Below are 56,493 nucleotides of genomic sequence, written 5' to 3' on the forward strand. Positions count from 1 at the left end.
TATGGATCGCAGGCTTGGTGAGCCTTTACCTCACCAACTACCTAATCCAACGCGGGCTCATCCAATAGTGGCCGAAGCCTTTCCTCCGTAGAGCGTATGCGGTATTAATCTGGATTTCTCCAGGCTATCCCCCGCTACTGGGTAGATTCCCACGTGTTACTCACCCGTGCGCCACTCTCATCCCCGAAGGGACTACCGTTCGACTTGCATGTCTTAAGCATACCGCCAGCGTTCAATCTGAGCCAGGATCAAACTCTTCAGTTTAATCTTTGTGTCGATAGCCTAGCTATACTGTTTAATATGAATACTAAACAACACAACCACCTACCAACGTGTTTTTTGCTCAGAATATATAATAGTGAATTACTTTCTTGACGAAAGTGAATACTTGATACATTCTGTTTCTACAGATGATTCAAGCACCCACACAAGTTTATTTGTTTATTTTTTAAATAACGCGTTAAGTCACTTGCTTAACGAGAGGTGCGTACTTTAGTTCGTCTGTTTCATCTTGTCAAGCATTATTTGCTAAACTCGATTATTTTTCTGAACTTCGATTCACACCGGAATCTTTTCAAACTACTACAACTTCTACTAACTACTTGATTTCTCTTTCGTTTTGTTTCCGTCGCGTCGTTCGGAGATGCGCATTATATACATCTCCTTACTCCCGTCAACCACCTTCACTAAAAATTTTTGAATTATTTTTTGCAACGGATCGCTCAAATAGCTCAACTCTCTGATTCAGCTAAAATTAATCCTAAAATAAATTTTTCACTCTAACACTCGCCAATCGAAGCCTTTTGCTTGGCAAGCGAGATCAACCTCATGCGCCTCGCAATTTAGCCCCTCTGCTAAGGCAGCTTTGGCATAGTCAGGTAAGTTATTTTGCTCGCTAAGGTGCATACCTATTATATGTTGAAGTTTAGTCGTATTGATTTGCTGTAAGAATTGCGTGGCCTGCCCATTGGCTAGATGACCAAAGCTACTGGCTACGCGTTGCTTTAGTTGATAATGATAAGGGCCCGTCTCTAACAAGCGTGCATCATAGTTACATTCCAGTAATAACGCATCCACTTCATAGAGATGTTCTTTAATACAAGGCGTGAGTGTTCCCGTATCCGTCAATAGCCCTAAGCGCCATTGCCCGTCTGAAATCACTAACTGGCAAGGCTCACGTGCATCGTGTGGTACGGGGAAAGGAGTAAACTCTAGATCTTGAATCGTAAAAGCTTGGTGAATATTGATAGGCTGAAAACGGGCAAAGTCATTATCACGAATACTATTGAAGGTTCCCACACTACTATAGACCGGAATCCGAAACCGCCGTGATAAGCGTCCGACTCCATTAGCATGATCACCATGTTCATGTGTGACTACAATGGCGCTTAAGTCCTCAGGATTACAACTTAACCGCCACAAGCGCTTTTCTACTTCACTTAAAGTAAACCCGCAATCGATTAAGACGCGGGTTTTACCGGATTCGACTAAGGTTGCATTGCCCTTACTGCCACTACCTAATGAGGCAAAACGTAGCATTACAACTCAAGATCTAGCTTTAGTTGCGCGAGGAGTTTCTCAGCAATCGCAGCATTAGCATTCTTCTCTGGGAAAATACCGACAAAGGTTACATTATCTTTATTAGCTACTTTGACACTATAAACTTCATCATCCTCATGAATAGTACTTTCCTTTTCCAAGCCTAAAGCTCGATTGAGCCAGCCTTTACGCGGGATAATACTATCATCACCCGCATTGCGGAGGACTGTGTAGGTAGCTTTTTCAACATCTTTTGACTGAATACGCAAATTCAAATTAGGCAAAAGCGTTTCTAGCCGTTTCCAAACCTCTAGTGGAGACTCATTAGTCGCAATCGCACTATTGCCATCATTTAACTTAATCAGTTTAACTTGCCGCCCCCCGCTAGACTCTTGGGGATTAACAGCAAAGGTGGGATCAAAATCAGGGGTACTGAGTCCCGGAGGAATAGCGAGCGCTTTCACACTTTTAGTTCCTCGATAGGCAACACTATCGTCTACCGCGTCTACTTTAAAGGCAGAGCAGCCCATTAATAGGCTACTCAGGGTTATGGCGATTACACCTAACTTTATTGAGGTTGGGGGCTTGAGCTTCATAATTCGTTGTATCTCTTATAACATTCAAAACTGCACATTTGCCATACGCATGGCTTGGCGTACAGTTTCATGATGCTGGGTTGATAGTGGGGTAAGTGGCAAGCGAATTCCTTCTTCATGACCATAGCCCATTTGTGCTAATGCCCATTTGACTGGAATCGGATTCGCCTCCACAAAGAGTGTAAAATGGAGCGCTCGCATTTGGGCATCTAGCTGTTCTGCTTCGGCACGATTACCCGATAAAGCCGCCTTACACATTTTCTGCATCAGCGCTGGCACTACATTAGCCGTAACCGAGATATTCCCCTTGCCGCCCATGAGGATTAGCTCCATAGCGGTGGCATCATCACCCGAATACACCTCAAGCTGATCACCACAGCGTTGCATAATCTCTCTAGCCCGCTCTAAATTTCCAGTCGCCTCTTTAATTCCCACAATATTAGCAATGGGAGCTAAGCGCTCAACCGTTTCGGGTAATAAATCTGCCACTGTGCGTCCGGGGACATTATAAAGAATTTGTGGAATCGCTACGGCCTCAGCAATCGATTTAAAATGGCGATATAAGCCTTCTTGGGTAGGCTTATTATAATAAGGCGTTACCAATAAACACGCATCCGCCCCCAGTGTTAAGGCTTCTTGGGTTAAATCAATCGCCTCTTGGGTGCTATTTGAGCCTGTGCCGGCTATCACGGGAATTTTTCCCTGTGCCAAGGTGATGATCCGCTTCACGACATGGACATGCTCAGCAGGCGATAGAGTTGCCGACTCCCCGGTTGTCCCTACCGCTATAATAGCATCTGTACCATTCTCAATATGAAAGGCCACCAATGCCTCTAATGCTGCCTCATCCACCGCACCCGTAGGAGTCATAGGCGTAATCATTGCCACCATACTGCCGCGAAACATGCAAACCCTCCAATCAATAATAGACTGCGGGTCATACTACTTGATCGAGGCAGACTAAGACAAGCAAGATACTCGGCGTTAATGTCGACTTGATGAGGGTGTACCCATCATCTGTGCCTGACGTTGCCCCTCATCCCCTAAGGTTGCCATTAACACGTGCTGAGCCGAAAGGGGTAACTCCCACTCAGCCGGCTGTAAGCGCTCATAATGCCCGGTTGCATCCAACATCCACGCATGAGTATTGTCCTGTAGATAAATCTCAAAGGCTTCATGACGTACCCGCGCCCGCAATTCTGGATCAAGAATAGGGAAAGCAATCTCCACCCGCCTAAAGAAATTACGTGGCATCCAGTCGGCACTAGAGCAGTACATTTCCTCATTGCCGTCATTATAAAAATAAAATACGCGTGGATGCTCCAGAAAACGTCCCATTACAGAGCGCACCCGAATATTATCCGACACCCCTATAATACCCGGACGTAAACAACAAATCCCGCGTACAATTAGCTCAATTTTCACCCCTGCATTCGAGGCATGATAGAGCGCCTCGATCACTTGCGGCTCAATGAGAGCATTCATCCGCGCCATAATCAGGGCTTTCTTACCGGCTCGCGCATGAATTATTTCTCGATCAATTTTAGTCAAAATACTGTTATGTAAACGAAAGGGTGAATCTAATAAACACTTTAACCCCTTCATGCGCCCAAGCCCGGTTAAGAGGTGAAATACCTTATGCACATCCTCGGCAATATCAGGATTACACGTAAATAAGGAAAAATCGGTATAAGCTTTTGCCGTACCGGCATGGTAATTACCCGTAGACAGATGGATATATTGGCGTAAATGCCCCTCTTCGCGCCGAATCACCATGCAAATCTTGGCATGAGTTTTATAACCCACCACACCATAAACTACATGCACACCCGCCTGTTGGAGTTGGTTAGTGAGATCAATATTAGCTTCTTCATCAAAACGCGCCCGTAGCTCCACCACGGCGGTAACATCTTTACCCAAACGTGCGGCTTTAATGAGCTGATCGACTAAGACTGATTTTTTACCCGTGCGGTATAGCGTGACCTTAATCGCCAATACGGTAGGATCCATTGCGGCCTGAGAAAAAAAATCAATCACCGGGGTGAAGGCTTGATAAGGCTGGTGGATAATAATATCGCGTTCCCGAATCCGCTCAAACATATCCACTTTGGCTCCAGAGCGCTCTAATGCGCCGGTAACAAAAGGCGGATAGTGCAGCTCAGGTCGGGCAATAAAATCATAGACAGTCATTAATCGATGCAAATTCACCGGGCCATTGACTTGATACAATTCAGCACGCGTCAGATTGAACTGCTCTAATAAAAACTCAATATTGCTATCAGGACAAGACTCTGCCACCTCTAAGCGTACCGCTGAACCATAATTACGATGGGGCAGCTCCCCTTGCATGGCCTTTAATAGATCATCAATCTCTTCTTCATCAACATACATATTACTATTACGCGTCACTCGAAACTGATGACAACCTAGTACTTCCAATCCGGGAAAGAGGCGAGCAATGAAGGCATGTAAAATCGAGGATAGGAATACAAAACTATCCGCACTAGGGGCTATCTCAGCCGGAAGGCGAATAATACGGGGTAAAGTACGCGGGGCTTGCACAATAGCCATATCCACTTCACGCCCAAATGCATTAGTTCCTGATAGATTAACGACAAAATTTAGACTTTTATTAATCACATTCGGGAAAGGGTGCGAAGGGTCAAGGCTTAAAGGACTCAGTAACAGGCGCAACTCACGATCAAAATAATCCGATAACCATTCTAAGCGTGCCTCAGTCCATTCACTACGGCGCACAAAATGAATTCCACTCTCTGCTAAGGCGGGGATAACCTCATCATTTAATACACTATATTGACGCTCTACTAGCTGATGAGCACGTTCACTGATAGCGGTCAATAACGGCTTAGCTGTAAGGCCATCGGAGGTTTTTAGTAATACCCCTAAATTATGTTGCTCGCGAATTCTTCCCACACGGACTTCAAAAAACTCATCCAAATTCGCACTAGAAATACATAAGTATTTTAAACGCTCTAATACGGGTAGCGATTGATCCTGAGCCAGCTCTAATACACGAGCATTGAACGCTAACACACTTAATTCACGATTAAGAAAATACTCTGGCTTATTTAATTGCGACTCTGGCATAACTAACCCTATAAATCTGCTGAAAACACCCCATCACGGGGGGCAGCATAGATCCAAACCATGACAAAATGATGACTAACTCAAGCTATTTCACACCCTATTCAACAATATCCTATTTTATTGAATCTTTACTTGCCTTATTGCCCCTAGCTCCCCATTCTACCTCTTTGTCACTAAACAAACCTTAAACCTAGACTATGCTCGAACTAAACCAGCCCATTATTCACTTTAGTGCGCCTAGTACTTCGGATAAAATTTTTAACTCAACCGATTGTTTAGGGAGCAATCTGGTCGTGTATTTTTATCCTAAAGACAATACACCGGGTTGTACTACAGAAAGCCACAATTTTCGCGATCTTTATCCACAATTTCAGGATTTAAACACTATTATTGTGGGGGTTTCTCGTGATAGCTTACGATCTCATGAAAATTTTAAAACTAAACATCAACTACCTTTTGAGTTAATTGCGGATCCTGATGAAAGACTTTGTCGTACCTTTGATGTCATCAAACTAAAAACCTTGTATGGCAAACAACACTTAGGGATTGAACGTAGCACTTTTTTAATTGATGCCGCCGGTGTTTTACGCCGTGAGTGGCGCAAGGTGCGTGTACCGGGTCATGCTGAGATGGTACTAATGGCAGTGCAGTCCCTACCCTCTTTTACTAAAAACGAATAATACTTTGCTTATGACACAAACTAATACAACTACCCGCCTTTTTGTACTCGATACCAATGTGCTCATGCACGATGCGACCGCTCTCTTCCGCTTTCAAGAACACGATATTTTCCTGCCCATGGTGGTTTTAGAGGAACTTGATCGTGGCAAGAAAGGCGTTTCGGATGTCGCCCGTAATGTGCGCCAAGTGAGCCGTTTTTTAGATGAGCTATTACAAGCCAGTGGGCACAGTAATCTTGATCAGGGTATTCCCCTGCAAGCTGGCCTCTTAGGTTTGGATAAGACCAGCAAGGCTCCTTCTGGACATTTATACTTTCAAACCCAACCTCTAACGGGTGATTTGCCGACTCTCTTACCAGGTAACTCGCCCGATAACACTATTCTAGAAGTCGCTTTACAACTCCAACGCCTCCATACTGAACGTGAAGTCATTTTAGTCTCTAAGGATATTAATTTACGCATTAAAGCCACCATTGTGGGTTTAACCGCTGAAGACTATCTCAATGATCAAGTGCTAGAAGATGCAGATCTATTACCCGTTGGCTACCATCAAGTACCAGCTGATTTTTGGTCTACCCATAGCAAAGCCATGCAATCTTGGCAGCAACAAGGGCGCACTTTTTACAAACTAACCGGCCCACTCACTCAGGCGTGGTATCCCGGAGAATTTGTCTTTCAAGATGAGGAAGGTGGCTTACAAGCTATTGTGCGGCAACGCTTTGATGATCATGTGATTATTGAAACCATTCAGGACTACACCGAAAAACGGCGGGCAGTATGGGGCATTAATGCGCGGAATCGGCAGCAAAACTTTGCGATGAATCTACTCATGGATCCTGATATTGATCTAGTCACCTTATTAGGGGCAGCGGGAACGGGTAAAACATTGCTAACACTAGCAGCAGGTTTAGCCCAGACCCTAGATGAGCAGCTTTATAAAGAAATTATTATGACCCGTGTCACCGTTCCGGTCGGGGAAGATATTGGTTTCCTACCCGGAACAGAAGAGGAAAAAATGGCACCATGGATGGGAGCTTTAATGGATAACCTTGAAGTCCTCACCCAACCCACAGCGGGTAGTAAATGGGCACGGCAATCTACAGATGAGTTCTTAATGAGCAAAATTAAGATTAAGTCCTTAAACTTTATGCGCGGACGTACCTTCCTCAATCGTTATTTGATTTTAGATGAAGCCCAAAATCTTACTCCTAAACAAATGAAAACCTTAATTACCCGCGCAGGCCCCGGAACTAAGGTCGTGTGTTTAGGTAATATTGGGCAAATTGATACCCCCTATTTGACTGAAACCTCATCCGGCCTCACTTATGTGGTGGATAAATTCAAAAACTGGGAGTATAGCGGTCATGTGACCTTGCAACGGGGCGAGCGCTCACGTTTGGCTGATTTTGCTTCTGATCATTTATAATGTAATGAGTATTGAATATGCTACATGAGATTATTAATTGGATAGTGAATACGGTACACGAATGGGGCTATCTCGGTATTTTCATTATGATGGTTTTGGAATCCAGCTTTTTCCCCTTTCCGAGTGAAGTCGCTATTATTCCCGCTGGCTATTTAGCGGCACAAGGTAAAATGAATCTGATCTTGGTAATACTAGCCGGTATTGGTGGTAGTCTAGTGGGTTCGCTCATTAACTATTGGCTGGCAATTACCTTAGGCCGCCCATTTCTAGTAAAATATGGCAAATATATTCTATTAAAGCCTGAAACGTTAGAGCGCATGGATAGCTTTTTTGCTAAGCATGGCGCTATTTCAACCTTTACGGGACGCCTGATTCCAGTGGTACGGCAATATATTTCCTTGCCAGCCGGCTTAGCGCGTATGGATATAAAACTATTTAGCCTATATACCAGTTTAGGTGCAGGTATTTGGGTGGTGATTTTGGCTTTACTGGGCTATTTTATTGGTAATAATGAACAGCTTATTAAAGAAAATCTCACCATTGTCACTTTAGTGACGCTCGCTTGTGTAGCAGCTCTGATTTTGATCTATTACTGGAAACAAAAACGTAGAACTGCTTAATCCTCAATATCTCAGTACTCTCCGATCTTGGAGAGTACTGCGTTGTATTTCAAAGCATTACAAACCGACTATCCTTAGCACTCAAGGCTAAAGCATCAATCACCCGCATATTCGCAAAGGACTCGTGCAAATCCATGGGTGGTTTTTTATTCGTTAAAATCGCTTGAGCAAATTCGTCTGCTTGCACTGTATATTGATCTTGTGGCTCAAAAACCTGCTCCTCTATTCCTGCTGCCGTTTGTAACCATAAGCGAGTTTTTTGTTCTGGTGTTGGGTTAAAAGGCATTTCAATTTCAATACGCCCTTGCGTGCCATAAATCTGCACCCGCTGAAACGGCATGAGTTGAGTAGCACAGGTAAAACTGGCTTGCCCCACACCAAAATCTAAAATCCCCGTGGTTAAACGATCTACTCCAAACTGCGGATCATATTCACTCACTCCACAGACTCGCTTAGGCTCGCGCTCAAATAAGAGGCGAGCCAAAGAGACTCCATAACAGCCAATATCCATCAAAGCCCCGCCCCCTAATGCGGGGTTATTACGAATATTATTCGGATCGGCATTAAAATAAGAAAACATCGTTTGAACGGCTTTTAGCTCACCAATGGTTTGATTATCAATCAGTGCTTTTGCCTGCTGCCACTGGGCATGAAAGCGATACATAAAGGCTTCCATCACCCTAGGGCGCGGCTCTGGTAATTGATTATAAAAATCTTGCAATGCCAGAACCTCCTCGCTATTTAAGCCCAGCGGTTTCTCGCATAAGACATGCTTACCCGCTTGTAAGGCTTTTTGTGTCCACTCAATATGTTGATCATTAGGCAGTGGAATATAGACCACATGGATGGCAGGATCGGCTAATAATGCCTCATAAGAAGCATAGCTGTGCGGAATCTGTAGTTCCTGAGCAACACGTGCAGCCTTTTCTGCATCACGGGAAGCAATCCCATAAACCTGAGCACTCTGACTTTTTTGTAAGGCAGGGATGACTTTAGTACGGGCAATTTTGGCGGTACTGAGAATACCCCAATTGAGTTTAGGTGTATTAGCCTGATTCATATTTAACTCCTAGCAAGTGATCATTAGCTCATCATGCCTTGAAATAGGAAGACCTACCACATAGCTCTGAAAATCTATTAAGCTAAGCCTCCTATTGTCTATTTGAGCTTGCTTATGTATTGGCGTTGCCCGGTGTGTCACTCTCCTTTAAAACTAGAAAATACCACCTATCGCTGTGCTAATGGTCACACTCATGATCAGGCCAAAGAGGGTTATGTTAATCTATTACTCGCACATCAAAAGAAATCCCTTGATCCGGGAGACAATAAGGCCATGCTGTTGAGTCGGCGACTGTTTTTAGAGCAAGGGCATTATCAGCCCCTAGCCGATGCTTTAGCCCAATACATTACTGAATTAACCGCCTCTCGCCCCCAAGTCTTGCTCGATATTGGCTGCGGTGAGGGGTATTACTTGAATCATATTGCTCAAGCTAATCCCGCTTTATCCATTTGGGGCATTGATATTGCCCGCGATGCAGCACGCTTGGCGGCTAAACGCTTGCCCACCCTGCACTTTGCCGTGGCCTCTAGTGCTCATCTACCTGTGGCAGATGAGAGTGCTGACATTATTACCACCGTCTTTGCTCCGATCAGTGAGGCCGAGATCACACGGGTATTAAAACCTCAAGGCAGTTGGCTATGGGTACGTCCGGGGACTAAGCATTTATATCAATTAAGAGATCTGATCTATACCCAAGCACGCCTACACAGCACCGATTTAAAGCTACCGGACACCTTGCAATTACTCAGCACGCACCCTATCCAATACTCACTTAACCTTAATAACTCTAGTAGTATTGCAGCGTTATTAGCGATGACACCCTATTATTGGAGTGCTTCGCTTGAAACCCAAGAACGCATTAACCAATTGAATCAATTGACAATACAGATCGATTTTCAGATCTTACAGCTCAAAAAACTCAATACTTAATTATAAGTTAAAAATAACTATTAAAAATAGATATTTATTAACTTAAAGTAGGTGTATAAAATCGCCCCCCATACTCTGATGAGAATCATTATTATTTAAAAGGCAATGGTATGGCTTTAAAGAACACAACGGAGCAGTATGGTGGGGTATCTATCACTCTACACTGGCTAATGGCACTAGCTATTATTGCGCTCTATTTTATGGGCGATTACATGGTAGAACTGACCTATTATGACAAGCTCTATCATACGCTCCCCCATATCCATAAATCGATTGGCATCTTGGTGGGATTAACATTAGTCCTACGCTTAGCGTGGCTCTACAGCCACCCCCGTCCGGCTGAGCTTCCGAACACACCGGATTGGCAACATCTGCTTGCTCGTTTAGGACATATTGGTCTTTATCTATTGATCATAGCCTTAATCATTAGCGGCTATTTAATTTCAACTGCCAAAGGCAAGGGTATTGAGGTATTCAACTGGTTTGAAATCCCAGCCCTACTCGCTGAAAGTCCTGAGCGCGGTGAAATAGCCGGTAAAATCCACGAGTATGCTGCTACCTTATTAATGTTATTAGTACTCGTACATGCTGGTGCAGCCTTCTTGCATCACTTTTATTGGAAAGATAGCACCCTAAAACGTATGTTAGGGCGTGCCTAATTTTATTTACTTATTGTTAATTTAACACAGGAAACTACTATGAAAACTTTATTAGCCTCTTCTTTACTAGCACTGAGCTTACTAGGCACACAAGCCTATGCTGCGGATTATAAAATTGATACCGAAGGTATGCACAGTGCCATTCAATTCCGTATTAAACATTTAGGTTATAGCTGGCTCAATGGTCGCTTTAATGATTTTGCGGGTACGTTTAGCTACGATGAAGCAAAACCAGAAGACTCAAAAGTCAGTGTTACTATTAAAACAGCAAGCGTTGACTCTAACCATGCAGAGCGTGATAAACACATCCGTGGCACAGACTTTTTAAATGTTGAGAAATTCCCAGAAGCTAAATTTGAAAGTACCGCTTTTAAAGCAGGCGCTGATGGCAAAAGTACGATTGAAGGCAATCTAACCCTGAATGGTGTCACTAAACCCGTCACCTTAAATGTAGAATCAATTGGCGCTGGGGATGATCCTTGGGGTGGTTACCGTCATGGTTTTGAGGCTACAACAGAATTTGCTTTAGCCGATTTTGGGATTAACTATGATTTAGGGCCAGCCTCTAAAAACGTAGCTATGATTTTATCGGTAGAAGGTATTCGTCAATAAAGCTAAACCGTATTAGGTTAGTTTGATTAAGGGTAGTTTAGGCTGCCCTTTTTTATGGGCTTGAAAAAGAGAAGAAGGTGGGTGCAAAAAAAGCCCACTCTGTGGGCTAAAGGGGGTAACTTTAAATTCATGAATTCGGTGGTGGCCGGGGGCAGAATCGAACTGCCGACACGCGGATTTTCAATCCGCTGCTCTACCGACTGAGCTACCCGGCCTTAAGAGGTCGCCATTAAAACGCTTTAGCCACCGCTTGTCAAGCTACAATTCAGATTTTTTGGTGATTTAATCTAAAACAGCTACACTCACTCATGGATGAGCTAGAATAAACCATAAAGGAAAGTCGGTGCAACTTATTGATATTATTCTAATACTTTATATTTTACTGGTGGTAGTTGGTTTAGTTCTACTATGGCAAAAACTATCTGATTTGTTATTTACTATCCCCAGTATCCAACCCGAACAACGCATTTTAATTATTGTAGCCATATACGCTATTATCACTTTTGCGGCTTTTTATGTGGGCTTAAAAATTAATGCTAAACGTGAGACTCCCCTGCCCACCCCTACCATACCTGTAACAACGCCTAATAAGGAACAAACTCCCGTTCCCAATAATACCACCCCCACCACGAGTAGCACTGAGAATGCAGTTCCCACCCTCATTCAAACAGATCCAGAGACAGCAAACTCAAACGGTGAGTTACAAAACTTTTTAGCGCTAAACTATTTTGACTTTGAGCAACAGCGCAGTGCCCTACAGCAGACGATTCAACGCTTAGATCAATTTTTTAAACGCGCCGATCAAATAGCAGCAAACACACCGACTCATCGCCGTTTCATGCAGCAAATTGCCCTAAATCGTTGGAACTTCCGCCAGCAGCTAGTGGCCTTAAAACAAGAGATTGATCAAGAAATTCAAGCTTTTTGGATTTTTTACCGCTCCGGTGCTTCTGAATACACACAACAAGCCTTTACTAAAAAAGCGCAACTCTTTACCGAGGAAATACAAACATTATTAGGTCAGGAATCTGATACACGTACAAAAGAAAATAAGCTTATTAAAAGTTATATTACCTATTTAACCAAGATACTGAATCGGCCTCCCCCCAAGCCCGGTCAAATTTCACCACAATATAGTGCCACTAATCGGCAATTTGTCATGCAATGGCTACAAGCCCAGCGCCAAGTGATTTTACTGCAGAATTTAACCGCATTAGAGGAGAGCAAAGCACGTATTGAAACCAGCCACTATGAGTTTCAACGTTTTTTAAACCAATACCCTAATATGGCTTCACGCTTACAAAACACCTTAACCCTTTGGCAACAAGCCTTACAGGCTAATTTATACGTACAATATCGCTTATTACATTGTGCTGAGGCTGAGTTACTCTTGACCGATACCGAAATGAATATTGCCCCTGAAACAGGGCAAACCTTAAATTCTTTATTAATTGATAATTTACCCAAAATGATTAACGACGCAGCCGATATTCGCCTACAAGCTGAGCGTAGTTATAGCAATGAGCGTAATAAGAATACCCACTAAGAAGGGGTAGGTGAAAGAATAAAGAATCAGGTATTTCTGTTGCACGCTTGCTATCAAGACTGCTTCAGGAATACCTGATTACTTTTAACGATCTAGTTTATTTAGTATCAAAATTTAGATTAAAGTTGACCGCTTTCAATAGCTCACTCTCGCGTTCGAGATCCGCTACTAATAAAGGGCGCTGATCTTCTAGGTTTGCCTCAGCTAAATAAACAATTAGGCTATTTTCGCGAGCTTTTAAACGTTCTATTTTGATAATATTAGTATCGCGAGCACGATGTAATAATACTGATAGACGCAAAATCACGACTAAATACAGCGCATATTGATACTCTTTGCTATCCAATAGGCCAAATAACTTAGTAGAAATCTTACTGCGGTGCATACGTACTAAGGTACTGAGCCAATGCTGCTCTTCGGTAGAAAACCCTGGGAGGTCGACATTATCAATGAGATAGGCACCGTGTTTTTGATGACTTTCATGAGAGATAATCAAGCCTATTTCATGTAGCTCCGCCGCCCAGCTCAATAGCTCTTGTGAATAAGCGGATAATTTCCAATCATCGCGGCAACGCTGAAATAAATGCTCCGCCGTTTGTCGTACCGCACTGGCTTGTTGTACATCCACACCAAAACGGCTTTGCAGGTTTTTTACCGCCATCACCCGAATATCGCTAGCTTGAGAGCGCTGTAGGCGATCATAGACCAAGCCCTCGCGCAATGCCCAATCGGACACCTGCATTTTTTTAATGCCCAGTGACTCAAACACAGCAATTAAAATAGCCAGTCCACCAGCAAAGACGGGTTTACGCTCATCACTCAAACCCGCTAAGCGTAATCTATCGGTATGACCCGCCTCGATCATACGATCACGTAGGGTATAAAGATGATCAAGAGTAATATGAAATGGTGATAAGCCATTTTGCTGGACGACTTTTTGTACAGTACGGATAGTGCCAGAAGCCCCGGTCTCTGTCTCCCAACCAAGACTTTGATATTTTTTGCGAATGGGGACTAGGGGTAGATGGGCAGCACGAATGGCTTTTTTAAAAGCGGGCGCGTCTAAACGTCCCTCTGGGAAAAACTGCTCCGTCATACTGACACAGCCCATTTTCAGGCTTTCTAAATATAAAGCCTCTAACCCCCGCCCAATAATTAACTCCGTACTCCCACCGCCAATATCCATCACAAAACGATTACCCGTGGTAGTCTCATTCTCCAAAGAGTGCGCCACACCCAAATAAATGAGTCGTGCTTCTTCATGCCCACTGATAATCGCAATAGGATGACCGAGAGCCATCTCTGCTTGGCGGATAAAGTCTCGTGACTGATTAGCTAGACGTAGCGTATTAGTGCCAACTGCAATCACACGATCCGAACTCAGCCCACGCAAACGCTCACCAAAGCGCAGCAAACAAGCCAAAGCACGCTGCTGTGCCTCCGGTGATAAATTATTATCAGCATCTAAGCCACTGCCTAGGCGCACACTTTCGCGTAAACGATCCACAACTTTAATATCACCATCCTCGGATGGCTTAACTACAATCATGTGAAAGCTATTGGATCCTAGATCAATAGCGGCTAGATGCTGGTTAGTAAACATGGCTATAGCGCCATAATGGCATCAACTTCAACACCCGACCCACGTGGCAAAGCCGCAACACCAATCGCGGCTCGTGCAGGATAAGGGGCATTAAAATATTGCTGCATGACCTCATTGACCTTAGCAAAATCACCTAAATCCGTCAGAAACACATGTACTTTGACACAATTATCCAAAGAACCACCGGCTGCTTTGGCAACTGCGGCTAGATTTTTAAATACCTGATGTGCTTGAGCGACAATATCACCCTCGATCATAGTCATAGTCTCTGGGTCTAAGGGAATTTGCCCAGATAAGAATACTAAGTCACCTACTTTCACTGCTTGAGAATAAGGGCCGATAGCGGCGGGGGCTTGTTTTGATTCAATAATGGTTTTTTGCATTTACGTATGGATTCCTTTGCTAAGACGCTCAACTTTGGTGACATCGGGGATATGATCTAATTGACGCATAACCTTTTCAACCTGTCCCAGATCATGCACCCATAATACCCACTCTGTTTCCTTAATATAAGTATCACCACTGGTATGAATATCTTCAATATTAACGTTTTGCTGGGCTAGTGTTGAGGTCATTTGGCGTAATACACCGACCACATTATGCGCATAGGTCTTTACCCCGACCTTATAATATTGATCGGGTTTTTGCTCAGCCCATTCAATTTCCATAATATCGATGGGGCGGACTTGCTCGTGCAGCATGGTACAGCCTTGGCGATGGATAGTAAGCCCGGTATTCATATCTAAATAGCCTTCAATCGCATCGCCGGGTATTGGAAAACAGCAGGGTGCAAAATGAGTAATTAAGCCTTGTGCCCCCTCAATGCTCAAGCTATCGGGTTTAGCCGTCTGTTCATTATTATCCGCCTGATCCTCACTTAAGCGCTTGGCGATTAAGATAGCGGGATACTCTTTTTTACCCACCGCACACAATAGGGCTGATAAATTATCGAGCGATAACATACTCAAGAGATTCGCTAGGCGGCTAGGGTCGATGCTATCAATAGTCAACTGAAAAGGTCGGAGCGCTTTATTGAGTAAAATGGAACCTAAACGACTGAACTCCTCTGCGGTTTGCTGGCGCTGCCAATTACGCAAGGCAGCACGTGCCCGTGGGGTAACGACATAGTCAAGCCAACTCAACTGCGGCAAAGCCCCTTTCGCGGTGCGGATAGTAATCGTAGCACCATTGGGGATTTTAGTGCGCAGTGGCATCTCTACCCCATCAATCAAGGCCGCAACACAACGGTTCCCTACATCCGTGTGAATAGCATAGGCAAAATCGACTAAGGTCGCCCCACTAGGAAACTCTTTAATATCACCTTGTGGCGTAAAGGCATAGACTTCGGATAGAAATAGAGCGCTTTGAATATAGTTATGAAATTCGAGGGGATTTTCTGCAAAGCTAGATAGTTCACGTACCTGCTCTAGCCAACGCTCGACCGCTTGCTCGGCTATTTTACCATTACCACGCTGAGCCATTTCTGGATGTCGCCACGCCGCTGCTATACCGTATTGCGAGACTTGGAACATATCACGGGTTTGGATTTGTATCCGCAGCATATTATCAAGCGATTCTTCTTTACTACGATACACACAGGTCTGTAAGGCTTGGAAACCATAGGTTTGATGCGGATGGGCAATATAATCACTGAATCCGCCTAATTTAGGGCGGTATAAGCCGTGTACTAAACCTAACACACGGTAACACTCCTCCACTGTGCCCACCACAATGCGGATTTCCATAATCTTTTTTTGATCTTTAAAGCGGCTCCCCTTACTACCATCACCATCACCGCGTTTAATACGCTCATAGACACGGTACAGGTTCTTTTCCCACATAAACACATTGACACTAGGGATAAGATCTTGGAGAGCAGTCGTCACAGTTTTTACAACGACCTCATGCTGCTCTCTATGAGTCTTCATATATCTATCGAGTGAGCACTGTAAAATACTAGAGCGCCAAGGGTGCATATTGCGGAAGGCTAAGAGCTGCATTTCGCGTCGAATGACATTCAGCCCCATACGCTGCGCTAAAGGCACATACACCGCAATGGTTTCTTTAGCAATGCGGCGACGTGCTGCCAACGATTGATGTTCAAGCGTGCGGAGGTTATGGAGCCGATCCGCTAGTTTGACTAAGACCACACGATAATCGTCAGCAAAATACTCCATCATCTTGCGAAAACTAGCAATTACCGCATCTTGCTTCGACTCAAAATGGCGTTTATCCAGCTTAGTGACCCCATCTACCAAATCAGCAACGACTGGATTGGTAAGACGTGCAATATCTTCAACGGTGTAGTCGGTATCTTCCACCACATCGTGTAGTAAAGCAGCACATAGGGTATCGGCATCCACCCGCATGCCTGCTAAAAGAATAGCGACACTCAGGGGATGAGTAATATACAGTTCACCCGATTTACGGGTAACGCCTTGATGAGCCAGATCAGCAAGTTTATAAGCATTATGTACCCGCTCAATATCATCGGGTATCATATAACGCTCGATCAAATGCATTAGCTCATCAAGCAAAAAGATAGGGTCAGACATCATAATCCTACACCTGTTGATTTTAGCTAAAGCTATTGAGGATTAGATCAAATTTAGAAGCGAATACGTGGGGTATAATCTTTACTCATATTATAGTTATCTAGATACCCCCCCGCGATTTCACGTAATGCAATTACTGTGGGCTTATCGCCTAATTCCTCTACCAATGGTTGTGCACCATTAGAGATAGCATGTGCTCGATGCGCCGCTTTTAGGACTAACTCAAAGCTATTTTCAACCTTACCTAAACAATCTTCTACTGTTACGCGTGCCATAATTTGGAAACCCCATATTCTCTATAAAGTACTGAAAGTAATCTTCCATTATAACCAGCTACGCTAAAAAAAGACTACTATAGTCACATAGTAGCATAGCTCCAAACCTCTCTGGCAGCGCCAACAACTCTAATAAGACCAATGGCTTAATATTTCAGGCGAGCATAATAAGTTTTTTGTGCTGCCTCACGTGCTTGGCGTAAAGTGTAAATGCCTTGCTCAGCCAATAAGGGGATCATGCGTAAAAATACCTCAGCCGTCACCATGGCATCACCCATAGCGGTATGACGCCCTAAAATAGTGATATTAAAACGTTCAGCAATAGCCTCTAGACGATGAGATGCTTGATTGGGGTGCAAGACCGCCGACAACAATAGCGTATCTAATACCGGCTGCTCAAATACGATGCCCGTGCTTTGTTCTTTAAGCTGTAAAAAGCGCATATCAAAGGCCGCATTATGCGCTACCAAGACGGTATCTTTAGCAAAGGCATGAAACGCGGGTAATACCTTATCAATGGTCGGCTGCCCTTTAACCATTTCTGGCTGGATGCCATGAATAGGAATGGATTCAGGTGGAATTTTTCTTTTAGGATCAACCAACTGATCAAAACCTTCATTTTGCAATAACTTACCATTCACAATCCGCATAGCACCCATTTGAATAATTTCATCCCCTTGAGCAGGATTCAGCCCTGTGGTCTCGGTATCAAATACGGTATAGGCCAGCTCGGTTAAATTACAATCCTCTAATGAGCGAGACTGCTCTGTGGATTGGAATAGATCAAAATCATAATACTCTGGGCGGCTTTCGGTTTTAAGCAAGGCAGCATTATCTAATTGCTCTTGAGGACTCGCGAGCGGCAAAACAAAGCGGAAAAATACCAAGCCCTTGTCATTATCACGCTCACACCATAATGCGCCACTATGACGTTCGATAACATCTTGCACGGTTAGTGAAGTACTTTCATTGCCAATTTTTAAGGGTTCTACTTCCCAGCCTACTAATTGCTCCGTGCATTTTGCTTCCCCGTGCCACATTAAATCGAGATGGACATGGTTAGTATTTGCCCCCTGCAAACGCAGGCGCATGCTTTGTACCCCAAAGACACTGTGCAAACGCTGAGCGAGACCTTGAAACGCCTGCATTAAGGAAAAACTCTCCACCTTTAGCCATAAGCTTTTATCTATTTCAGGCTCTTCCACCACTAGACCTAGCGACTCAATACGTTTAGTGGTCGCTGCAATCAAATCAGCACCTAACATATCCTCTAGAGGCCAGCGGCTCATAAAATTTTCGGCGGAGGAGGTTTTAAGATCAGTAATACGTTTCGCTAATACCTGTGTTTCATCACGCAATACATCTAGTAAGCGCTTATGCATGGCATCATCAACCTCTGGGTATTCCAACACCTCTAATGCCGCTTGCATATTGCCTAATGCTGCTCGGCTCCCCTCGGTCAAAGTACTCAAGGCACGATCTTTATAAGACTCCACTTCAAAATCACGGGTAATATTATCCAGCATCAGAACAAACCCCGTCATTTCGGGTTTATCCGTGGTATTTTCTAGTATGGCGCGTACAGGGGCGACTTGAACGCGTAATAACTGCCCTGAGGGGGTGGTGGTTACAAACTGTGCGGAAGGAGTGGCTGCTCCGCGCTGTAAACGCCTTTGAATATTTTCCAGTGCATGCGCCACTAAGGTACGCTCAAATACAGCATAAATGGAACGCCCTAAGCCAATCATTTCCACCCCACCAACCGTAGGTGTGGAAGAAAAAGTTCTAAACTGCATACGGGCACGATTGTTATATAACAAAATTCGCCCATCTAAATTACAGACCACCACACTTTTAGTCAGCTCCGACATCAAGGCGGCTAGGCGACTTTTTTCTAATTCGGTATTACGGCTAGCCTCTTGCACACGACTATCCATTTCCTCATGTAGTGATTCGCGCTGTTGTACTAATTGATTAATCAAATTAGTGAGCTGGCGATTTTCTAAGCTACCACTAGGTACTAATTGACGTTTTACATTCGTACCTAATAAGACTTGAGCCTCTTCATATAAACGGGCGGGGGCGGTCATGAAATAGCCCACCAGCCAACGCAAAGCAGCCCCTACCGCCACTAAAGAAATCGCCCACATACCGATCAGTAGGAATAAGCGCGGCCCTACCGCATTGACAATAGCGCTACGCTCACTCTCAGCCAGAGTCGACCAAATCAAGCCCCCTGTAACCAATAGCCATACCAAACAAATTACCCCAATAATAGCGACACCTAAAGCTACTCGTGGGTCAAACTTCTTCATGCCACACTCCCTAGCATATCCCGCACTTTTTGCACTAACTCTTTGGTTGAAAAGGGTTTAAGCATGTAATCATTAGCACCTAATGCCATACCCTTAGCAATATCGGTATCTCGCCCTTTGGCAGTGAGTATTAAAATGGGAATGTTTTGATAAGCTTCTTGAGCACGTAGCTCTTGGCAGACATCAAAGCCTGTTTTCTTAGGCATCATGACATCAAGGAGTATTAAGCTGGGGGTTTCATTAGCGATTTGATCTAAAGCTTCTTGTCCATTATGAGCTACTAATACCCTAAAGCCTTCACGCTTCATGAGAAATTCTAGGGATATTAATATATTGGGTTCATCGTCTGCGATTAAAACCGTGTGACTCATAGTTCCTCCTAATTGTGTAGCTAGCTCTCTTACTAACTATTGACTAGATCCTTGGAAGAAAGAAGCTAAAGCAAGCTCCCTGCCCAAGTTCCGAGCGTAATCCCATTCTTCCACCAAAATGCTCGATAATCTGGCGGCTAATGGGTAAGCCTAAACCAGTACCTTGCTGGGTACCCACATTCACTTGCCGAAACTTTTCAAACACTAAGGCTTGTTGTTCAGGCGCAATACCCATGCCATTATCCTGTACTGCTACGGTAATACCCGTAGGGTCATCGCTGAGCGTTACTGTGACTAAGCCGGTCTGTGCGGGCACAAACTTTAAGGCATTGGAGAGTAAATTCAGCATCACTTGCAGTAGACGATCGGCATCGGCCTTTAAGATCATCACGGTATCTGGCATTGCTAACTGTAATAATACGCCTTTTTCCTTGAAAGACGCACTCATACTTGTTGCCGCTTGGTTAATAATAGCTTTCATATCCACATCGGTGGTATGCCATTCTGCATGTCCACCCTCAATTTTCGCCATATCCAAGACTTGATTCACCAAACGCCCCAAACGCTCGGCCTCCGACAAAATAATCCCCATAAATTGCTCACGTTGTTCCCACTCCATCTGAGGATCATCCAGCATTAATTCGGTTAGAGCACGAATGGATGTGAGAGGTGTACGCAATTCATGCGTTACGGATGACATAAAATCATCTTTCAGCCGATCTAGGCTTTTCAATTGCTCATTAGCGGTACGTAATTCCGCAGTCGCTTTTTCTAGTGATAAGGACTTTTCTTCTAATGCTTTAGAGTAAGCACGTAATTGTGATGCCTCCTCTAAAATACGCATCACATCCTCTAACTCGAGCGGCTCTTCTTGCACAACCGATGCAATCATGGTGCGGGCAGAAGCACTTCCAATAGCACCGGCTAATTGGGTTTCAACAAAATGAACCAATTGAGCATCGGCGGTTAAAGAGTCTAGTGTTAGGTGATAGCGAGCGGCATAGGCTTTTAATGAGGAGCGACTACGCGCTACCCCTAAAAAACGCTCCAATAGGTTTATTAAATCCTGCGCATTCGCTTGCCCCTGCCAAAAGACTGGTGCGGCATGGGGTTTACGTTTAAAAACATCCACAAATAATAAGGCTTGGCTAGCTTCACGTGCGCTGGGTCTTTGCCATAATGAAAGCCCCACATAAACGGCTGTATTTAGCCATAAACTCCAAAATAAGGCATGCGTTAAATTATCTAGCCCAGTCAAACCCAAAAATTGTTCTGGCTTTAACCATTCAATTCCTAAAGGGCCTGAAGTAATAAAGCTAGTACTCACCCAACCCGACTTTGCTAACGAAGGTAACATCAAGGTATAAACCCACATGGCAAAGCCAATCAATAACCCACCCCATGCACCGCGCTCTGTTCCCCCTTTCCAATACATCCCACCAAAAAAAGCGGGCGCAAATTGGGCGACTGCTGCAAAGCTAATTAACCCAATGCTCACTAAGGCATAGGCATCCCCTGCTAATTTAAAATAGCTATAGCCAAGTAATAGCAATACTAAAATAGCAACACGTCTGATCCATAATAATAGTCTGGTTAAATTATTACGTTTGTGTAAACCAAAAGTACTAGATTTTAATAACCACGGCATAATTAAATCATTACAAACCATGGTAGAAACTGCCGTAGCCTCTACAATCACCATACCCGTTGCGGCTGAGAAACCACCAATAAAAACGATTAGGGCAATCCACTCATGACCACTGTGTAAAGGTAAAGATAATACAAACTGATCAGGATTGCCTTGACCTAAGCCAAAGGTAAGTAACCCTGCTAATGCTATCGGTAATACAAAGATATTAATAATTAATAAATAGAGTGGAAATACCCACACAGCACGCTTTAAATGATGCTCATCAGTAGACTCGACTACCATTACCTGAAACTGACGCGGTAGTAAGATTACTGATAACATGGATAAAAACACAAGGGAAAACCATTGAATATGGGCTAAAGGGTTGGTTGCTGTATTAAAATTAAATAGCCCTTGTAGAATATTAAGTGCTTGTGCTTTCTTGAATATATCACCGAAACCATTAAATAAATAATAAGTAACAAAAATCCCCACCACAATAAAGGCAATAATCTTAATAATAGACTCGAAAGCAATCGCTGCCACCATGCCCTCATGGCGTTCATTACTATCTAAATGCCTCGCACCAAAAATAATGGTGAACCCTGCTAATAGTAGTGCTAAATAAAAGGTACTATCCTGCCACCAATGAGCAGATCGTAATGGCGAGCTATTTAAAGAGGTCGTTAAGAGTTGATAGCCATTAGCAATAGCTTTTAGTTGCAGGGCTACATAAGGAATAATACCTATTAAGGTAATAATTGTGACTAATTGAGCCAAACGTTGGCTTTTACCATAACGACTCGCAATAAAATCAGCGATGGAGGTAATGTGATAGGTTTTAGCAATACGTATTATTTTGCGAATAACCAGCCAACCTAAGATCATAGCTAAAGTAGGCCCTAAATAAATAGGTAAAAACCATACTCCACTATTAGCCGCACGTCCTACACTACCAAAATAAGTCCATGCCGTACAATATACTGCCATGGATAGCGCATAAACCCAGGGGTTATTAATCCATGAACGCCCCTTACTAGCGGCACGATCCGCACTATACGCAATAGCAAATAATAGCAGTAAATAACTAAATGCAACGCTAATAACAAGGGTAGTGCTTAACATCGACTACTCCTCGTCAGGTGTGCGCTCAATAATCCACACTAAGCCTAAAATCAGTAGTGTCCATACTATAAATAGGCCTAAAGGGAAGATAGGAATACCCCAGAGAGTCACATTATGATCCCAGAGTAATAGCAGCGGGAAGTTTAATAATGATACTGCTAATAAAAACCAGCCCACTAAACGCTGAGCCAATAAGCCTTTTTTTAGCATCTCTATCCTCCCACTGCTATTGTATAAACGAAAGAATGCGCTTAGCCACCTGCTTGGAAATTACGTTTCATGGCATCCTGTGCGCCAGCAACCACTTCAAAGGCATCTTTTAAATGACGACGCTCTAAAGCCGATAAACTATCAGGTGACAGATAATTATCTGGTTTAATACCTTGTTGAATTTGCTGGGCTTGATGCTTTAAACGCACAATGCTAATAAACTCTAAGGCATCTTTTATATTACTAGAAGATTCTTTATGTATAGCACCAATGGCTTCAATAGCATCAATACGCTCAAAAGTATTGGTTTGCACAATACCTTTTGCCAAAGCATAAACGCGAACTAAATCAATAATCGGCACCACCCCACGCTTTTTCATATCCATAACTTTTTCACCCGTACCCTGCTTTTCAAGGATAAAACCTTTAAAAAAGCCTAAGGGTGGATGGAAGGTCAAGGCATTTCCAGCGAGTAATGCTTTAAATAACCCCGCCGTTTGGGTACGCGCTAAAACATCATTACGTAATTCAGTCACTAGGCTCTCATCGCCTGCTACCCAACGGAAATCAAAGAAGATACTGGCATTTAATAAGGCTTGTGGATCAGGGGTTTCAATCCAGCTACGGAATTGTTCACGCCATACTTTTAGAGGCTGACGCCATTGCGGATTGGTCGCCATAATATTACCCGGACAATACACATAGCCACAGGCATCCATACCGTCACTGACAAATTTTGCTACTTTGGCAAAATATTCATCATGCAATTCGGGGACAAATTCATCTGAGATAATCATGCCATTATCTTGGTCACTATGAGCCGTTTGCTCGCGTCGACCCATCGATCCCGCCACAATAAAGGCATAGGGTACGGGCGGTGGGCCCCATTGCTCTTCGGCGAGTATAATGAGACGGCGTACAATCGCTTGCCCAATCGAGCTAATGGCATGCCCAATATCATAGGCAGGTAGGCCATTACGCACCATACGCACTAGGGCTTGTGGTAAATGTGAGCTAAGGCGCTGTAGGGTATCAATATCGTTAGCAGCGTGAATATCCCCAACAAGGAATACCGCATTATGGCTTTGTTGACGCAATAGATCAGAGGCCGACACCACACCGAGCGGATTACCGACTTTATCCGTGATCGGAATATGGCGAATATTGCGCCGCGCCATTAACAGTAAGGCTTCGGATGCTTTTTCTTCTGGTGATAGAATCAAAGGCTTAGGGGTCATAATCTGCGTAATCGCCGCATCAACTGCTTGCCCTGTGGCTATAACTTTCGACCTAAAATCCTGATCGGTTACCACACCACACAGTTTTTGCTGGTCGTCCAAAATGAGCGCAATACCTTGTTTAGCTTGCGTCATTTGAGTAGCCGTTTCACGAATCGTGTGGCTCATCGGTACAGATAACGCGGGACGCATGAGTTCCGCCATTTGCAGGTTAAGCAAGTTATAGTCCTGCTGACTAAGGTCGCGAATCGCAGCCCGTAAACGTTCGGGTTTGTGTTCTGAGAAATATTTGCGTACCTTCTCGTTGTCATTGATTAAACGAGTAAATAGTTCGCCGGGTAAGACATAAAATACGGTATCTTCAATGGTTCTGACATCTATAGTAGCGATTTGATCCGCTGTCATTAAGGAGCGATACCCAATCCAATCCCCTTCTGCAAACCGACCGTATAAAGACCCATCGGCTTTGGTCGCCTCAATACCACCGCTGCGAATCAGGCGTATTACATTATTATACTCACCAATGCGGTGAATATAGGTATCACGAGGTATATACTCGGTTTTTACCACCTGCATGATTTCATCTAACCAAGGGGTAGGTAAGCCCACTAAGGGAACGCTGTGGCTTAAATGATCCCGCATTTCTAATTGCTCGATACTACTCATAAAACGCTACTCAACCTGAAAACTCTTCAAAAGCTTACCACTCTACCGAGCGATTGTAATGGTGAACCTTAACGAGCTTTGCGATCTAGCGCATTGAGGAAAGTCATGCGTTTTTTCTGATCTAGCTGAGTGTTAAAGAAATAGGGAAAGCAAGAATAATAACTATGTACGACTTTCAAGTAATTCAGCTACTCTTGCAATCGGCTGATCTACTATATCTCTATCACCTAGAATATCATCCTCTGATTCTATTAGTATTCGCTTAGTTGAGATTATTTTATTACCTAAGCACTCGATTCCAAATGTATACCCTTCAGTATTGTGCCAAAAAATCCGGATACGTGAATTAGGGAAATTTTTCTTCTCAAACAAATAATCACCATATAAGCTTAATGTACGCCCGCCCCCGATATCTAACAAGAAATAACACTCCATAATCTCTTCGGAATCAAAAACCTCAACGACCTCAATCACATCATAGTCAGCGCTCGAAAGCATACCCTTATTAAGTGCTTCGAGCATCGAGTCTTTTGTTTTCCATAAATTAGGCCATGCCTGCAATAGGAGAATCGGATATGCCAAAAACATTGCTACTACTGCTATTACAGAACCCCAATCACGCCCAACAACCCACGAAAACAGCCAAAACGTTGGAAAGAACAAGATGATCGATATAATTGGTATTAGAAAAAGCCACATAACCATTTACCATCTGGAATTTTTATAAAAAAACATCAGTATAGCTATTTCGACTAAAAATGATTATCTTTGTCTTTACAATGATATTGTATAAATCAATTTATTAATTACCACTTTATGATATAAGTTAGTGAAATTCAAATTATGAAATATTTTTATACACTCAAAGCCATTGATAATTAGATAATCGAGGAAGATTATAAAAGCCCCCCCCTATTAATGACTCTCAATCGCCCAAAAATCATGAGCCAATGCCTTTTGAGCTATCTCTCTAGCCTCTTCATGATAAGCACTACAAGTGGCAACATATTCAAGAAACTTCCGACACACTCGTTTCTTTCCACCATGAATGAGGGTAAATTGATCTAAGAAATACTGCTTCAGCTCTGGATCATCATCACACGGACACATCGTCCAAATCACTTGCCAAGCACTAGAGCACCTTGGTTTATCAAAGGCTGTTGGCTCTTCGATGATCGCCTTCATATAAGCAGGGAGATAGAAGGCCATTCCTCTAGCATCTAGATAACACAGAGCTGTCATACATTGGAGTAGGTGTTCTATGGGGACATTCTTCCATTCACCAATATAATCTTCGCGCTCTGTAATCTCTTTCAAAACCTCTTCATCTTCGATCCAATCATCTATGGCTACCGCTGCATGGAGGCCACAATGTGACGGAAACGGAACATCTGAAAACTCGTCTTGAATACTCAGACTCAACGATTCAGCAGATTGCATAGCAGATAACCTTTCTATTCCAATATAAGGAAGCGATTTAAATATATAAACCATTCTATGAGGCTTTTAATTTATATCAAGTTATATAGTTTTTGCGTAAAAACTTAAATCAATAGAATTGGTATAGTCTTATTTCTAGCTAGAGAATACTCAGCACCTGTGTAGGCAGTAACTGATTCAAGCAATTCATATGCCCCAAAGGACAGGTGCGTTTAAAGCAGGGGCTACATTCTAAATGTAAACTAATAATCTGAGCGTGAGGATGTAACGGCGGGGNAAAATTAGGATCGGTCGAGCCATAAAGCGCTATAACAGGAGTACCGACGGCTGCGGCCATGTGCATTAAGCCCGAATCATTACTTAATACTTTCGTACTTAAGGCTAATAAAGTGAGGGCTTCTAATAAGGTAGTATTACCAGCGAGATTCCATACACCTGTCGTTTGCGGTAATTGGGTAATGATTTGCTCACAAACAGCTTGATCTTTTTTGGAGCCTAATAATACGATTTGCCAACCCTTAGCCAGCATGTGCTCGGCTACAGTCGCAAAGTAATTCGCAGGCCAACGCTTAGCCTCTCCATACTCCGCCCCCGGACACAAGGCTAAAATGGGCTGATCCGCATTCAATTTAAATTGCTCGCGCACTTGCAATAATTGCTGAGTTGATAAGGTAATATGTGGCTCAGAATATTGAATAGGATAAGTATTTTCAGGGTAAGCGAGTGCGACAAAACGCTGCACCGTCATCGTTAATTGTTGTTTATCTAACTCACGGCGGTCATTGAGTAGCCCATAACGTAACTCGCCTTTAAATCCAGTGCGCTTAGGAATACCAGCCCAAAACGGAATCAAAGCGGATTTAAATGAATTGGGTAATACAATCGCCCAATCATAGCGACATGCTTTTAAGGTTTGGGCTAATTGATAACGCCCCTTGAGATTAAGTTCGCCATGTTGAAAGGGTAGCTCTATTCCTTCACTTACTTCTGGCATAACAGCGAGTAAGGATAAACTCCACTTCGGCGCTAATACATCAATGCTTAGGGTGGGGTATTGCTGCTTTAGGGCAATAAAGAGACTTTGCGCCATCATCATATCGCCCACCCATGACGGGCCAATAATCAGACAGCGCTTAGGAATCATTAGACTAATCTACCAAGCGATACAAAGTGCCGCAATAGGGACAGCGGCAGCTTTGTTGTGGGCTTTTTTCAATGGGTAAAAAGACCCGTGGATGAGCACACCAATCCGCTGCATCATCGCGTGGGCAATGCAGCGGTAAATCAGCACGGTTAAGTGCTACATCACGCTCAGTACCTAAGCGCTCATAATCAGCTACGGAGGGTATGCTCATCTGCTTTTCACCTTATACGAGGGTTAGCCACTGACCATAACGATCATTACATTTACCCTTGACCACATCAAAATACAAACTTTGTAATTGTTGAGTGATAGGGCCACGAGTACCTGCACCAATAGGGCGACGATCTAATTCACGAATCGGGGTCACTTCCGCAGCCGTTCCTGTGAAGAAGGCTTCATCTGCAATATAAACCTCATCGCGGGTAATACGTTTTTCACGTACTTCAATCCCTAAATCTTTAGCTAATTGCAATACAGTACGACGGGTAATACCATCTAAAGCAGAAGTCAGCTCAGGGGTATAGATCACGCCCTCTTTTACTAAGAAGAAGTTTTCCCCACTACCCTCTGCGACATAGCCCTCTGTATCCAACAATAAAGCCTCATCGTAACCATCATCTAAGGCTTCACGTAGCGCGAGCATAGAATTGATATAGTTACCATTAGCTTTCGCTTTACACATGGCAACATTCACATGATGACGCGTATAGGAAGAGGTCTTAATCCGAATCCCCTTTTCCATATTGTCGGCACCTAAATATGAACCCCACGTCCACGCCGCAACCATGGTATGTACTTTCAGATTATCCGCACGTAGACCCATACCCTCTGAACCGTAAAAACACATCGGGCGTAGGTAAGCTGAATCGAGCTTATTTTCGCGTACCACTAGGCGTTGAGCTTCGTTTAGCACTTCTGCACTAAAACCTACGGGCATACGCATGATTTTAGCGGAGTTTAAGAGACGTTGAGTATGATCTTGCAGGCGGAAAATAGCCGTTCCTTGGGCGGTTTGATAGGCACGCACCCCTTCAAACACGCCCATACCATAATGTAACGTATGTGTCAGTACATGCACTTTAGCATCACGCCAAGGTACTAACTCACCATCTAACCAAATCACACCATCGCGGTCAGCCATTGACATGCTGATCTCTCCCATACTCACGAATAATAAGAGACTAAGCATAGCATGCGCAGAATTGGGGATTCTAGAGCAAATGTAATGGCAGTTGATAACCAATCCCATCAGCATACCCCCTTATAGATAGCTACTAAAACATTAAGTAGATGAGTATCACGATAGCGAGGCTAAGTTATTTATAATTTATTAGAAATAAAAAAACAAAAATATAATACCAAAAAACAAATATCTATTTAAATTTTAATCATAGATTAAATTTACCAATTTAAAATAAAATTACACTAATCTATTGATATATAAAGAAAATATTAAAACGGTTAATTTTATTTAAATTATCCAAAATTCTAAATAATATTATTTATTCTAAAATAATTTTTTACTCATGATAAAGATTATTGAGTTTTACTTAGCTTAATTATATGATGAACACAGACTTAACTTAAGGCTTCATCTTTTAGCTTTTAGTAATTCAGTGTTTTTAAGATTATTTAGAATCTAATCTCTTTTAGGCTTGTATTATCAAAGATGCTTCCAAAAATTATTTTGAGTGTTATTTAAAGATGGTTTTTGAAAATCTTTCAGACTAAACTCCGAGGAATCCATTATGGAACGTTATTATACCTTTTTGAGAAAACCTCAAATGTATCGATATCCCTCCCACTCCTTAGCATTTTTTGTATTGGTACTTGTTTATTTACTCTCGCTATTCTCCACTAATGCTTTTGCTGCTGAAAAAATTTTCCAGCTTGGCACATCTAGTCCTTCAGCAATGGGTAGTGCAAGTGGCATTATACCTACCAATTCTGTCCAATTAAATTCAGGTATAATAAATAACCTTACTATTGGCACAGAGGTTGGGGTGCCACTTCCTTCAGGACAGATTACCTCTGGTAAAGTAACGAATATTATTGCAGGAACAGGAAAAAATAGCGCTACGGGTCTACCAGAAACCTCTCGCACTATTGTTTCTCTAGCTAATAATGGTGGTGCTGCTACTTTAATAAAACGTGGTAATGCCATTAGTGAACTATTAGTCTATGACAACACTAATAAAACCATTCATAAAGCCATTATCAATAACAATGGAACTGGGCAATTAATTAAAGATAATTTGAGCAAGTATATTTGTTTACCCTATCCAGTCGCACCTCCTGCCCCGGCTCCCATACCTAAAAACTCTGCAGCTATACCCGATGTAACCAGCTTAAAAAGCTTACAAAGTAAACCCGGAGCATCTAAAGTACTTTATATTGATTATTGGGGCGGAACCTTAACGGGTACAGTTTGGAATGATTATACTAACAGTGGCAACCCTATTGTTTATACCCCATATAGCTCTGATTCGGATACCACCAATTTTTCAGAGGCAGATCGTTATCTGATGTGGCTAGGGTTTAATGAGGCGGCTGAGGATTATGCTGCATTTGGGATTAATGTGACGACTAATGTAGCGATCTATAATGCGACCCCATCCGCCAATCGCTCTCGTATCATCGCAACTACTACTGATTATTTTTACCCAGGTTATGGGGGGGTTGCCTTTATAGGTGCTTTTAGATTTACAACTGACTACAGTAAAACTGCTTGGGTTTGGAATAGATCAGCAGGCAGCTTAGGTATGACTATTTCTCATGAGGCTGGACATCAAATGGGATTAGAGCATGATGGTACCAATACACTAGGCTACTACCAAGGGCATGGTGTATGGGGACCTATTATGGGTGCTCCCTTTAATAAACCCTATGTACAGTGGAGTAAAGGTGAATACCTTGATGCCAATAACAATGAAAATGATTTTACCACAATCGCTAGCGTGTTAGGTATTACAGGGGATGATGCGGGTAATACGGCTGCTACTGCTACTACTCTTACTTTGCCTGCTACCAATAAACAGGGATATATTCGGCCTAATGGTCTAGCGGCTGATGTGGATGTTTATAAATTTACCTTAAGTAGTACGCAAACTGTCACTGTGAAAGCTCAGCCTGCTCTTGGTGCTGAAGGCGAATCAATTGCTAGCAATCTAGCGATGAATGCCAAGCTCACTAATAGCTCAGGAACACTGATTGCTCAAGCTCTATCTAGTGCAGTATCCCCTCTATCTCCCTCTACCAACAAACTGTTATATACAGGTAGTTTAGCAGCAGGTACCTATTATCTAACCATTGATGCGGTATCTCCCAATACTAATTGGAGTGCTGGTTTTGGTGAATACGGTAATGAAGGGTTGTACCGCTTCACTGTGAGTACAGCTACTGTGCCTACACCTAAAATGACATCTCCTACACCCAATACTAAATTGGCAAGCACTACCCAAACCTTTACATGGAGCACCAACGGAGCTACTGTTACTAAATATCGGCTCTATGTAGGCAATACGTTAGGTGGTTCGTCCTATCATAATAGTGGTGAGCTAGCTAATACAATTACCAGCCGTAGTGTCAGTGGATTACCTAGCAATAACTCTACTGTATATGTGCGTTTACAGTGGAACACTGGTTCTGTATGGAAGTACGCAGATTATACCTACACGGCTACTGGAAGCACTACACCATCCATTACCAGTCCTACCAATAAAGCCATTTTCACTAGTACCTCACAACTTTTCAAATGGAGTGCAAATGGAGCTTCTAATGTCAAACAATATTCACTACAAATAGGATCAACTGTAGGCGCTAAAGATATTTATAACAGTGGTATCTTAACCTCCACAACTCTTCAAAGAACAGCCTCAAATCTACCTCAAGATGGGCGCACCTTATACGTACGTTTCTGGTATTACCGTGGAAGTGCTCATCCCATACCTAAAGCGGGTGAGAAAATTGCTGCCAATATAAGTGCTGGTACTTGGTACTACCGTGACTACACCTATAAAGCTGTTACTCTTTCAGGTTTTAATGAGCAATTTAATGGTAATATTTCAAAATGGCTTACAAGATCAGGAATATGGAGCAACATATCCAACCTCTATATAGGCACTAGTGGTCGCAGTGCTGCATGGAACCATGTCATTTACTCCCCAACCACTTATAGTAAAGTAGACTATAGTGCTTTAATCAAACGTACTGGTAGTAATACTTCTAGCTCTGCTAATTTAACCATTCGTGGTGATGGCACTGTGGATAGCACTGGTGCATGTTATAACTGTTATTTATTCCAATATACTAACAGTGGCTATTATTCTGTTTGGAAAGTAATTAATGGTTATTACACAGCTTTACAATCATGGACTTCTTCATCCAGTATCTATCAGAATAGCTGGAATACCTTACGAGTTGTTGCTGTAGGTACTAGTCTGAAATTTTATATCAATGGAACTTTAGTCTGGTCTGGTACAGATAGTAGCCGTACTAGTGGCTATGTAGGTATGTCAATGGCCTACTCTGATACATTAACAGCCGACTGGGCAACTTTAACCATTCCATCTGGTATGCCCCTTGAGACCATCTTACCTGATCAAACGATCATGAATAAAACGACTCATGACAAACCTGCTAATTATAATCCTGCCGAGAGTCCACAATAATGTGGATAGCTACAAATTAGCCTAACTAATAACTTTATAATTTAATAGGCCTAGCTTAATAAATTAAGCTAGGCCTATTTTTTTAAAATATCTCTTTAATATTTTAAAGTTCATTCTACTTTAGCTAATAAAGATTAATTAACCGCATCATGGACATAATAATCCGTGTCACTGTAGTTTTCGAAAACGGTATCATTAGTACCATTATACGCCACTATCGTGGTTTGGTTTTGGGTTGGGGTATTTAAATAAGCCGTTTTATTATCACTAGAGCGCCGAATATAGTTTTGGGTCGGTACGGCCTGATAATTGGTAGCATAAGTAGTCGATACCCGCTTAGTCGATTTCTTAGCTTTAGTGTTTTTTCCAGCAGTGCTCGTTTTCGTTTTAGCTGAAGCGGTTTGAACACTGGCTTGCTTATCTGCGCTGGTGTCTTTACCGACATAATAGCTCGCACCCACTCTACTGTTCGCTCTCGCTAATGAAGTGGTTTGCGATGATCTATTAATCCGAGCAAGACTTTCTAAGCGCTGATACTCCTCCATCACCTTAACGACATAGTTTTGGGTTTCACGATAAGGAGGGATACCACCATGTTTATCCACGGCACCAGGACCTGCATTATAACCGGCTAAGGCTAATAGCTTATTGCCATTAAAGCGTTGCAGCATACGGCCTAGGTATTTAGCGCCACCCATAATATTATCTTGTGGCTCATAACTATTCGTCACGCCCATTAAAGCAGCGGTTCCGGGCATTAATTGCATCAGCCCTTGTGCGCCAACGGGCGAAGTCGCTTTGTGATTAAAGCAAGACTCTTGGCGAATAACGGCTCGAATTAAATTTTCCTCGACACCATAAGCACGTGCATAGGCTCTGATAACGGGTAAGTGCTCTTGAGCCTTTTGCTCGACTTGCACACCTGTCCATTGTCCACAACCACGTGGCTCTAATGACATCGTAGTAGGAATATAATCCGCCTGAGTCGTACCGGCAAAAGAACCATAATCATTCGATTGCGTTGTTGTTTTGCGCTGAGGTGCAGGTGCAGGGGCAGCAACCGTCACAGGAACAGGCGCGGGGCTACCATATTTAGCCACTAGTTTAATTTTTTTACCAACAACCTTGGTATTGGTTAGCCATTGTTTGCCATCTTTATCAACATAGAGGTAAATTTCTGCTTTAGCGGTTTGACTCAATAATAAGCCCATGCAGGTGGCTGCCACTAAAGGAAGGCGAGAATGGGAAAAACAGGGTATTGTTATATTCATCATTATTGTTCGTCTATTGTTATTTTGTAAGCAAAATAATGAGCTGGCTTCATCAGTCCATTGCCAATCCTAAGGCGGCATTAAAACATTTTGTCAAGCCATAAAACAATTTAAGGTGATAAGTGGACTTAAAAGGAGGATTGAATAAAAAACACCAAGCTTAATACAAGATTAACTAGCCAGCCTATTTTATTCGGTATACAATGTTAACTGCTAATAGGCAAAGGTACTCATAGGGATCGTGATGCCATCTTGTGGGTTTCAGTTGACACGGCTGAAACTCACATCTCTGCTAATATTTCTTAATAAATACTACAGGGTTTATTATGGATAAGCGCTTAATAGACAGTTTATTAGCCATAAAACACTAATCTTCCTCCCCTCAGTTCAATAAACGTCGATTCGCTAAGCTAAACGGTGCAATCGGGGCGTCAAACGTTGTGCCATCCTCTGCTACCATTTGATAACTTCCGTGCATAGCTCCAATAGGGGTATCCAAAACGACACCACTACTATAACGGAAACCCTCATTAGGCTTAAGCATAGGCTGCTCACCCACCACACCCTCACCGCGCACTTGCTGCTCATGCCCATTGGCATCGGTAATGATCCAGTGCCGACTGATTAATTGTGCAGCGATTTCACCGCGATTCACAATAGTGATCGTATAAGCAAATGCATAACGATCCCGCTCTGGCTCAGACTCCTGCTCCAGATACTCCGTGATCGCTGAAACTTCAATTTTATAACGCTCTGTCACTACTGTGCTCCTATGCGTAAGCTATAAGGATAAATCACAATACTACTAGATTATCCCGATGAATTAACTCTGCTGAATCGACATACCCTAATAATGACTCAATCGCTTTAGAAGGCTGACGCTTAATCTTATCAGCTTCATCACTAGCATAATTGACCAAGCCCTTAGCAATGATTTGACCATCAGGAGCAAGGCAACCCACCACATCACCGCGCTCAAATACCCCTTCAATGCGTGTCACCCCAATCGGTAATAAGCTTTTACCCGTATTGAGAATGGCATTAGCCGCTCCCTCATCCAGCCATACCTTACCACGCATTTGCAGTTGGCTGGCAATCCATTGTTTGCGTGCCACCAACGTTTCTTGATCAGCAATCAAGAGCGTACCAATATTTTCGCCCTGCTTTAAACGCTCTAAAACCAAAGACTCACGTCCTGAGGCAATAATAGTGGCACAGCCTGAGGCCGCAGCCCGTCGAGCGGCAAGTACCTTAGTCCGCATACCACCACTACCAATTAAAGTACCCGCGCCCCCGGCATACCCCACGAGAGACTCATCACTGGCACGCCCTAACTCAATCAGTTCAGCATCGGCAAATTTACGCGGGTCTTTATTATAAAGCCCGGATTGATCAGTCAAAATAATCAATACATCCGCCTCAATCAAATTCGCTACCAAAGCACCTAAGGTATCATTATCCCCTAAACGAATTTCATCATAAGCGACGGTATCATTTTCATTAATAACGGGAATTGCGCCCAAATCGACTAATTCACGTAAAGTATTGCGTGCATTCAGATAACGGCGACGATTAGCTAAATCATCATGGGTCAATAATACTTGTGCAGCATGAAAACCATGTAATTGAAAGTTTTCTTCATAAGCCTGAATCAAGCTCATCTGCCCAATCGCAGCAGCCGCTTGTTTTTGATACAGTGCCTTGGGCTTTTCATGCCAGCCCATGCGACTCATACCTTCAGCCACTGCCCCGGAGGACACTAGCACAATTTCAATCCCTTGCTTGCGTAACCTTGCGATCTGCCCCGCCCAATCTGCCAAAGCCGGACGATCTAACCCCTGACCATCTTTGGTTAATAAAGCACTACCAATCTTAACGACCCAACGTTGAGTCGTTTGCATAAATTCAGCGCGTTGATTCAGCTTGCTCTGCATATTGCTCTTCTAAATATTGCATAATTTTGAAACACAATGCCTCAGTGCCCTGTGCTGTTGCAGCCGAAATCATAAAGACTTCACCCTGCCAACCTAATTCATCAACAATCGCTTCACAGTGCGCTTGGCGCTCTTCTTCGGGAATCAAATCAATCTTATTTAATACCAGCCAACGCGGTCGCTCAATCAGCTCTTCACTATATTGCTCAAGCTCATTTTCAATCGCCTCAACAGCATAGGCAGGTTGCTGCTCTGGCTCTTCGGATAAAGGAGCCACATCCACCACATGCAGCAATAGACTAGTACGGGATAAATGCTTTAGAAATTGTAAGCCTAGCCCCGCCCCTTCGGATGCCCCTTCAATGACTCCCGGAATATCAGCCATCACAAAGCTTTGTAAGGGACCTACTTTCACCACACCCAAATTAGGCGTTAAAGTCGTAAAGGGATAATCTGCAATCTTAGGCCGTGCAGATGAAACGGCGCTGATTAAAGTCGATTTCCCCGCATTGGGTAAACCTAATAATCCGACATCCGCCAATAACCGCAGCTCTAAACGTAACTCACGCAGATCACCAGGAGTACCAGGCTTAGACTGACGCGGCGCTCGATTAATCGAGCTTTTATAACGGGTATTACCTAAGCCATGAAAACCGCCCTTAGCCACCATTAAGCGTTGGCCAACTGCAGTTAAATCACCAATGAACTCGCCCGTTTCTTCATCATGCACCACCGTACCGACGGGCACAGGAATCTCTTTATCCTCGCCACGTTGTCCGGTCATATTACGCCCACGCCCATTTTCCCCGCGCTGCGCTTCAAAATAGCGATCAGTACGAAAATCGACAAGGGTATTTAAACTTTTATCAGCAATTAGATAAACATCTCCACCATTACCACCATCGCCCCCATTCGGGCCACCACGGTCGATAAATTTCTCACGGTGAAAACTCACACATCCATTGCCACCATCGCCCGCTTTCACGCGAATGACTACTTCATCTACGAATTGCATATTTTTACTACACTACATACAAAAAAAGCCCCGACCTGCGGAGCTTTCTTTGTAGCTTTAATCACTCAACAGAAAAGGCTTAATTAGGCCTGAGCTGCTGGTTGTACGCTAATAAATTTACGACCACGGTCGCCTTTTTGTAAGAATACGACTACGCCATCCACTTTAGCAAATAACGTATGATCCTTACCACAACCGACATTGTCACCGGGGTGGAATTGTGTACCACGTTGACGTACTAGGATATTACCCGCTCTCACGACTTGACCACCAAAGCGTTTAACACCTAAGCGTTTCGATTCGGAATCGCGTCCATTACGGGTACTACCGCCTGCTTTCTTATGTGCCATGTCTGAAACCCCTTATGCCGTAATACCAGTGATTTCGATTTTTGTCAGGTACTGGCGATGACCAGTCCGTTTCTGATGGTGTTTACGACGACGGAATTTCATAATTTCAATCTTTTCGCCGCGCATTTGTGATTTAACAATAGCTGTTACTTGGCTACCAGTCACATAAGGCGCACCGATTTTGACGCTCTCGCCACTTCCAACCATCAGGACATTTTCGAAATCAAAGCTGGAGCCTTCTTCTTTATCCAGTTTCTCAACTTGGATAATGTCGCCTACTGCGACGCGGTACTGTTTACCGCCTGTTGCGATGACCGCATACATGTTAGTGTGTCTCCAAAAAAATGTCCTGTAAAAAGCCGACGGATTATAGTGTTTAAAATGCTTAAGAGCAAACAAATAATGAATATTTCGTGGTATTCCCTCTTAAACCTTGACACTAAGCCATACAGTTACCTAGCATGCGGGCTTTACCCTGTCAGCTTTTCAGATGAATTTTAACGCTATACGCCAATTAGTTGCCCAAGATATGCAATCTGTCGATGATCTGATTCGGCGGCGTTTATACTCTGATGTCGTACTAATTAATCAACTAAGTCAATACATTATCGGTAGTGGTGGCAAGCGTTTACGCCCCCTCCTAGCCTTATTAGTGGCTCGTGCTTGTGGCTATCAAGGCACTCATCATATTGATGTAGCGGCTATTATTGAATTTATCCATACGGCAACATTATTACATGATGACGTAGTTGATGAATCGGATATGCGCCGTGGTCAAGAAACTGCTAATAATGTTTGGGGGAATCAAGCAGCCGTATTAGTCGGCGACTTCTTATATTCGCGCTCTTTTGAAATGATGGTGAGCATTGGCAGTATGCGCGTGATGGAAATTTTATCCACCACGACCAATATTATTGCCGAAGGTGAGGTCATGCAGCTCTTAAACTGCCATGATCCTGATACCACCGAACAGCGCTATATGGATGTCATTCACTCTAAAACAGCCAAACTATTTGAAGCCGCTACCCAATTAGGTGCCATACTCGCAGAACGTCCAGAGGCTGAAGAGTTAGCTATGGCTAAATATGGCATGCATTTAGGTACAGCCTTTCAATTAGTCGATGATGTCTTAGATTACAGTGCTAGCAGTGAAGAAATGGGTAAGAATGTGGGTGATGATTTAGCCGAAGGCAAACCTACCCTCCCCCTCATTATCGCCCTGCAACGGGGTAATCCTGAGCAAACCGAGTTGATTCGTCATGCGATTGAGAATGGTGGGCTAGAACATATTGATGCTATCCAACAAGCTATCCATCAAACACAAGCATTAGAATACACGATGGAGAAAGCCCGCACTGAGGCTCAATTAGCCGTAGAGGCGCTGCAAATCCTAGCTGATTCTGACTTTAAAACCGCATTGGAAAGTCTGAGCTGGTTAGCTGTGAATCGTTCCCATTAGAATAATGGTCTAACTCACCGCCTTAACTCACTTATCTGCTGTATTATATTGCTGGATACTAAGGTTTAGCATATGGTTAGTCTATAGCCTTATTGCCAGTAGTAGAACCTAAAACCATGCAAAACCTAACTAATACCACACCTTTATCCGCTGATACTTTGGCTGCCAATGATAGCACTTGGCTAATCAAACAACTCCAGACCCAGACCGATACGGCGTTAGCCGAGCCTATTTATCGGCAATTATTGCGCCAAATTATTCAAATGATTCAAGCCGGACGACTCCTTGATGGAGCAAGCCTGCCCTCTGAGCGCACTTTGGCGGAGGCATTGAATTTAAGTCGAACCACCGTACGCAAATGTTACGACGAATTACGTGAGCGTAATTACATTAGTACCCATGGTCGTGCAGGGGTCGTGATCAAAAGCCCTTCACGTATTGCCCCCGAAATTGGCAAATTAAAAGGATTTACCGAGGAGATGCATGAACTAGGTATGGAGCCTTCTACTAGAATTTTAGCTCGCGAGGTAGTACAAGATCGTACTATTGCCTCGATTTTTGGGCGTCCCTCAACGGCTCCTTTTTTGCAGCTCATTCGCTTACGCCTTGCGGACAATGTCCCTATGACCCGTGAAGTTGCTTGGTATGATCTAACACTTGCCCCTGCTTTAGAACGGTGGAATGTAGTAGGGTCTATTTATGAGTATATGCAGCAACATTGCGGGCTAGTCCTTGAGCATGCAGAACAAACTATGGAGGCGGCGATGAGTAATCCAGACGAAATGCTGGCCTTTGACTTTGATACCCCCGCGCCCTGCTTATTATTAAAACGCAAAACCTATACCACGACCTCACACATGATTGAATATGTAGAGGGTACTTTTCGAGGTGACGCTTATACTTATCGCATTAACTTGAAACTCAATCCCTAGCCTCAAAGGTTTGCAATTGCGCCAAGGTTGGTAACACCGTCAAAACACCAGCATGTGCTGCGACATAAGCACCACAGGTATTAGCCACTTGTAAAGCAAGCGGCAAAGGTTGCTGAGTCAGTAAGGCATATACCAAGCCTGCGGTAAAGGCATCACCAGCTCCGGTAGGGTCTTGTAAGGTAATAGCCTTGGCTGGGATATGATAGGTATTACCTGTTTTTTCTACGGCTACACATCCTTGTGCGGCTAAGGTCACTATTAGCAATTTCCCCGACCAATTCAGTACGGTTAGATTTGCGAGCCATTGCTCACTTGACCACTCTGATACGTCGCCTAGCTGAAACAACTGGCTAGCCTCGGTTTCATTTAACACCCAAATATCCGTGAGAGTCTCCAATAGTTTGCTCGGTTTACGCCAAGGAGAAGGATTTAAAAGCGTAGGAATACCCAATCCTCGTGCTAACTCAAAAGCTCGAATAATAGGTTCCTCAGGTATTTCAAATTGAGCACACACTAATTGGCTCGTCGCTAAACGCGGGTAAGCGGCCTCAATATGCTGAGCATTCAGCCTTGCATTCGCACCCGCATAAACCGCAATAATATTTTGCCCCGCCTCCGTCACTAGCCCCACCCCAAAACCTGAAGCACCCTCTAATATCAATACATTTTGGGTATTTAAGCCTTCTTGTTGTAGGTAAGTGATTAAGGTCTGCCCCGCCCCATCGGTGCCCGCCGCCACCAATAGCTCAACGCTTACGCCCAAACGCTGCATACCTAATGCTAAATTTAAACCTTTGCCGCCATGCTCTATCCAAAGCTGTTTAGCCGCAACCGACTCCCCACTCTGTGGTAATTGCTCGACTCTGACACAATGAGCCTGCACATAACTACCCAATACCAAAGCTTGCATCTACGTCTCCCTCTACCGACGATGATTAGCATAGATTGTAGGCAATTGTTTGGCAAAGCTAGTGTTCTAAGAGTTTTATTTTACTAATCGGATCAATTAAATATATAAATCCATTAGCAACTTGACTAGATGGGGGATCTAGGGAGAACTTAAGAAGAATTGGGATGTTTTTTGATATGAGTGGGATACGCGCCCTAGAGGATTCGAACCTCTGACCTTTGCCTCCGGAGGGCAACGCTCTATCCAGCTGAGCTAAGGGCGCACAGAGAGGGAATGGATAATACAAAAATCTAGAGAATGAGTCCAATAAAGTTTGATATTTCTCGGATAGTTTAGTGTAGCACTCAGTAATTCCATTGAAAAACTACGGAATATTACCAACTTTTCCCTAAAGAGCATTGGTGCATATTAGCAGTTTCAAATATAATTCTTAGCGATTAAATAGATTTGTAACCCTCTTTGAAATTTATCATGCGGGCAAAGCTCACCTTTAGCCCGGTTAATGGGAGAAATATTGTGGCTCAATCAACTACACCTTATGATCCAATGGCAAAGCCTGTTTTGGTTGGTGGTTTGCTCGTATTGGGTGCGACGGTTTTTGTACTAGTTAGCAATTTATTCACGACAATAGATAGAAACAGCACCAAAGGCCTGAACGATCCTGCTAATCTAGAAAACTCGCTCATTACAGAAGACTTAAAGCGCATTGGTGTGGTTAAAACCGTAGATAAGTCGATAGCGCCTGTGGCTCGTACGGGCGAGCAGGTGTATCAATCTCTATGTACCAACTGCCATGCTACCGGTACATTGGGCGCACCTAAGATTGACAGTAAGTCAGATTGGGAGCCACGGATAGCTCAAGGCTTAAAAGGCCTATTAGAAGCAGCAACTAATGGTAAAAACCAGATGCCTGCTAAAGGTGGTGATCCCACACTAACAGAGCAAGAACTAACCGATACGATTCTCTATATGACTAGCAAAGCCGATATTGAGTTAGCACAAGCTGATAGCGCCGCAGCTCCAGCAGCTGCCGCTGCACAAGCTGCCCCCGCTCAAGCCGCGCCGGCTCCTGCTCAAGCTGCCGCACCTGCCGCTCAAGCAACTGCTACAGAAGCGACTCCAGCGCCTGCTCAAGCTGCAGCACCAGCTACTCCAGAGGCTGCCCCTGCTCAGGCCGCCGCACCGGCTGCTCCAGAAGCTACTCCTGCTCAGGCAAGTGCAGCCACTGATCTAGTAGAAGGTGAAAAGGTTTATAAATCGCTATGTTTCTCTTGTCACGATGTAGGTGTTTCTGGCTCACCTAAATTAACAGATAAAGCAGCATGGGAACCCCGTATTGCTACCGGCATGGAAGCACTTTATGCCAGTACCATGAATGGTAAAAACCTCATGCCTCCTCGTGGTGGTAACCCAGCTCTAACCGATGCACAACTTAAAGCAGCGGTTGATTATATGGTTAGCCAAGTTAAGTAAGCTCAGCCTTGAAAGGTGTAGTCTTTCTACACCTTTCTTTATGCTGCTATTACCCGCCCGTCATATTCATATAACGTACAACCTGCTCCTTAGCTTGTGTCACCTCAAACTCATGACCAAAAGGCTTAATCTGCATAGCTTCTTGTAGAGCCTGTAGCAATGGTTCATCGTCTAGAGGATTGGCTCGTAAAATACGCCTTAAATCTACAGAATGCTCCTGCCCTAAGCATAATAATAATCGCCCTTCAGCCGTGACCCGCACCCGATTACAATCACCACAAAAATTATGACTATGGGGAGAAATAAAGCCGACCCGTCTATCACTGCCTGCTACGGCATAATATTTAGAGGGCCCACCCGTATGAGCTACGATAGGTTGTAAATCATAATACTCACGTAAATCACGCAGAATCTCATCACTCGAATAATAAGCCTCTGCTCTACTATGCTCACTAATAGCGCCTAACGGCATTTCTTCAATAAAGCTAATATCCAAACCTTTATTAAAAGCAAATTCGACTAAATCTAATACTTCATCATGATTACGATGTTTTAAGACCACCGCATTCAGTTTAATCCGTTCAAAGCCTTGTTCTAACGCAGCATCAATTCCAGCGAGGGTTTTATTAATATCCCCCATCCGTGTTAACTGTCGAAAACGTTCTGGTTTTAAGGTATCAAGACTAATATTAAGGCGGGTGAGACCTGCTTGTTTTAAGGCTGCCGCATAAGTGGTGAGTTGTGTGCCATTTGTAGTCATAGTCAGGTCACGTAACCCCTCTAATTCGCCTAGCTCCTCACACAAGCGCACGATATTGCGGCGTGTTAATGGCTCGCCTCCGGTCAAACGAATTTTACTCACCCCTAATTGCACAAAAACACGACCTACACGCGCCATCTCTTCTAAGGTGAGTAGCTGCGAGCGGGGCACAAACGTCATATCCTCACTCATGCAATACACACAGCGTAGATCACAGCGATCTGTCACGGATAAACGTACATAATTAATGCGCCGCCCAAAGCGGTCGATTAAGGCGGGTTGTGAGGCGATACTCATAAATTACACTCCAATCAAGGCTAAATCAGATATAACAGCATTTACTAACCCTCGCAAACTTCCTACTAGATTACGTGTGAACCGCCGCTACAAACTGCCCTAATTGTTCAAGTAATACGGTCGCATACGCACCGGCTGGCAAGGTGAAATTTAATTGTAGAGTATGAGTATCTAATACTTCATAGTGCAAATTTTTAATATTCACCCGTAAAGCACGACGCTCAAAGGCTAAACGTTGCTGGATGAGACCTTTACAAAATTCTGGGAAGTAATCAGCTTGTTGTAACTCTAATGCTCGCATCAAGCCCTGCGTAGGCAAATCGCCCTCTCCCCACATAGCACCAGAGGGATGAATATCACCTTGGCTTAAACGCTCGGCTAAACTCTCCGAGCCATCATCTAAAAACCATGAGTGACTATCCTCTAATACAAATACATCCCCAGCTAAACGAGTATTCCAATTTCCCTGTTTAATCCGCTCTTGTAAAATATGATTAAAAATCCAAGAACGGGCTGCTGATAAATACAAACTCATCTGATGACGTTGTTTAGGGCGAAACTCGCCTTTAAACCAAGCCAGTGCTTTAGTTAAATTATTTCTTTCATTACCAAAGCGCTGCTCACCAAAATAATTAGGCACCCCTTGCTTACTAATTTGCTCGATAATGGCTGTGGCTTGGGCTACATCTCCCTCGATATCACGCACAATCAATTGAAAGTGATTGGCTGTTAATGCTCCACGCTTGAGTTTTTTATCATGTCGAGTACTTTGTAGAATCTCTATTTCAGGTAGCAATGCGCTGAAATCAGGATCCGGCTTTCCCGCTAATTGCAGGCTAAACCATTGGGTTGTGACGGCATGGCGATCTTTTAAACCGGCATAGCCGACTTCCATTTCTTTGATACCCGCACAACGTGCTAATTGCCCCGCCACCCAATCGGTATTCGCGCCAGTTTTGCGTACTTGCAGCCATAAATGCTCACCTTGCCCTGATAGGGTAATATCCATTTGCTCATCCACTTTAAAATCACTGTGGTGAACGCGAAATTGTCCCGTTAATGGCGCTGCATAGGCGGGGATAAACTCAGTAGAGAAGAGGGTATTCAAGATAGCTACTCGATGGCGTGTGAGGGAGTTGATTTAATACTAAAACGAGCTTCCGTCGCAACTGTAAAGACTAATAGCTCCCTTTTATAACTTTCGCTATGATTTACGTCATGAAATACCATGACCTACGCGACTTTATCCAACAATTGGAAGCTATGGGCGAACTTAAGCGTATCTCGCTTGAGGTTGATCCCTATCTAGAAATGACCGAGATTGCTGACCGAGTATTACGCTCCGAAGGCCCGGCTTTACTCTTTGAAAACCCCAAAGGCTACTCAACTCCGGTGCTCGCCAACCTATTTGGTACACCGCGTCGTGTAGCGCTAGGTATGGGGGCAGACTCAGTCGAGGCTTTACGTGATACGGGCAAATTACTGGCGATGCTCAAGCAACCTGAGCCACCTAAAGGCTTTAAAGATGCCCTAAACGCCTTGCCTATATTCAAAAAAGTCTTGGATATGGCTCCTAAAGTACTGCGCTCGGCACCTTGTCAGGAGATAGTACTGGAAGGTGATCAAGTCGACTTAGGCCAGATTCCAATTCAAACCTGCTGGCCGGGTGATGTAGCTCCTTTGATTACTTGGGGCTTAGTCATTACCAAAGGGCCTGAGAAAAAGCGCCAAAATTTAGGGATTTATCGCCAACAAGTCATTGGTAAAAATCGCGTGATTATGCGCTGGCTTTCACATCGAGGGGGTGCATTAGATTTTCGTGACTTCCAACGCCTAAATCCTGGCAAGCCCTTTCCTATAGCAGTAGCATTAGGGGCAGACCCTGCTACCATTTTAGGGGCAGTCACACCGGTTCCGGATACACTATCTGAATATGCTTTTGCCGGATTATTACGCGGATCACGTACGGAAGTAGTTAAGGCTTTAGGCTCGGATTTACAAGTACCTGCCTCAGCCGAGTATGTATTAGAAGGGCATATTTACCCCGATGATATGGCACCCGAAGGCCCCTATGGAGATCACACAGGCTATTATAATGAAGTGGATAACTTCCCTGTGTTCACTATTGAACGCATTACTCATCGCAAAAACCCCATTTACCACAGTACCTATACTGGACGCCCACCCGATGAGCCAGCCATTCTAGGGGTTGCTTTAAACGAGGTGTTTGTACCGATTTTGCAAAAGCAATTCCCTGAAATTGTGGATTTTTACTTACCCCCCGAAGGCTGTTCCTATCGTCTGGCAGTGGTGAGTATGAAAAAACAATACCCCGGACATGCCAAGCGCGTCATGATGGGTGTGTGGTCGTTCCTCAGACAATTTATGTACACCAAATTTATTATTGTGGTGGATGACGATATTAATACCCGCGATTGGAAGGATGTCATCTGGGCGATTACCACCCGCATGGATCCAGAGCGGGATACCACTTTAATTAAAAACACACCGATTGATTACTTAGACTTTGCCTCGCCGATGTCGGGGTTAGGTTCCAAAATGGGTATGGATGCGACCAATAAATGGCCCGGTGAGACTAACCGCGAATGGGGTACTCCCATTGTCATGGATAAAGCGGTGCAAGATCGGGTCGATGAACTATGGAATCAGTTAGGTCTATAAAAGAAAAAAGCGCATAGGGGTATGCGCTTGAGTTAGGGTTCCGCGAGTGTTATCAACCAACTTATTGTTATTATTTGTCTTTGAGCATTGGTAATCTGCTCAAGGCAATCTATTTTTAGCGTAGTAAAGGGTCTGTAGTGCTTACTCTTTCCCCTTACCTGTTAAGATACATTATCAGTTAAAAAACTTTACTAGTCAAGTTTTTTAACTGATATAATAAACCTACTCACTAAATAAGAAGGACAAGATGAGCCACGAATTGATCATGCAATGGGGTATGGAGCGCCGTATTGATTTTATAGAGTATCTGCTCTATTGGGACGGCAAAGTGAATCGCAAAGATATTACTCAGTTTTTTGGTGTATCCACCCCCCAAGCCTCTGCTGATATTAAGCGTTATCAAGAACTTGCACCGAATAATCTCGAATATGATAAAAGCCGTAAGTGCTACCTGGCCTCTATCAATTTTGAGCCTAAATTGATTAAACCCAATGCTGAGCGTTACCTAGAGCAATTGTTGAGTGAACAATCAAGCTCGGATACCTTCTTGCAGGTGCGCCATGTGGATTATGGCACCCTACCGAATATTAAACGCTCCATCGATGCGGATGTGGTACGGCAAATCGTACAAGCCATTCGAGAAAAACAGGCTATTGAGATTAAATACCAATCCTTTAGCCACCCGAATCCGAGTTGGCGCTGGATCATGCCTCATGCCTTAGGTTTTGCAGACAAGCGTTGGCATTGCCGCAGCTATTGCGACAATAATCAGGATTTTCGGGATTTTGTGTTATCGCGTATTTTGGAAATTCGCCATCATAAACCTTGTGAGATCAATATAGCGCATGACTACGAATGGCATACTGTGGTCACTTTAGAACTAAGTCCTAATCCTCGCCTCAGCGTTGAGCAGCAACACGCCATTGAGCGGGACTATGGGATGGATAATGGTAGGCTGCAGATACAAATGAAAGCGGCCTTAGTGCATTATTTTATGCAGGAATACCACCTGCACTCAGAAGAGCCACTCGAAAAACAAGAATTAGTCTTGGTCAATAAAGAACAGGTCAAAGCGATTCAACAACGTTTACGCCCAGAGAGCAGTACTTAAAGGACTATAAGCACAAGGCGGTATTTTTTACCGCCAAGGCTGTGCTAAGAGACTCAAGCGACTAAATACTTGGTGAGAAAGAACGCTACAACCCCACCTATAATCGTTAATAAGGGTTGCTGGCGTATTAAACCTAAAGCAAATGCCACTATCCCACCTACTAACCACGGGCTAGTTAAACTCAAGTCCCATTCTTTATTAGGCATAAGTACCATCGGCACCACAATAGCGCCCAATACTGACACCGGCACAAAACGCAAGGCTTGCTCAATCCAAGGGGGCAAAAATACCTTTTCAGCGCGTGCATACAGCACAAAACGCACCCCAAAGGTGACGATAAACATGCCAACAATAACCCAGACTAGCTCCATTTTTTACCCCTTGCTCGGTAACTGTTGTTGTTGACGTTGTAAGTATTCCGTCAACATACCCATGCTCACCCCTACTAAAGCAGCAATCAGTAGCCCTAAGTTATTAGGCAAACGCACTAATAAAAGGGCGGTCACACTAGCACTGATTAATGCACTCCAATAGGGTAGGGTTTTTAGATATGGGGTAATAATGCCAATAAAGGTCGCTACCATGGCAAACTCCAAGCCCCAAGTGCTCAAATTGGGCATTTGACTCCCCACAAAATACCCTAGCAAGGTGGTGACATTCCACATGCTATACATGGTCACCATCGAGCCTAAATAAGCCCAATGCCCTGTTTGCTCATTCAAACGTCCATTCGCATAATAAGGTCGCACTGCCGCATAGGTTTCATCCGTTAAACCAAATGCTAACACGGCTCGCCAGCCTACGGGCAAATGGCGTACATATTTCAATAAATCAGCGGCATATAAAAAATGACGTAAATTCACAATGAAGGTGGTTGAAACAATAACCCAAGCCGGAGTACCTGCGGCGATTAAACCAATGGCAATAAATTGTGATGACCCCGCAAACACTATCGCCGATAACGCCACCGCTAACCACACGCTATAGCCAGAGGTTGCCACCAGTGAGCCGAAGATAATCCCAAAGGGCACGCCCCCTAAAATCATCGGTGCCGATACCAACGCGCCAAAACGAAAAGCGCTCCCTTTTGTCATTAAATCCGCTCCCAAGTTGTGGCATAACGCCAATAGCCCATAGGTAAACTCGATAAGGGTATACGTCCTAGGCGCAAACGCTTCAGGCTCAAAGGTTTGATTTGAATGAGCTGGCATAACTCTTCCACCTGCCCTAGATGAGCACCTCTAATCGCAAAGCGCAGATGGCCTTCATTTTGCCAACTGACTTTATAACGCACCGGAGAATGGGCTCGAGTTGTGCCCGTTTGTAATACCCGTAATTGAGTGGTGGATAGCTCCTGCCCCACCTCCACGATATACTCTTGCTCGATCCGCTCCTCGTCAAGATGTACTTTGCGAATCACTCGTGCATCTTGGCTTAACAGTACCAAGCCACTAGCTTCCGTTTCTAGTGGAAGCAAGGCCGTTAGTTTTCTAAAGTGGCGTTTAAGTGGCGTGTGCTTAGTAATATCATTCACCCAACGCATATCAGGATTGAGATAATCGCCAATAAAGAGGGACTCCATCGATACTCCCGCCGCTTTATGCACTAATAGACTCACTGGCTCCGATGGCGTTAATTGCGCATTAGGTGCTAAGGTAACGGTTTGGGTTGTCACCCTAAAAAAAGGTTCCTCAATCACTTGACCATTGACACTAACCCATCCTCCTTCAATATATTGCTCGGCCTGACTACGTGAGCATCCCACCAACTGCATCACTGCTTTGGAAAGTCGTATTGCAGTCACCATATTCAAAGAAGAAAGCGTATTCGTGGAAGTAGTATGCGTCGTCTTGGGCATTATTTATTTCCTATCGGTCTTTTGCAGCCTATTTACCGAGCATGTTACTGTACGGCATGAGAAAAAAGGAGGTTTTAACTAACATGCCACACCCACTAATGAAGCGCAAATATTGGATCTTTGATATGGACGGGACTTTAACCCTTGCGCAACACGATTTTATCGCTATGCGTCAGGCTTTGGGGCTACCTGGTCATCAAACTATTTTAGAAAGCCTAGCTGAATTACCTGAAGCAGAGGCAGCCCCTAAACGTATCCAACTCAACAAAATTGAATTAGAGATTGCCAGTCAAGCACAAGCCGCCGAGGGTGCCACCGACCTATTGGACTATTTACGCCATCAAAACGCACAAATAGGTATTTTAACCCGTAATAGTTTGCAAAATATTGAAGTGACCCTCAGAGCCGCAGGTTTATGGGATTATTTTAGTGTGGAAAATTTGGTGAGTCGGGATTGTGTGCCACCGAAACCCCATCCGGCGGGGATTGAACGCTTACTTACCCAATGGCAGGGCTTGCCGACTGATGCGGTGATGGTGGGGGATTATTTATATGATTTACAAGCCGGACGTGCTGCTCAAACCAGTACTATTTATATTGATCCAAGTAAAAAATTCAATCACCGTGAGTATGCGGATGTCTGTATTGCGGAGCTTCATGAATTATTAAGCTGAATAGGTCACAACCGAAGGGTGCATAAGTTCACATCGCTGCATTAGTACATCGCCTATGCTTACCTTATAAGCATTTATCAGGAGCACGATTATGCACCTCTCTACTTTAATCACCGCAGCCGCACTCACCCTCTTAACCAGTACGGTACAAGCTGCACCCTTTAGTATTTATCAGGTCAATGCCAGCGATGGCCTCAATCTACGTGACGCCCCCAGTGCTAGTGCGAGTGCACAGTATAACCTCCCTAAAGGTACACAGCTTATTAGTACAGGTACGGAAAAAGTCGTTGGCAATTCGACGTGGATAGCGGTACATTTTAATAACTTTAATGGTTGGGTGAATAAAAAATACCTCACCCCTAGCACAAATTTAGATCGCCTAGGCGTGACAGCCTCCAAAGTGACCGAACATTTACAATGTGGTGGAACAGAGCCATTTTGGAGTTTTAAATTCAATGGCAAAACGGTACAAGGTGATAATCTAGCCAATGATACTAAGTACCGTGCCACCGTGACTAAGCGTACTGCTACACGCGACCAGAAAACCAGCGTTGTCGAGGCAGGAAAACTAGCCTTTTTAATCCAAAAAACAGGCCAATGTAGCGATGGGATGTCAGATACTATTTATCCCTATGCGATTGACGTGCTATTACCCAATAACACGTTTTTGAGTGGCTGCTGTCGTTAATAGATTGATAACACTAAATATCCCCCATTTCTTAGAGCGGCTATCTCATAAAAGTCTCTCTCCATACAACGTGCGGGGAGAGGATATTAAAAGATTAAATGGTATTTTTACTATCTTGCTATAAACTAATGTCAAATACTCTTTTAATGTCAATTGGTACTGATTATGACAATATTAACGACTAATGTCTCTCAAGGGGGGCGTATTGTGCTACCCATCGAAATTCGTCAAAAACTGGGTATTCAAGTAGGTGATCAGATTATTTTAGAATGGATTGAAGAAACATCTGAACTACGTTTAATGACACGTAAGCTACGCCTACAAAGAGCCAGAAAGTTAGTTCAATCTTATATTAAGCCCGCATCGTCTATGGTCGATGAATTAATAGCTGAGCGCCGTGAGGCTGCTAAATATGAATAAGGTGGTAGTAGATACTTCAGCAATATTAGCCTACTTATTTAATGAGACAGGTGCAGAGCTAATAGAGCAGATTTTAGAAGAGTCCTCCTGTTTAATTAGTAGCGTCAACTATACAGAACTAGCCAGTAAGTTAGTCGATAAAGGTATGCCTATTGCTGATGTAATCGTCACGCTAGAGAGCTTAGAACTAGAGTTTATTGCTCAAGATAGCCAACAAGCACTGATTAATGCTGAGCTGCGTCCGCTAAGTAAACCTTACGGTCTGTCATTAGGTGATCGTGCTTGTTTGGCTTTGGGCATACTTAACAGTATACCTGTTATTACCGCCGATAGAGTTTGGAAGGAAGTATCCAATGAAATAGAGATACAAGTGATTCGATAACATGACAACACTAATAGCTCTATCATGCACTGATACATAGAAAACCTATACCACACAGCGCTCCACTAAATAGGCCACTGAACGATATTGCCGCCCACTATGTAGCGTTAAACCTATCTCGCAAGTACGACTATTACTCACTCCTTCAGTGCAATTATCCGGTAGTTGCTGTTTTAGGCGACTTAAGGCGGAGGCATTTAACTCCGGTGTGGTAAAACCCTTATCACCGGCAAAACCACAACAACCTTCCTCTTCCGGTTCAATCACCTGTGGCGCACAACGTTTTACTAAATCGCGCAATACCTTATCTAAGCCCATTTTTCTAGCGCTACACGTAATATGTAAAGCGACAGGGTCTGTTTGCGGGGTCAGGTTCAAATGGGGTAATAAATATTCACTAATAAACCCTGCCGTTTCATAGAGCTGCATAGGCTTAGTGAAATTTTCAATAAAGCGCAAAGTACAAGGACTAGTATCACATAAAATCGGATACTTACCCTGCTCGCTGACCTCCCACAATACTTGCTCTAAGGCTAGCACGGCATGGTTAGCCTGCTCAGGAAAGCCTTTACTGGCAAAGGGCAAGCCACAACATAACCCAGTTACCTTAGGCGGAATAATGGCCTCAAAACCCGCTTTGCTTAATAAGCTATCTATGACCTGCTTTAAATCACGGGTCTCGGTATCGCCAATCCCCGTCCCCATGGTGCGCGTGACACAAGAGGGGAAATACACCACTTTGCCATTCACGCCGGTTGTATTGTGCGCTAATCTACGCACCGCACTTGCCGCTCGTGGCATACCTTCATGCCAATAAGGCATCTTGGTTAATCTAGTAAACTGCCTACTCATAGCTGTGAAATTATTCAGCCCAAACACTTTAGACTTCACATAACCTGAACCCAAAACCACATGAGTCATTTGCGTAATAGCTGCAATATGCCCTGCCGCTAAACTCGCCGTATTTTTAGCCATAGTACCCTGCTGCTCAGTGCGTAACGCTCGCACTAGCTCGCCGGTATTAATCCCCACCGGACAACGAGTCGAGCACAGTCCATCCACCGCACAAGTATCTAAACCTTGATACTCAAAACGTTGATCCCAAGCACTTACTTGCTCTGGATGTGCCTGCTTCAACCGTGCATGTTCACGCCAAGCCACAATCCGCTGACGTGGTGTTAAGGTTAGATTACGCGACGGACACACCGGCTCACAAAAGCCGCACTCAATACAGCGATCGACCAGCTCATGAGTAGCGGGCATTGGTTTAAGGTTTTTGAGGTGAATATTCTTATCGGTATTTAAGAGCACACCGGGGTTCAGTAGGTTTTGGGGATCAAATAGGGTTTTGATTTGCCACATGAGTTCATAGGCTTCGCGCCCCCATTCTAACTCCACAAAAGGAGCCATATTGCGCCCCGTACCATGCTCGGCTTTGAGCGAGCCACCATATTTAACGGCTACCAGCTCGGCGACATCGTGCATAAAACCTTCATAGCGTTTTACTTCAGCCTCCGTACCAAAATCCTGCGTAAAGACAAAATGCACATTCCCCTCTAAGGCATGCCCAAAAATCAGCGCCTCATAATAGGCATACTTAGCAAATAGTCCCTGTAACTCACGCACCCCTGCCGCTAATTGCTCAATGGGGAAAGCGACATCCTCAATAATCACTGTAGTACCCACCGGACGCACCGCACCTACTGCGGGAAATAAACCTTTACGCACACTCCAAAGTTGCGCGTATTGCACGGGGTCTTGGGTAAACTCAAAGGGAACTAACACTTGATGCGCCGCCAAGAGGTTTTGCACCGCTTGGATTTTGTCTGTGAGTTCTGTCTGATGGGGGGCGCGAATATCAATTAGTAAAGCGGCAGCCTCCGTACTCAACTCTTTTAAAATACTCGGCATGCCAGCTTTATCTTGTACTGACTTTAAACCGGCACCATCAATCAGCTCCACCGCATCCACCGGCTGCGTTTTAAGTGCTGTCACTGCTAAACAAGCGGCCTCAATGTGCGGGAAAAAGACGAGACTAGTCGCTTTATGGGGATAATCCGGTACGGTGTGATATTGAATCGCGGCAATAAAGCCCAAAGTTCCTTCTGAGCCAATCATGAGGTGAGTCAGAATATCCAGCGGATCAACATAATCCACTAACGCATTAATACTATAGCCCGTAGTATTTTTAAGGCGGAATTTATGTTTAATACGCGCACTCAGCTCGGTGTTACTTTTGACTTGCTGTGCTAAAACCGAGATTTGATTCAATAAAGGCCGGTGGGTATTAAAAGCGGTTTGGCGTCCAGCATCGGTTCGGGTATCAATCACCGTACCATCCCCTAAAATCACCCGCATGCCTTTTAAGGTGTGATAGCTATTTTGTGCTGTACCGCAACACATACCGGAAGCATTATTCGCTGCAATGCCACCAATTTTACAAGTATTAATCGAGGCCGGGTCAGGGCCGATTTTGCGTCCAAAGGGTGCGAGATATTGATTGGCTTGTGCGCCGATAATATTGGGTTGCAGATTAATAACATGGCCTTGATCCAGCACCTGAAAATCACGCCAGCTATTACCCTCCATCATAATCAAAATGGAGTTAGTCACCGCCTGACCCGAAAGACTGGTTCCGGCGGCACGAAAGGTGACAGGTAGATCATAATTTCGCGCTAAACGCAGGGTGGCAAGTAACTCGTCTTCATCTTTGACCTTCACCACTACCTCTGGGGTCAGACGATAAAAACTCGCATCCGTGCCATAGGTGAGACGGGTAAATTCATCCGTAAAGATTTGCTGGTGAGGTAGTATTGCGCTTAACGCCTGACAAAATTGCTGATAAACCCCTGACATAACCTACCCTCCTAGCATACTTATTGAATATTTTACCTTGCTAAAACCCGCTCTTGTAAAAACAAAGGAGTACTTCTTCCCTAGCAAGATAATTAAAACGAGCATGTGGCCTATTACTCACAATAAGCCACACGCGTTGGTAAACTCACCTTAGTTTATTTTACCATTAAAGGATCCGTAATTCCCCATACATGAATCGCGATTAAGGTTAATGTACCGGCTGCGACTAAATAATAGAGGGTAGGAATAATCGTCATGCGAATGGTTTGTCCTTCACGCCCTAATAAGCCTACGGTGGCGGAAGCGGCGACCACATTATGAATAGCAATCATATTCCCTGCGGCAGCCCCTACGGCTTGCACGGCAACTAATAAAGCGCCTGATACTCCGATTAAATTCGCGGTATCAAATTGGAATTGTGCCATCATAAGATTAGATACGGTATTAGACCCCGCAATAAACGCCCCTAAAGCCCCCACAGCAGGCGCAAAGAAGGGGTAAATATGTCCCACACTACTTGCGACTAACTCCGCCATCGCCCGTGGCATCGAGGGTAAATCGGCTAAATTAACGCCCGAATTAATTAAAATCCGTACCATAGGAATGGTAAAGACCAACACAAACCCTGCACCTAATAGAGTACGTGAGGACTCACTGACGGCGGCTTTCAGTTCATTAAATTGCATGCGGTGCAAGAAGAAGGTCGCGAGCACCACTAAAATCATAATGCCACCCGGCAAATATAAGAACTCAATCTTACCCGACACCCCTTTTTCACCCAGAATATCACTCCAGCCTATAACCAAATAATTCATAAAGAAGGCTTTTAGCTCAGGGCTAACCCGTGATAACACTAATAAAACAGCTAATAAGATATAGGGTAACCATGCCATGCCGATGGAAATGGGGTTTTTAGTAGTCAAACTATCCAGTTTAATTTCTAAGCTACCTAACCAAGTATCAGGCCAGTCCTTAGGGTCAGCAAATTCCCAAGTAGATTTAGGCAGTAAAAAACCTTTACGAGCAGCGGGAACGACAATCGCTAATCCGACCAATGCACCAATAATTGAGGGGAACTCTGGCCCTAAAAACACCCCAGCGAAGGCATAAGGAATGACAAAGGCAAGACCCGCGAAAATAGCAAAGGGGGCGACGGCTAAACCCTCTAACCACGAGCGATTGCGCCCGAAAAAGCGCGTTAACATGGCACACATAAACAGCGGCATTAACACCCCTATAGTGGCATGGGTCAAGGCCACTTCTGAGGTAATCAGTCGATAAAACATATCCCAGTTAGAGCCTACCGCCGTTAGCTGTTCACTAATCGCTGCTTTATTCAAGCCACCGGATACCCCCACGATAATCGGTGTACCTACCGCACCAAAGGATACCGGAGTGGATTGCACCATCATGCCTATCACGACCGCTGCCATCGCAGGAAAACCCAATGCTACTAATAAAGGAGCCACCACCGCAGCCGGTGTACCAAAACCAGAAGCCCCCTCAATAAAGCAACCAAATAGCCACGCCACAATAATAATTTGAATCCGACGATCAGCGCTAATATTAGAAAAACCACTACGAATAGCGGTAATACCACCGGAATGTTTCAAGGTATTCAGCAATAAAATTGCGCCGAAAATAATCCAGAGAATAGAGCCGGTGAGAATCAAGCCTTGTAAGGTCGAGGCTAATACGCGATTAAAAGTCATATCCCACGCCGTTAATGCAATCACAGCGGTGACAACAAAGACAAGGGGCATAGCACGGCGAGCAGGCCAATTCAGCCCCACTAATAACACCGCAGCTAAAATCAGTGGCACAAAAGCCATTAACGAAAGCAATGTTTGGTTCATTGAACACACTCCTAGCAGCAAATTGGTCATACCAATATGACAAATGTCATGTTATTGGCAATGCTCAATGATTCTGATAGTAGCTAAATATAGTGTCAATCATTATTTTAAATTCACTTGAACTTAGTTTTTCAATGATTTAGTATTCGCTTAATTGGTACGACCAATTTTAGGATGGAGTGATGAGTAAAAATCGTATTGCTGATCAAGTCGCTGATTTATTAGAGCAACGTTTAGCCAGTGGTTATTGGCCTATTGGCTCACGTCTTACCGCTGAACGCCAACTCGCCGAAGAGCTGCAAGTCTCACGCTCCTCCTTACGCGAAGCCTTACAACAATTGATTAGCAAAGGTTTATTAGCTAGCCGTGTCGGTGGAGGTACTTATGTGGTTAGTACCAAACCGATTGGTTTTGTTGATCCCATGCTGTCTTTGTTTAAAGAAAATCCCGAATACCGTTTTGATGTACTGGAAATTCGCCATGCACTAGAGGGGAATGCCGCTTGGTATGCTGCCCTACGTGCTACGGAAGAAGATAAGGCCCATATCCAAACCTGCTTTGAACGCATGATTCAATTACATGGCAAAGGTAACCCGCTTGAAGAAGCACAAGCCGATGCTGCCTTTCATCTCGCGATTGCAGAAGCCTCTCATAACTTAGTGCTCTTGCATGTCATGCGTAGCTTATTTGATTTGTTGCAAAATAGTATTTCGCACAGTTTAGATAAGCTCTATACCTTGCCGGTCATGATTTAAAGGAGTTGAATCATACACCTACATCTCTTATAGTGATCGGTTTCCCCGCAAGTTCAGAAAGGTAAGTTCATGGCTACGATAGAGGTACCCTGCCGTTATTGTAACAGTCTATTAGTGTATAAACATGGATATGCCCGCAGTGGCGAACCGCGCTATCGATGCCGTGAGTGTCTGCGTAGTTTTCAGCACACCTATCGTTACGAAGGCAACAAGCCAGAGACGCCTGAAAAGATAGTAGAGATGGCCATGAATGGCAGTGGTGTCCGCGACACCAGCCGGGTGTTGAAAGTGAGTATCACGACCGTGATTGCTCACTTAAAAAAAATTAGAACCGGTAAAAGTCAATCCATTACCGATACAAGAGGTGATGGAGCACCATAAGGTGGAACTTATCTGTGAAATGGACGAGCAATGGTCTTATGTGGGTCACAAGAAACAAAAGCGGTGGCTATGGTATGCGTGGCAACCGCATTTAAAGACGGTGTTGGCCTATGAGCTGGGAAGCCGCGCGGATAAGACCCTAAAGCGTTTATTAGCTTCCTTACAGCGCTTCAAGATTCGGCTGTTTTGCACAGATGGCTGGGAGGGGTATCAACGTCTCTTACCGAAGGATAAGCACCTGATCACTAAGCGTTATACCCAGTCTATTGAGCGCCAGAATCTTAATTTTCGCACCCGTATCAAGCGGTTGGCACGCAAGACGATTTGCTTTTCTAAGTCGGTGGAGATTCATGATAAGGTGATCGGGGCGTTTATTAACAGAATGTTTTTCAACTCTTCTAAATCATGACC

The 56,493-nt window shown here is 43.9% G+C and carries 52 protein-coding genes, 2 tRNA genes and 1 rRNA gene; 19 read left to right on the forward strand and 36 right to left on the reverse strand.

The genetic code is table 11. From position 1 onward, the window contains the following. From A3IK_RS0106220 to ppk1, 5 genes are all read right to left on the reverse strand, one after another. Positions 1–264 (reverse strand): 16S ribosomal RNA (locus A3IK_RS0106220); the annotation flags it as partial. 510 nt (positions 265–774) lie between these two features. Further along, positions 775–1,539 (reverse strand): MBL fold metallo-hydrolase, encoded by a 765-nt coding sequence (locus A3IK_RS0106225; RefSeq protein WP_020559118.1) that lies wholly within the window; start codon positions 1,537–1,539, stop codon positions 775–777. Beyond that, on the reverse strand, positions 1,539–2,135 hold the full coding sequence (gene bamC / locus A3IK_RS0106230; protein ID WP_020559119.1) for an outer membrane protein assembly factor BamC: 597 nt from the start codon (positions 2,133–2,135) through the stop codon (positions 1,539–1,541). Before bamC ends, A3IK_RS0106225 begins: the two co-directional genes overlap by 1 nt. Before the next feature lie 24 nt (positions 2,136–2,159). Beyond that, on the reverse strand, positions 2,160–3,041 hold the full coding sequence (gene dapA, locus A3IK_RS0106235) for a 4-hydroxy-tetrahydrodipicolinate synthase (RefSeq protein ID WP_020559120.1): 882 nt from the start codon (positions 3,039–3,041) through the stop codon (positions 2,160–2,162). A gap of 78 nt (positions 3,042–3,119) precedes the next feature. Further along, positions 3,120–5,243, reverse strand: coding sequence for a polyphosphate kinase 1 (gene ppk1 / locus A3IK_RS0106240; protein WP_020559121.1), 2,124 nt, complete (start codon positions 5,241–5,243; stop codon positions 3,120–3,122). Between the two features lie 197 nt (positions 5,244–5,440). Here ppk1 and A3IK_RS0106245 point away from each other — a divergent pair, with 197 nt between their 5' ends. The 3 genes from A3IK_RS0106245 to A3IK_RS0106255 are packed head-to-tail and all read left to right on the forward strand — an operon-like array spanning position 5,441 to position 7,969. Beyond that, complete coding sequence (locus tag A3IK_RS0106245; protein WP_020559122.1) at positions 5,441–5,923, forward strand: peroxiredoxin; 483 nt, start codon at positions 5,441–5,443, stop codon at positions 5,921–5,923. 10 nt (positions 5,924–5,933) lie between these two features. Further along, positions 5,934–7,349 carry a PhoH family protein gene (locus A3IK_RS0106250; protein WP_020559123.1) on the forward strand — a complete coding sequence of 472 codons (1,416 nt, stop codon included), beginning with the start codon at positions 5,934–5,936 and terminating at the stop codon, positions 7,347–7,349. A gap of 17 nt (positions 7,350–7,366) precedes the next feature. Next, on the forward strand, positions 7,367–7,969 hold the full coding sequence (locus tag A3IK_RS0106255; RefSeq protein WP_020559124.1) for a DedA family protein: 603 nt from the start codon (positions 7,367–7,369) through the stop codon (positions 7,967–7,969). Positions 7,970–8,018: 49 nt separating this feature from the next. Here the strand turns inward: A3IK_RS0106255 and A3IK_RS0106260 are convergent, their stop codons facing one another. Then, a complete protein-coding gene (locus A3IK_RS0106260; protein WP_020559125.1) occupies positions 8,019–9,029 on the reverse strand; it encodes a Gfo/Idh/MocA family protein in 1,011 nt (336 codons plus the stop codon). A gap of 114 nt (positions 9,030–9,143) precedes the next feature. On the opposite strand from A3IK_RS0106260, the gene A3IK_RS18725 reads away from it, so the two are divergent. From A3IK_RS18725 to A3IK_RS0106275, 3 genes are all read left to right on the forward strand, one after another. Beyond that, positions 9,144–9,959, forward strand: a complete 816-nt coding sequence (locus A3IK_RS18725) for a putative RNA methyltransferase (RefSeq protein WP_020559126.1) — start codon at positions 9,144–9,146, stop codon at positions 9,957–9,959. Between the two features lie 110 nt (positions 9,960–10,069). After that, on the forward strand, positions 10,070–10,618 hold the full coding sequence (locus tag A3IK_RS0106270) for a cytochrome b (RefSeq protein ID WP_020559127.1): 549 nt from the start codon (positions 10,070–10,072) through the stop codon (positions 10,616–10,618). Positions 10,619–10,657: 39 nt separating this feature from the next. Further along, entirely contained in the window at positions 10,658–11,230 is a 573-nt protein-coding gene (locus A3IK_RS0106275) for a YceI family protein (RefSeq protein ID WP_020559128.1), read from the forward strand. Positions 11,231–11,369: 139 nt separating this feature from the next. Here A3IK_RS0106275 and A3IK_RS0106280 read toward each other — a convergent pair. Continuing rightward, a tRNA-Phe gene (locus A3IK_RS0106280) sits at positions 11,370–11,445 on the reverse strand. 128 nt (positions 11,446–11,573) lie between these two features. Between A3IK_RS0106280 and A3IK_RS0106285 the strand changes: the two genes are divergently transcribed. After that, positions 11,574–12,776, forward strand: coding sequence for a hypothetical protein (locus A3IK_RS0106285; RefSeq protein WP_020559129.1), 1,203 nt, complete (start codon positions 11,574–11,576; stop codon positions 12,774–12,776). A gap of 97 nt (positions 12,777–12,873) precedes the next feature. On the opposite strand, the gene A3IK_RS0106290 is transcribed toward A3IK_RS0106285, so the two are convergent. The 14 genes from A3IK_RS0106290 to A3IK_RS0106355 form a co-directional block, all read right to left on the reverse strand. Further along, complete coding sequence (locus A3IK_RS0106290) at positions 12,874–14,379, reverse strand: Ppx/GppA phosphatase family protein (RefSeq protein WP_020559130.1); 1,506 nt, start codon at positions 14,377–14,379, stop codon at positions 12,874–12,876. A 2-nt stretch (positions 14,380–14,381) separates the two neighbouring features. Further along, complete coding sequence (locus A3IK_RS0106295) at positions 14,382–14,762, reverse strand: RidA family protein (RefSeq protein WP_020559131.1); 381 nt, start codon at positions 14,760–14,762, stop codon at positions 14,382–14,384. Beyond that, on the reverse strand, positions 14,763–16,937 hold the full coding sequence (locus A3IK_RS20225; protein WP_051081552.1) for a RelA/SpoT family protein: 2,175 nt from the start codon (positions 16,935–16,937) through the stop codon (positions 14,763–14,765). A gap of 50 nt (positions 16,938–16,987) precedes the next feature. Beyond that, positions 16,988–17,209 (reverse strand): DNA-directed RNA polymerase subunit omega, encoded by a 222-nt coding sequence (gene rpoZ, locus A3IK_RS0106305; protein ID WP_020559133.1) that lies wholly within the window; start codon positions 17,207–17,209, stop codon positions 16,988–16,990. Between the two features lie 146 nt (positions 17,210–17,355). Next, positions 17,356–19,524, reverse strand: coding sequence for a 3'-5' exonuclease (locus A3IK_RS0106310; RefSeq protein ID WP_020559134.1), 2,169 nt, complete (start codon positions 19,522–19,524; stop codon positions 17,356–17,358). Then, positions 19,521–19,895 (reverse strand): response regulator transcription factor, encoded by a 375-nt coding sequence (locus tag A3IK_RS0106315; RefSeq protein WP_020559135.1) that lies wholly within the window; start codon positions 19,893–19,895, stop codon positions 19,521–19,523. The genes A3IK_RS0106310 and A3IK_RS0106315 overlap by 4 nt, the downstream gene beginning before the upstream one ends. A 43-nt stretch (positions 19,896–19,938) precedes the next feature. After that, positions 19,939–22,650, reverse strand: a complete 2,712-nt coding sequence (locus A3IK_RS0106320) for a sensor histidine kinase (protein WP_020559136.1) — start codon at positions 22,648–22,650, stop codon at positions 19,939–19,941. A gap of 3 nt (positions 22,651–22,653) precedes the next feature. After that, positions 22,654–22,860 (reverse strand): hypothetical protein, encoded by a 207-nt coding sequence (locus A3IK_RS0106325; RefSeq protein WP_020559137.1) that lies wholly within the window; start codon positions 22,858–22,860, stop codon positions 22,654–22,656. A gap of 41 nt (positions 22,861–22,901) precedes the next feature. Next, complete coding sequence (locus A3IK_RS0106330; RefSeq protein WP_020559138.1) at positions 22,902–24,764, reverse strand: DUF294 nucleotidyltransferase-like domain-containing protein; 1,863 nt, start codon at positions 24,762–24,764, stop codon at positions 22,902–22,904. Between the two features lie 162 nt (positions 24,765–24,926). Then, complete coding sequence (locus A3IK_RS0106335; RefSeq protein ID WP_020559139.1) at positions 24,927–25,463, reverse strand: hypothetical protein; 537 nt, start codon at positions 25,461–25,463, stop codon at positions 24,927–24,929. Positions 25,464–25,679: 216 nt separating this feature from the next. Next, entirely contained in the window at positions 25,680–26,204 is a 525-nt protein-coding gene (locus A3IK_RS0106340; RefSeq protein WP_020559140.1) for a DUF6714 family protein, read from the reverse strand. Positions 26,205–26,343: 139 nt separating this feature from the next. Next, the gene (waaF, locus tag A3IK_RS0106345; RefSeq protein WP_020559141.1) at positions 26,344–27,348 is read right to left on the reverse strand and encodes a lipopolysaccharide heptosyltransferase II; all 1,005 of its coding nucleotides are present in this window, start codon (positions 27,346–27,348) and stop codon (positions 26,344–26,346) included. 4 nt (positions 27,349–27,352) lie between these two features. After that, on the reverse strand, positions 27,353–27,559 hold the full coding sequence (locus tag A3IK_RS0106350; RefSeq protein ID WP_020559142.1) for a zinc-finger domain-containing protein: 207 nt from the start codon (positions 27,557–27,559) through the stop codon (positions 27,353–27,355). A 12-nt stretch (positions 27,560–27,571) separates the two neighbouring features. Next, complete coding sequence (locus A3IK_RS0106355; protein WP_020559143.1) at positions 27,572–28,495, reverse strand: branched-chain amino acid transaminase; 924 nt, start codon at positions 28,493–28,495, stop codon at positions 27,572–27,574. 601 nt (positions 28,496–29,096) lie between these two features. On the opposite strand from A3IK_RS0106355, the gene A3IK_RS0106360 reads away from it, so the two are divergent. Next, positions 29,097–32,018: a zinc-dependent metalloprotease family protein gene (locus A3IK_RS0106360; protein WP_020559144.1), complete on the forward strand. Its 2,922-nt coding sequence runs from the start codon at positions 29,097–29,099 to the stop codon at positions 32,016–32,018. A 134-nt stretch (positions 32,019–32,152) separates the two neighbouring features. Here A3IK_RS0106360 and A3IK_RS21820 read toward each other — a convergent pair whose 3' ends face one another. The 6 genes from A3IK_RS21820 to rplU all read right to left on the reverse strand — a co-directional run bounded on the left by A3IK_RS21820 (position 32,153) and on the right by rplU (position 36,912). Then, a complete protein-coding gene (locus A3IK_RS21820) occupies positions 32,153–33,292 on the reverse strand; it encodes a lytic transglycosylase domain-containing protein (RefSeq protein WP_281167266.1) in 1,140 nt (379 codons plus the stop codon). Positions 33,293–33,671: 379 nt separating this feature from the next. After that, on the reverse strand, positions 33,672–34,049 hold the full coding sequence (gene apaG / locus A3IK_RS0106370; protein ID WP_020559146.1) for a Co2+/Mg2+ efflux protein ApaG: 378 nt from the start codon (positions 34,047–34,049) through the stop codon (positions 33,672–33,674). A 34-nt stretch (positions 34,050–34,083) separates the two neighbouring features. After that, the gene (gene proB, locus A3IK_RS0106375; protein ID WP_020559147.1) at positions 34,084–35,223 is read right to left on the reverse strand and encodes a glutamate 5-kinase; all 1,140 of its coding nucleotides are present in this window, start codon (positions 35,221–35,223) and stop codon (positions 34,084–34,086) included. After that, on the reverse strand, positions 35,195–36,238 hold the full coding sequence (gene cgtA, locus A3IK_RS0106380; RefSeq protein WP_020559148.1) for an Obg family GTPase CgtA: 1,044 nt from the start codon (positions 36,236–36,238) through the stop codon (positions 35,195–35,197). Before cgtA ends, proB begins: the two co-directional genes overlap by 29 nt. A gap of 83 nt (positions 36,239–36,321) precedes the next feature. Then, positions 36,322–36,588 (reverse strand): 50S ribosomal protein L27, encoded by a 267-nt coding sequence (gene rpmA / locus A3IK_RS0106385; RefSeq protein WP_020559149.1) that lies wholly within the window; start codon positions 36,586–36,588, stop codon positions 36,322–36,324. Positions 36,589–36,600: 12 nt separating this feature from the next. After that, the gene (gene rplU, locus A3IK_RS0106390; protein ID WP_020559150.1) at positions 36,601–36,912 is read right to left on the reverse strand and encodes a 50S ribosomal protein L21; all 312 of its coding nucleotides are present in this window, start codon (positions 36,910–36,912) and stop codon (positions 36,601–36,603) included. A gap of 166 nt (positions 36,913–37,078) precedes the next feature. Between rplU and ispB the strand changes: the two genes are divergently transcribed. Continuing rightward, positions 37,079–38,047 carry an octaprenyl diphosphate synthase gene (ispB, locus tag A3IK_RS0106395; protein ID WP_020559151.1) on the forward strand — a complete coding sequence of 323 codons (969 nt, stop codon included), beginning with the start codon at positions 37,079–37,081 and terminating at the stop codon, positions 38,045–38,047. A gap of 116 nt (positions 38,048–38,163) precedes the next feature. Then, positions 38,164–38,979, forward strand: a complete 816-nt coding sequence (locus A3IK_RS0106400) for a GntR family transcriptional regulator (protein WP_020559152.1) — start codon at positions 38,164–38,166, stop codon at positions 38,977–38,979. Here A3IK_RS0106400 and A3IK_RS0106405 read toward each other — a convergent pair. Together A3IK_RS0106405 and A3IK_RS0106410 are read right to left on the reverse strand one after the other, a co-directional pair. Continuing rightward, entirely contained in the window at positions 38,969–39,889 is a 921-nt protein-coding gene (locus tag A3IK_RS0106405; protein WP_020559153.1) for a ribokinase, read from the reverse strand. The genes A3IK_RS0106400 and A3IK_RS0106405 overlap by 11 nt on opposite strands. A 188-nt stretch (positions 39,890–40,077) precedes the next feature. Then, positions 40,078–40,151 (reverse strand) — tRNA-Arg (locus A3IK_RS0106410). Positions 40,152–40,405: 254 nt separating this feature from the next. On the opposite strand from A3IK_RS0106410, the gene A3IK_RS0106415 reads away from it, so the two are divergent. Continuing rightward, positions 40,406–41,362 (forward strand): c-type cytochrome, encoded by a 957-nt coding sequence (locus tag A3IK_RS0106415; RefSeq protein ID WP_245539463.1) that lies wholly within the window; start codon positions 40,406–40,408, stop codon positions 41,360–41,362. Positions 41,363–41,411: 49 nt separating this feature from the next. On the opposite strand, the gene moaA is transcribed toward A3IK_RS0106415, so the two are convergent. Next, positions 41,412–42,419 carry a GTP 3',8-cyclase MoaA gene (moaA, locus tag A3IK_RS0106420; protein ID WP_020559155.1) on the reverse strand — a complete coding sequence of 336 codons (1,008 nt, stop codon included), beginning with the start codon at positions 42,417–42,419 and terminating at the stop codon, positions 41,412–41,414. Positions 42,420–42,489: 70 nt separating this feature from the next. Next, complete coding sequence (gene truD, locus A3IK_RS0106425; RefSeq protein WP_020559156.1) at positions 42,490–43,527, reverse strand: tRNA pseudouridine(13) synthase TruD; 1,038 nt, start codon at positions 43,525–43,527, stop codon at positions 42,490–42,492. Positions 43,528–43,637: 110 nt separating this feature from the next. On the opposite strand from truD, the gene ubiD reads away from it, so the two are divergent. Further along, on the forward strand, positions 43,638–45,101 hold the full coding sequence (gene ubiD / locus A3IK_RS0106430) for a 4-hydroxy-3-polyprenylbenzoate decarboxylase (RefSeq protein ID WP_020559157.1): 1,464 nt from the start codon (positions 43,638–43,640) through the stop codon (positions 45,099–45,101). Between the two features lie 247 nt (positions 45,102–45,348). After that, a complete protein-coding gene (locus A3IK_RS0106435) occupies positions 45,349–46,212 on the forward strand; it encodes a helix-turn-helix transcriptional regulator (RefSeq protein ID WP_020559158.1) in 864 nt (287 codons plus the stop codon). Positions 46,213–46,265: 53 nt separating this feature from the next. On the opposite strand, the gene A3IK_RS0106440 is transcribed toward A3IK_RS0106435, so the two are convergent. The 3 genes from A3IK_RS0106440 to A3IK_RS0106450 are packed head-to-tail and all read right to left on the reverse strand — an operon-like array spanning position 46,266 to position 48,070. Then, a complete protein-coding gene (locus A3IK_RS0106440; protein WP_020559159.1) occupies positions 46,266–46,583 on the reverse strand; it encodes an AzlD domain-containing protein in 318 nt (105 codons plus the stop codon). 3 nt (positions 46,584–46,586) lie between these two features. Beyond that, positions 46,587–47,306 (reverse strand): AzlC family ABC transporter permease, encoded by a 720-nt coding sequence (locus A3IK_RS0106445; protein WP_020559160.1) that lies wholly within the window; start codon positions 47,304–47,306, stop codon positions 46,587–46,589. Then, positions 47,306–48,070, reverse strand: coding sequence for an RNA pseudouridine synthase (locus tag A3IK_RS0106450; protein WP_083915682.1), 765 nt, complete (start codon positions 48,068–48,070; stop codon positions 47,306–47,308). The genes A3IK_RS0106445 and A3IK_RS0106450 overlap by 1 nt, the downstream gene beginning before the upstream one ends. Before the next feature lie 83 nt (positions 48,071–48,153). Here A3IK_RS0106450 and A3IK_RS0106455 point away from each other — a divergent pair, with 83 nt between their 5' ends. The 4 genes from A3IK_RS0106455 (at position 48,154) to A3IK_RS0106470 (ending at position 50,234) form a co-directional block, all read left to right on the forward strand. Continuing rightward, entirely contained in the window at positions 48,154–48,744 is a 591-nt protein-coding gene (locus tag A3IK_RS0106455; protein WP_020559162.1) for an HAD family hydrolase, read from the forward strand. A gap of 91 nt (positions 48,745–48,835) precedes the next feature. After that, positions 48,836–49,432 carry an SH3 domain-containing protein gene (locus A3IK_RS0106460; RefSeq protein WP_020559163.1) on the forward strand — a complete coding sequence of 199 codons (597 nt, stop codon included), beginning with the start codon at positions 48,836–48,838 and terminating at the stop codon, positions 49,430–49,432. A gap of 165 nt (positions 49,433–49,597) precedes the next feature. After that, positions 49,598–49,852 (forward strand): AbrB/MazE/SpoVT family DNA-binding domain-containing protein, encoded by a 255-nt coding sequence (locus A3IK_RS0106465; RefSeq protein WP_020559164.1) that lies wholly within the window; start codon positions 49,598–49,600, stop codon positions 49,850–49,852. Further along, on the forward strand, positions 49,845–50,234 hold the full coding sequence (locus A3IK_RS0106470; RefSeq protein ID WP_020559165.1) for a type II toxin-antitoxin system VapC family toxin: 390 nt from the start codon (positions 49,845–49,847) through the stop codon (positions 50,232–50,234). Before A3IK_RS0106465 ends, A3IK_RS0106470 begins: the two co-directional genes overlap by 8 nt. Positions 50,235–50,279: 45 nt before the next feature. Here A3IK_RS0106470 and A3IK_RS0106475 read toward each other — a convergent pair whose 3' ends face one another. Both A3IK_RS0106475 and A3IK_RS0106480 read right to left on the reverse strand, forming a co-directional pair. After that, positions 50,280–53,090 carry an FAD-binding and (Fe-S)-binding domain-containing protein gene (locus tag A3IK_RS0106475; protein ID WP_020559166.1) on the reverse strand — a complete coding sequence of 937 codons (2,811 nt, stop codon included), beginning with the start codon at positions 53,088–53,090 and terminating at the stop codon, positions 50,280–50,282. Positions 53,091–53,245: 155 nt separating this feature from the next. Then, a complete protein-coding gene (locus A3IK_RS0106480; RefSeq protein ID WP_026220838.1) occupies positions 53,246–54,946 on the reverse strand; it encodes an L-lactate permease in 1,701 nt (566 codons plus the stop codon). Positions 54,947–55,128: 182 nt separating this feature from the next. Here A3IK_RS0106480 and A3IK_RS18740 point away from each other — a divergent pair, with 182 nt between their 5' ends. Beyond that, a complete protein-coding gene (locus A3IK_RS18740; protein WP_020559168.1) occupies positions 55,129–55,701 on the forward strand; it encodes an FCD domain-containing protein in 573 nt (190 codons plus the stop codon). Positions 55,702–55,770: 69 nt separating this feature from the next. Beyond that, positions 55,771–56,491 (forward strand): IS1 family transposase gene (locus tag A3IK_RS20740; RefSeq protein ID WP_425425411.1). Its coding sequence is split into 2 segments (ribosomal slippage): positions 55,771–56,019 and positions 56,021–56,491, totalling 720 coding nucleotides; the frame shifts between segments, so codons are not numbered across the junction. The last annotated feature ends 2 nt before the right edge of the window (positions 56,492–56,493 follow it).

It is taken from the genome of Thiofilum flexile DSM 14609 (assembly GCF_000380185.1).
GTDB lineage: Bacteria > Pseudomonadota > Gammaproteobacteria > Thiotrichales > Thiotrichaceae > Thiofilum > Thiofilum flexile.

Bases quoted from the DNA above. Each gene is read 5' to 3' on its own strand.
- A3IK_RS0106225 (WP_020559118.1), bottom strand. From the start codon at position 1,539: ATGCTACGTTTTGCCTCATTAGGTAGTGGCAGTAAGGGCAATGCAACC.
- bamC (WP_020559119.1), bottom strand. From the start codon at position 2,135: ATGAAGCTCAAGCCCCCAACCTCAATAAAGTTAGGTGTAATCGCCATA.
- dapA (WP_020559120.1), bottom strand. From the start codon at position 3,041: ATGTTTCGCGGCAGTATGGTGGCAATGATTACGCCTATGACTCCTACG.
- ppk1 (WP_020559121.1), bottom strand. From the start codon at position 5,243: ATGCCAGAGTCGCAATTAAATAAGCCAGAGTATTTTCTTAATCGTGAA.
- A3IK_RS0106245 (WP_020559122.1), top strand. From the start codon at position 5,441: ATGCTCGAACTAAACCAGCCCATTATTCACTTTAGTGCGCCTAGTACT.
- A3IK_RS0106250 (WP_020559123.1), top strand. From the start codon at position 5,934: ATGACACAAACTAATACAACTACCCGCCTTTTTGTACTCGATACCAAT.
- A3IK_RS0106255 (WP_020559124.1), top strand. From the start codon at position 7,367: ATGCTACATGAGATTATTAATTGGATAGTGAATACGGTACACGAATGG.
- A3IK_RS0106260 (WP_020559125.1), bottom strand. From the start codon at position 9,029: ATGAATCAGGCTAATACACCTAAACTCAATTGGGGTATTCTCAGTACC.
- A3IK_RS18725 (WP_020559126.1), top strand. From the start codon at position 9,144: ATGTATTGGCGTTGCCCGGTGTGTCACTCTCCTTTAAAACTAGAAAAT.
- A3IK_RS0106270 (WP_020559127.1), top strand. From the start codon at position 10,070: ATGGCTTTAAAGAACACAACGGAGCAGTATGGTGGGGTATCTATCACT.
- A3IK_RS0106275 (WP_020559128.1), top strand. From the start codon at position 10,658: ATGAAAACTTTATTAGCCTCTTCTTTACTAGCACTGAGCTTACTAGGC.
- A3IK_RS0106290 (WP_020559130.1), bottom strand. From the start codon at position 14,379: ATGTTTACTAACCAGCATCTAGCCGCTATTGATCTAGGATCCAATAGC.
- A3IK_RS0106295 (WP_020559131.1), bottom strand. From the start codon at position 14,762: ATGCAAAAAACCATTATTGAATCAAAACAAGCCCCCGCCGCTATCGGC.
- A3IK_RS20225 (WP_051081552.1), bottom strand. From the start codon at position 16,937: ATGATGTCTGACCCTATCTTTTTGCTTGATGAGCTAATGCATTTGATC.
- rpoZ (WP_020559133.1), bottom strand. From the start codon at position 17,209: ATGGCACGCGTAACAGTAGAAGATTGTTTAGGTAAGGTTGAAAATAGC.
- A3IK_RS0106310 (WP_020559134.1), bottom strand. From the start codon at position 19,524: ATGAAGAAGTTTGACCCACGAGTAGCTTTAGGTGTCGCTATTATTGGG.
- A3IK_RS0106315 (WP_020559135.1), bottom strand. From the start codon at position 19,895: ATGAGTCACACGGTTTTAATCGCAGACGATGAACCCAATATATTAATA.
- A3IK_RS0106320 (WP_020559136.1), bottom strand. From the start codon at position 22,650: ATGTTAAGCACTACCCTTGTTATTAGCGTTGCATTTAGTTATTTACTG.
- A3IK_RS0106325 (WP_020559137.1), bottom strand. From the start codon at position 22,860: ATGCTAAAAAAAGGCTTATTGGCTCAGCGTTTAGTGGGCTGGTTTTTA.
- A3IK_RS0106330 (WP_020559138.1), bottom strand. From the start codon at position 24,764: ATGAGTAGTATCGAGCAATTAGAAATGCGGGATCATTTAAGCCACAGC.
- A3IK_RS0106335 (WP_020559139.1), bottom strand. From the start codon at position 25,463: ATGTGGCTTTTTCTAATACCAATTATATCGATCATCTTGTTCTTTCCA.
- A3IK_RS0106340 (WP_020559140.1), bottom strand. From the start codon at position 26,204: ATGCAATCTGCTGAATCGTTGAGTCTGAGTATTCAAGACGAGTTTTCA.
- A3IK_RS0106350 (WP_020559142.1), bottom strand. From the start codon at position 27,559: ATGAGCATACCCTCCGTAGCTGATTATGAGCGCTTAGGTACTGAGCGT.
- A3IK_RS0106355 (WP_020559143.1), bottom strand. From the start codon at position 28,495: ATGTCAATGGCTGACCGCGATGGTGTGATTTGGTTAGATGGTGAGTTA.
- A3IK_RS0106360 (WP_020559144.1), top strand. From the start codon at position 29,097: ATGGAACGTTATTATACCTTTTTGAGAAAACCTCAAATGTATCGATAT.
- A3IK_RS21820 (WP_281167266.1), bottom strand. From the start codon at position 33,292: ATGATGAATATAACAATACCCTGTTTTTCCCATTCTCGCCTTCCTTTA.
- proB (WP_020559147.1), bottom strand. From the start codon at position 35,223: ATGCAGAGCAAGCTGAATCAACGCGCTGAATTTATGCAAACGACTCAA.
- cgtA (WP_020559148.1), bottom strand. From the start codon at position 36,238: ATGCAATTCGTAGATGAAGTAGTCATTCGCGTGAAAGCGGGCGATGGT.
- rpmA (WP_020559149.1), bottom strand. From the start codon at position 36,588: ATGGCACATAAGAAAGCAGGCGGTAGTACCCGTAATGGACGCGATTCC.
- rplU (WP_020559150.1), bottom strand. From the start codon at position 36,912: ATGTATGCGGTCATCGCAACAGGCGGTAAACAGTACCGCGTCGCAGTA.
- ispB (WP_020559151.1), top strand. From the start codon at position 37,079: ATGAATTTTAACGCTATACGCCAATTAGTTGCCCAAGATATGCAATCT.
- A3IK_RS0106400 (WP_020559152.1), top strand. From the start codon at position 38,164: ATGCAAAACCTAACTAATACCACACCTTTATCCGCTGATACTTTGGCT.
- A3IK_RS0106405 (WP_020559153.1), bottom strand. From the start codon at position 39,889: ATGCAAGCTTTGGTATTGGGTAGTTATGTGCAGGCTCATTGTGTCAGA.
- moaA (WP_020559155.1), bottom strand. From the start codon at position 42,419: ATGAGTATCGCCTCACAACCCGCCTTAATCGACCGCTTTGGGCGGCGC.
- ubiD (WP_020559157.1), top strand. From the start codon at position 43,638: ATGAAATACCATGACCTACGCGACTTTATCCAACAATTGGAAGCTATG.
- A3IK_RS0106435 (WP_020559158.1), top strand. From the start codon at position 45,349: ATGAGCCACGAATTGATCATGCAATGGGGTATGGAGCGCCGTATTGAT.
- A3IK_RS0106440 (WP_020559159.1), bottom strand. From the start codon at position 46,583: ATGGAGCTAGTCTGGGTTATTGTTGGCATGTTTATCGTCACCTTTGGG.
- A3IK_RS0106445 (WP_020559160.1), bottom strand. From the start codon at position 47,306: ATGACAAAAGGGAGCGCTTTTCGTTTTGGCGCGTTGGTATCGGCACCG.
- A3IK_RS0106450 (WP_083915682.1), bottom strand. From the start codon at position 48,070: ATGCCCAAGACGACGCATACTACTTCCACGAATACGCTTTCTTCTTTG.
- A3IK_RS0106455 (WP_020559162.1), top strand. From the start codon at position 48,154: ATGCCACACCCACTAATGAAGCGCAAATATTGGATCTTTGATATGGAC.
- A3IK_RS0106460 (WP_020559163.1), top strand. From the start codon at position 48,836: ATGCACCTCTCTACTTTAATCACCGCAGCCGCACTCACCCTCTTAACC.
- A3IK_RS0106465 (WP_020559164.1), top strand. From the start codon at position 49,598: ATGACAATATTAACGACTAATGTCTCTCAAGGGGGGCGTATTGTGCTA.
- A3IK_RS0106470 (WP_020559165.1), top strand. From the start codon at position 49,845: ATGAATAAGGTGGTAGTAGATACTTCAGCAATATTAGCCTACTTATTT.
- A3IK_RS0106475 (WP_020559166.1), bottom strand. From the start codon at position 53,090: ATGTCAGGGGTTTATCAGCAATTTTGTCAGGCGTTAAGCGCAATACTA.
- A3IK_RS0106480 (WP_026220838.1), bottom strand. From the start codon at position 54,946: ATGAACCAAACATTGCTTTCGTTAATGGCTTTTGTGCCACTGATTTTA.
- A3IK_RS18740 (WP_020559168.1), top strand. From the start codon at position 55,129: ATGAGTAAAAATCGTATTGCTGATCAAGTCGCTGATTTATTAGAGCAA.